The 57,671-nt window shown below is 40.2% G+C and carries 50 protein-coding genes (1 of these 50 running past the window's edge); 33 read left to right on the top strand and 17 right to left on the bottom strand.

The window, feature by feature from the left end:
* The first annotated feature begins 799 nt into the window (after positions 1–799).
* Positions 800–1,006 (top strand): hypothetical protein, encoded by a 207-nt coding sequence (locus KQI58_RS15385; protein ID WP_216409972.1) that lies wholly within the window; start codon positions 800–802, stop codon positions 1,004–1,006.
* Positions 1,007–1,229: 223 nt separating this feature from the next.
* Here KQI58_RS15385 and KQI58_RS15390 read toward each other — a convergent pair whose 3' ends face one another.
* Positions 1,230–1,649, bottom strand: a complete 420-nt coding sequence (locus KQI58_RS15390) for a hypothetical protein (protein WP_253295972.1) — start codon at positions 1,647–1,649, stop codon at positions 1,230–1,232.
* 457 nt (positions 1,650–2,106) lie between these two features.
* On the opposite strand from KQI58_RS15390, the gene KQI58_RS15395 reads away from it, so the two are divergent.
* On the top strand, positions 2,107–2,838 hold the full coding sequence (locus KQI58_RS15395; RefSeq protein ID WP_216409926.1) for a helix-turn-helix domain-containing protein: 732 nt from the start codon (positions 2,107–2,109) through the stop codon (positions 2,836–2,838).
* An 88-nt stretch (positions 2,839–2,926) separates the two neighbouring features.
* Here the strand turns inward: KQI58_RS15395 and KQI58_RS15400 are convergent, their stop codons facing one another.
* Positions 2,927–3,379, bottom strand: a complete 453-nt coding sequence (locus KQI58_RS15400) for a DUF2188 domain-containing protein (protein ID WP_216409927.1) — start codon at positions 3,377–3,379, stop codon at positions 2,927–2,929.
* A 203-nt stretch (positions 3,380–3,582) separates the two neighbouring features.
* On the opposite strand from KQI58_RS15400, the gene KQI58_RS15405 reads away from it, so the two are divergent.
* A complete protein-coding gene (locus KQI58_RS15405; protein WP_216409928.1) occupies positions 3,583–4,068 on the top strand; it encodes a GNAT family N-acetyltransferase in 486 nt (161 codons plus the stop codon).
* 29 nt (positions 4,069–4,097) lie between these two features.
* Here the strand turns inward: KQI58_RS15405 and KQI58_RS15410 are convergent, their stop codons facing one another.
* The 8 genes from KQI58_RS15410 to KQI58_RS15445 all read right to left on the bottom strand — a co-directional run bounded on the left by KQI58_RS15410 (position 4,098) and on the right by KQI58_RS15445 (position 9,162).
* Complete coding sequence (locus tag KQI58_RS15410) at positions 4,098–4,265, bottom strand: hypothetical protein (protein ID WP_216409929.1); 168 nt, start codon at positions 4,263–4,265, stop codon at positions 4,098–4,100.
* A gap of 293 nt (positions 4,266–4,558) precedes the next feature.
* Positions 4,559–4,996 (bottom strand): nucleoside 2-deoxyribosyltransferase, encoded by a 438-nt coding sequence (locus tag KQI58_RS15415; RefSeq protein ID WP_216409930.1) that lies wholly within the window; start codon positions 4,994–4,996, stop codon positions 4,559–4,561.
* Positions 4,996–5,559, bottom strand: a complete 564-nt coding sequence (locus KQI58_RS15420; protein ID WP_216409931.1) for a TIGR00730 family Rossman fold protein — start codon at positions 5,557–5,559, stop codon at positions 4,996–4,998. The genes KQI58_RS15415 and KQI58_RS15420 overlap by 1 nt, the downstream gene beginning before the upstream one ends.
* 320 nt (positions 5,560–5,879) lie before the next feature.
* Positions 5,880–6,635, bottom strand: a complete 756-nt coding sequence (locus KQI58_RS15425; RefSeq protein ID WP_216409932.1) for a response regulator transcription factor — start codon at positions 6,633–6,635, stop codon at positions 5,880–5,882.
* Complete coding sequence (locus KQI58_RS22765) at positions 6,632–7,429, bottom strand: GHKL domain-containing protein (protein WP_253295973.1); 798 nt, start codon at positions 7,427–7,429, stop codon at positions 6,632–6,634. Before KQI58_RS22765 ends, KQI58_RS15425 begins: the two co-directional genes overlap by 4 nt.
* 529 nt (positions 7,430–7,958) lie before the next feature.
* A complete protein-coding gene (locus KQI58_RS15435; RefSeq protein WP_070504855.1) occupies positions 7,959–8,111 on the bottom strand; it encodes a cyclic lactone autoinducer peptide in 153 nt (50 codons plus the stop codon).
* Positions 8,086–8,694 carry an accessory gene regulator AgrB gene (locus tag KQI58_RS15440; RefSeq protein ID WP_216409934.1) on the bottom strand — a complete coding sequence of 203 codons (609 nt, stop codon included), beginning with the start codon at positions 8,692–8,694 and terminating at the stop codon, positions 8,086–8,088. Before KQI58_RS15440 ends, KQI58_RS15435 begins: the two co-directional genes overlap by 26 nt.
* 108 nt (positions 8,695–8,802) lie before the next feature.
* Positions 8,803–9,162 (bottom strand): LytTR family DNA-binding domain-containing protein, encoded by a 360-nt coding sequence (locus KQI58_RS15445; RefSeq protein ID WP_216409935.1) that lies wholly within the window; start codon positions 9,160–9,162, stop codon positions 8,803–8,805.
* 550 nt (positions 9,163–9,712) lie between these two features.
* Here KQI58_RS15445 and KQI58_RS15450 point away from each other — a divergent pair.
* The 3 genes from KQI58_RS15450 (at position 9,713) to KQI58_RS15460 (ending at position 20,064) form a co-directional block, all read left to right on the top strand.
* Complete coding sequence (locus KQI58_RS15450) at positions 9,713–10,852, top strand: glycerate kinase (protein WP_216409936.1); 1,140 nt, start codon at positions 9,713–9,715, stop codon at positions 10,850–10,852.
* A 413-nt stretch (positions 10,853–11,265) separates the two neighbouring features.
* The gene (locus tag KQI58_RS15455) at positions 11,266–11,973 is read left to right on the top strand and encodes a helix-turn-helix domain-containing protein (protein ID WP_216409937.1); all 708 of its coding nucleotides are present in this window, start codon (positions 11,266–11,268) and stop codon (positions 11,971–11,973) included.
* Positions 11,974–12,069: 96 nt separating this feature from the next.
* Complete coding sequence (locus tag KQI58_RS15460) at positions 12,070–20,064, top strand: VaFE repeat-containing surface-anchored protein (protein ID WP_216409970.1); 7,995 nt, start codon at positions 12,070–12,072, stop codon at positions 20,062–20,064.
* A 119-nt stretch (positions 20,065–20,183) separates the two neighbouring features.
* Here KQI58_RS15460 and ypfJ read toward each other — a convergent pair whose 3' ends face one another.
* On the bottom strand, positions 20,184–21,077 hold the full coding sequence (gene ypfJ, locus KQI58_RS15465; RefSeq protein WP_216409938.1) for a KPN_02809 family neutral zinc metallopeptidase: 894 nt from the start codon (positions 21,075–21,077) through the stop codon (positions 20,184–20,186).
* A gap of 426 nt (positions 21,078–21,503) precedes the next feature.
* Between ypfJ and KQI58_RS15470 the strand changes: the two genes are divergently transcribed.
* Complete coding sequence (locus KQI58_RS15470) at positions 21,504–22,850, top strand: CHAP domain-containing protein (RefSeq protein WP_216409939.1); 1,347 nt, start codon at positions 21,504–21,506, stop codon at positions 22,848–22,850.
* A 242-nt stretch (positions 22,851–23,092) separates the two neighbouring features.
* Positions 23,093–24,670, top strand: a complete 1,578-nt coding sequence (locus KQI58_RS15475; RefSeq protein WP_216409940.1) for a carboxylesterase/lipase family protein — start codon at positions 23,093–23,095, stop codon at positions 24,668–24,670.
* Between the two features lie 89 nt (positions 24,671–24,759).
* On the opposite strand, the gene dhaL is transcribed toward KQI58_RS15475, so the two are convergent.
* From dhaL to KQI58_RS15495, 4 genes are all read right to left on the bottom strand, one after another.
* Complete coding sequence (gene dhaL / locus KQI58_RS15480; protein ID WP_216409941.1) at positions 24,760–25,356, bottom strand: dihydroxyacetone kinase subunit DhaL; 597 nt, start codon at positions 25,354–25,356, stop codon at positions 24,760–24,762.
* A 109-nt stretch (positions 25,357–25,465) separates the two neighbouring features.
* Positions 25,466–26,449, bottom strand: coding sequence for a dihydroxyacetone kinase subunit DhaK (dhaK, locus tag KQI58_RS15485; RefSeq protein WP_216409942.1), 984 nt, complete (start codon positions 26,447–26,449; stop codon positions 25,466–25,468).
* A 1-nt stretch (position 26,450) separates the two neighbouring features.
* Complete coding sequence (gene dhaM / locus KQI58_RS15490; RefSeq protein WP_216409943.1) at positions 26,451–26,849, bottom strand: dihydroxyacetone kinase phosphoryl donor subunit DhaM; 399 nt, start codon at positions 26,847–26,849, stop codon at positions 26,451–26,453.
* 38 nt (positions 26,850–26,887) lie between these two features.
* Positions 26,888–28,024 (bottom strand): glycerol dehydrogenase, encoded by a 1,137-nt coding sequence (locus KQI58_RS15495; RefSeq protein WP_216409944.1) that lies wholly within the window; start codon positions 28,022–28,024, stop codon positions 26,888–26,890.
* A 171-nt stretch (positions 28,025–28,195) separates the two neighbouring features.
* Here KQI58_RS15495 and KQI58_RS15500 point away from each other — a divergent pair, with 171 nt between their 5' ends.
* The 10 genes from KQI58_RS15500 to KQI58_RS15545 all read left to right on the top strand — a co-directional run bounded on the left by KQI58_RS15500 (position 28,196) and on the right by KQI58_RS15545 (position 37,879).
* Entirely contained in the window at positions 28,196–29,242 is a 1,047-nt protein-coding gene (locus KQI58_RS15500) for a PocR ligand-binding domain-containing protein (protein WP_367397944.1), read from the top strand.
* A 421-nt stretch (positions 29,243–29,663) separates the two neighbouring features.
* Positions 29,664–31,811, top strand: a complete 2,148-nt coding sequence (locus tag KQI58_RS15505) for an ATP-dependent helicase (RefSeq protein WP_216409946.1) — start codon at positions 29,664–29,666, stop codon at positions 31,809–31,811.
* A gap of 26 nt (positions 31,812–31,837) precedes the next feature.
* Positions 31,838–32,275, top strand: a complete 438-nt coding sequence (locus KQI58_RS15510; protein ID WP_216409947.1) for a GNAT family N-acetyltransferase — start codon at positions 31,838–31,840, stop codon at positions 32,273–32,275.
* A gap of 28 nt (positions 32,276–32,303) precedes the next feature.
* The gene (locus KQI58_RS15515; RefSeq protein ID WP_216409948.1) at positions 32,304–32,690 is read left to right on the top strand and encodes a C-GCAxxG-C-C family protein; all 387 of its coding nucleotides are present in this window, start codon (positions 32,304–32,306) and stop codon (positions 32,688–32,690) included.
* Between the two features lie 305 nt (positions 32,691–32,995).
* On the top strand, positions 32,996–33,412 hold the full coding sequence (locus tag KQI58_RS15520; RefSeq protein WP_216409949.1) for a hypothetical protein: 417 nt from the start codon (positions 32,996–32,998) through the stop codon (positions 33,410–33,412).
* 133 nt (positions 33,413–33,545) lie between these two features.
* Positions 33,546–35,159 (top strand): FAD-dependent oxidoreductase, encoded by a 1,614-nt coding sequence (locus tag KQI58_RS15525; RefSeq protein ID WP_216409950.1) that lies wholly within the window; start codon positions 33,546–33,548, stop codon positions 35,157–35,159.
* Between the two features lie 3 nt (positions 35,160–35,162).
* Positions 35,163–35,507, top strand: coding sequence for a hypothetical protein (locus KQI58_RS15530; RefSeq protein ID WP_216409951.1), 345 nt, complete (start codon positions 35,163–35,165; stop codon positions 35,505–35,507).
* A 71-nt stretch (positions 35,508–35,578) separates the two neighbouring features.
* On the top strand, positions 35,579–36,088 hold the full coding sequence (locus tag KQI58_RS15535; protein ID WP_216409952.1) for a DinB family protein: 510 nt from the start codon (positions 35,579–35,581) through the stop codon (positions 36,086–36,088).
* 121 nt (positions 36,089–36,209) lie between these two features.
* Positions 36,210–36,785 carry a TetR/AcrR family transcriptional regulator gene (locus KQI58_RS15540; RefSeq protein ID WP_216409953.1) on the top strand — a complete coding sequence of 192 codons (576 nt, stop codon included), beginning with the start codon at positions 36,210–36,212 and terminating at the stop codon, positions 36,783–36,785.
* An 80-nt stretch (positions 36,786–36,865) separates the two neighbouring features.
* Complete coding sequence (locus tag KQI58_RS15545; RefSeq protein ID WP_216409954.1) at positions 36,866–37,879, top strand: NADP-dependent oxidoreductase; 1,014 nt, start codon at positions 36,866–36,868, stop codon at positions 37,877–37,879.
* Between the two features lie 468 nt (positions 37,880–38,347).
* Here KQI58_RS15545 and KQI58_RS15550 read toward each other — a convergent pair whose 3' ends face one another.
* The gene (locus tag KQI58_RS15550) at positions 38,348–39,313 is read right to left on the bottom strand and encodes a hypothetical protein (protein ID WP_216409955.1); all 966 of its coding nucleotides are present in this window, start codon (positions 39,311–39,313) and stop codon (positions 38,348–38,350) included.
* 121 nt (positions 39,314–39,434) lie between these two features.
* Between KQI58_RS15550 and KQI58_RS15555 the strand changes: the two genes are divergently transcribed.
* Genes KQI58_RS15555 through KQI58_RS15575 form a run of 5 tightly spaced genes read left to right on the top strand, consistent with a single transcriptional unit; the run spans position 39,435 to position 45,870 of the window.
* Entirely contained in the window at positions 39,435–40,844 is a 1,410-nt protein-coding gene (locus KQI58_RS15555; protein ID WP_253295975.1) for an FAD-dependent oxidoreductase, read from the top strand.
* Positions 40,845–40,854: 10 nt separating this feature from the next.
* Positions 40,855–42,135, top strand: coding sequence for a citrate transporter (locus tag KQI58_RS15560; RefSeq protein ID WP_216409956.1), 1,281 nt, complete (start codon positions 40,855–40,857; stop codon positions 42,133–42,135).
* Between the two features lie 22 nt (positions 42,136–42,157).
* Complete coding sequence (locus KQI58_RS15565) at positions 42,158–44,290, top strand: hydantoinase/oxoprolinase family protein (RefSeq protein WP_216409957.1); 2,133 nt, start codon at positions 42,158–42,160, stop codon at positions 44,288–44,290.
* 12 nt (positions 44,291–44,302) lie between these two features.
* The gene (locus KQI58_RS15570; RefSeq protein ID WP_216409958.1) at positions 44,303–44,926 is read left to right on the top strand and encodes a hypothetical protein; all 624 of its coding nucleotides are present in this window, start codon (positions 44,303–44,305) and stop codon (positions 44,924–44,926) included.
* A gap of 53 nt (positions 44,927–44,979) precedes the next feature.
* Positions 44,980–45,870: an ROK family protein gene (locus tag KQI58_RS15575; RefSeq protein WP_216409959.1), complete on the top strand. Its 891-nt coding sequence runs from the start codon at positions 44,980–44,982 to the stop codon at positions 45,868–45,870.
* 42 nt (positions 45,871–45,912) lie between these two features.
* Here KQI58_RS15575 and KQI58_RS15580 read toward each other — a convergent pair whose 3' ends face one another.
* Positions 45,913–46,764: a MurR/RpiR family transcriptional regulator gene (locus KQI58_RS15580; RefSeq protein WP_127977981.1), complete on the bottom strand. Its 852-nt coding sequence runs from the start codon at positions 46,762–46,764 to the stop codon at positions 45,913–45,915.
* Between the two features lie 530 nt (positions 46,765–47,294).
* On the opposite strand from KQI58_RS15580, the gene KQI58_RS15585 reads away from it, so the two are divergent.
* The 10 genes from KQI58_RS15585 to KQI58_RS15630 form a co-directional block, all read left to right on the top strand.
* Positions 47,295–49,160 (top strand): BglG family transcription antiterminator, encoded by a 1,866-nt coding sequence (locus KQI58_RS15585; RefSeq protein ID WP_216409960.1) that lies wholly within the window; start codon positions 47,295–47,297, stop codon positions 49,158–49,160.
* Positions 49,150–50,190, top strand: coding sequence for an aminopeptidase (gene ypdE / locus KQI58_RS15590; RefSeq protein WP_216409961.1), 1,041 nt, complete (start codon positions 49,150–49,152; stop codon positions 50,188–50,190). Before KQI58_RS15585 ends, ypdE begins: the two co-directional genes overlap by 11 nt.
* A 166-nt stretch (positions 50,191–50,356) precedes the next feature.
* Positions 50,357–50,662, top strand: coding sequence for a PTS lactose/cellobiose transporter subunit IIA (locus KQI58_RS15595; RefSeq protein WP_216409962.1), 306 nt, complete (start codon positions 50,357–50,359; stop codon positions 50,660–50,662).
* 30 nt (positions 50,663–50,692) lie between these two features.
* Entirely contained in the window at positions 50,693–51,034 is a 342-nt protein-coding gene (locus tag KQI58_RS15600) for a PTS sugar transporter subunit IIB (protein WP_216409963.1), read from the top strand.
* Positions 51,035–51,055: 21 nt separating this feature from the next.
* A complete protein-coding gene (locus tag KQI58_RS15605) occupies positions 51,056–52,381 on the top strand; it encodes a PTS sugar transporter subunit IIC (protein WP_216409964.1) in 1,326 nt (441 codons plus the stop codon).
* A 15-nt stretch (positions 52,382–52,396) separates the two neighbouring features.
* Entirely contained in the window at positions 52,397–53,464 is a 1,068-nt protein-coding gene (locus KQI58_RS15610; RefSeq protein ID WP_216409965.1) for a M24 family metallopeptidase, read from the top strand.
* Positions 53,457–54,644 (top strand): MalY/PatB family protein, encoded by a 1,188-nt coding sequence (locus KQI58_RS15615; protein WP_216409966.1) that lies wholly within the window; start codon positions 53,457–53,459, stop codon positions 54,642–54,644. The genes KQI58_RS15610 and KQI58_RS15615 overlap by 8 nt, the downstream gene beginning before the upstream one ends.
* Positions 54,645–54,767: 123 nt before the next feature.
* Complete coding sequence (gene truA / locus KQI58_RS15620) at positions 54,768–55,505, top strand: tRNA pseudouridine(38-40) synthase TruA (RefSeq protein WP_216409967.1); 738 nt, start codon at positions 54,768–54,770, stop codon at positions 55,503–55,505.
* 107 nt (positions 55,506–55,612) lie between these two features.
* Complete coding sequence (locus KQI58_RS15625) at positions 55,613–56,227, top strand: Type 1 glutamine amidotransferase-like domain-containing protein (protein ID WP_216409968.1); 615 nt, start codon at positions 55,613–55,615, stop codon at positions 56,225–56,227.
* 107 nt (positions 56,228–56,334) lie between these two features.
* Positions 56,335–57,671, top strand: the start of a protein-coding gene (locus KQI58_RS15630) for a sigma 54-interacting transcriptional regulator (protein WP_216409969.1). The gene runs 1,483 nt beyond the window's last position; only the first 1,337 of its 2,820 coding nucleotides appear in the window; it begins with the start codon at positions 56,335–56,337; the stop codon falls past the right edge of the window.

Genomic DNA, 57,671 nt, shown 5'->3' on the forward strand with positions numbered 1-57,671 from the left:
CACTCCACGCGAGTGTTTATTAGCAGAATTATCAAAGTTATCGTTGGCTGCTAAATAGAGAATAAAATTGAATAACACATGAATTTCAATAAGTGGCTAACTTGCACTTGAAATTTGGGAATCTAACTCCATAATATTTGTATTAAAAAAAATATAATGCCCTTCAATAGATTGTCTCAATCTATTAAGCAAAAGGTAATTGTTCTTATGTAGAATAGGAGAGAGAGGGATGAATATAGGATGCATTTCAAAATTTGAATTTCCAGATGTTAATTTGCTAGAAATTAAAAGTGATGTAAATCATTGTAAATGATAGACTTATAAAGTCTCTATCCAACTTCAGCTATAGAGTTTCGAATCTTTTAGTTCTAAAAATAGTTGGTTAGTTTTTTAGCTAACTCTTGTGGTATGTTTAGGAATCCTAAGTGTACCAAAATGGATGAAATATGACTGATGAAGAATTTGAAAACTTAGTGTCGTTAGGAATGATACGTTTAGCAAATATAACTGAAGAGAAGGAAACGAGTGTGAAACTTTTAGATCAAATCTTGAGTAATGAAAACATGAACTAATCCTATAAGCGCGTCTATCGGAATAAAAGAACTATTGGGGGTAGACCGGATTACCGTCCAAGAGTTGAAAGCCTATTTGAGAGAGCACAAAGAAGACTTGCGTGCTCAAATTACCAGCTTATTTCAAGCCTTAAGATTAGTGATACTAAAAAACAATGAAAAAAAACAGTTACGGATTCAGATTGAAACGTAGTTGTGAGTTGGAGATCATTCAAACTATGGAATAAATGAATGATGGCTACAACTGGTTAGTGGATATCGACTTGGAACGCTTCTTTGATACAGTTCATCATGATGAACTAATGAAGAACAACTCCTACATAGTCAAAGATGGGGATGTGATTTCATTAATTCGAAAACACCTAATGAGTGGAGTAATGAAAGATGGGAAATATGAAGATATACCTGTTGATACATCCCCAATCGGTTTCTGAACAGTTTAGCATACCTATAGGGGTGATAAATTCTTGCAGAAGTTTTCGTTTGCTTAAGTAATTGGCGAAGGGCGTATTCGGCAGGTCTAAGAAATCAAGTAGGGTCGTGCCAGGTCGAGTGGTATGAAAGTTTCCACGTGAAATAGTAGCTAGAAGCAATGTCGCAATTTCGGCATGTTTCGTAACTCGTCGTTTACTTATCGGAAGCAGTAGAATCAGTCCGTTAATCATTTCGACATAATACTGTCCTTCGTGTTTGAAGATATCTTGAATTTTTAATGGATTGAGCCAGATGGTTTGTTCGGCACTTTTCAAGGGGGAAGAGTGCGAAGTTCTGATAGTACCAAGGGATTTTATATTGTCCGAATAGCTTGAGTTTTTTGAGGCTGCGGGAAATGATGGCATAATCGGGGTAGCAATGGGCAGAAGCAAAGGCATGCAATGTCATAAGAATACTTTTATTGTTAATAAATCTACCATTATCCGCAACAATCAAAATCTCGTTAGTATCGGGGATCCGAGTGATGCACAGGATCTCTTGAACCTTTGAGGGGACAAATAACAACGTATCGTGCAGATACTCTTCCCATTGCGGTGACCATTGCTTATCATCTAAAAAATCAAACGACTCTAACTTTTTCATAAATAGTTCCTCCTCTTGATACAATTTTTTTGTAAATGCGTAATTACGTCTCTACAAGCAAAAGTATAAAGTTAGGAGAAGAAGGAGAATATAGAAATGGCTATTTTTAAAATCTTTTGCGAAAAGTGTCCAGTTTTATGGACACTTTTCGCAATTTTTTGTTTACCTAAAGAAAATCGATGTAAAATGCGTATAGGATCGCGAGACGCTTTTCCATACCCAAAATACGCTTCATTCAATAAGATTAAATAGGGGATTAAAATAACTATTTTTTATTCGGAGAACAAATTCTTTCCATTCTTGTTATTATTGCATAATAGATACTGCTATAATAAAAGTGCGTATTTTATCCTAAATATGAACGCTATGAATTGTAGCAAACCGGCTATGACACAATTCATAGACAAGAACAAAGCAACGAGTGAGCTATACTGAGAATAGGTTAGGGAGAGAAATTATGGATATAGGTTCAAGATTAAAAAAACATAGATTAGCTAAAGAATTCATTCAGGAGGACGTTGCAAAGAAACTGAATGTCTCTAGAGCAACGATCTCAAGTTGGGAGACAGGGAGAACCTTTCCTGACATCGAAAAATTAGTTTATCTAAGTAATTTGTATGATCTTTCCTTAGACCAATTAATCAAAGAGGAGCCGGTGATCATGGAAACGATTGTTAAAGAGAGGAAAAGCTTGCAGTATTTCAAAATTATTAAAAGGATCGGGATTGTTTTACTAGCAGTATTTGTTCTATATAATATCTATTGGTTTAGTGCGGTTTATACCAAAAATAAAAATCTAGCCCATTGGCAGCACACAGAGGTAAATAACTATCTGGAAAAAGGTGACTATACGTTTCAAGCACATGATCTTCGTTACCTTGAACCATTACACAATGGGAATATTCCAGTCCATACGTATAAAGGGGGCTCCTTCCATGTGGGAATAGATGGGGATTATATCTATGTAGCACTTTATGAACCAGCGGGAAGAACGAATCTAGATGTTCCAAAAGACACAAACTTCTTTTTGCGTTATAAAAAAAGTGAAAAGAATGATCTTTCTTATGAAAAGTTATCTGGAGATACACCCACTACCGAAGCAAAAGCTATTATGAAAAAGTATCGTAAGGAGCTTAACAAAGATATCCAAGCGACAGAAGTCGTCTGGAAAGAGGTTAATAATAAATAGTTTCGTATTGGTTTAAGAATTTAACAAAAGTTTGAAGCAGAGCCAAATACTAAGACATCTCTTAGTATTTGGCTCTGCTTCTTTACTGTTATTCAGAATAATCAAACGTATCCTGCAACTTGCCGTCTTGTTTATAGACTTTCACCGAAGAATTTTTATTTTTCGCAATTTCCTTCGCCCGTTCTACGGCCTGTTCCTTTTTGTCGAAGGTATCACTGACTTGGCTGGCTTTTTCGGAAATAACGATCCAATGATCTTCTTGATATTTGACTGAAACATCCGCATTCATCAATTTTTTCGCATTTTTATCATGCTCGTGAGAATCATTTTTTTGTGGCGCTTTGGCTTTTTGAAAATCTTTCTTCTCTGCGGCAGAAGCATTGTCATACCATTTTTCTGCTTGACTGGTGGCAATCGGAATTGCACGATCATCTGGATAACCATCATCTAGCAGAGCATTCGCGATATCAATGGCTTTTTTTCGAATCAATGGGTCTAGGTTTTTCATTGAGGCTGGGTAATCATTCATATTCCAAGGCATACATACGTCCTCCTTCAATTATTTATATATCTACCTTACTATGGAAACGGATGAATACGAATTGATTTGCTCAGCAGGACCACTTCCTTTTACATAATGAGCGAGAAAATTGCCAACGGATTCAGATTCGTAGAAAATAGAAAATGAATCGCCAACTTTTTAGTAAGTCATACTATGATTTAAGTTTTAGAGGAGCAATATTTATGAATATACAAACAGCACGCTGCACGATTCGAGCCTTTCAACGAGATGAGCTTGATGCCTTCATGGAATATCGAAACGACCTTGAATGGATGCGTTATCAGGGGTTTAAAGGGCTGACGAAGGAACGCTATGAACAAGAGTTATTCCTGAATCAATCTCTGAATAATGGACGACAATACGCCATCATTAATAGAACTACAGGTCAGTTAATCGGTGATGTTTACTTAAAACGAGAGCAGACAATCTGTTGGATTGGCTATACAATCCATCCTCACTTTAAGCAACAAGGGTATGCACAAGAGGCCGTGCGCGCATTGATCTGTTGGGCCAGCAAGCAAGGCTATAGTCGTCTCAAAGCAGGGGTTCACCCTGAAAATAAAGCTTCGATAAAGCTGCTTGAAAAATTGGATTTTGCTTATTTGACTCAGGATTACGATGAGTTAATTTATGTCTATGATTTAAAGAAAGAGCTATTCCAAAAGTAAAACGACGTATCCTGGCTAGGATATGTCGTTCAATCTTTTCGGATTTTCGAAAGGTGCTTACTCCGGCCGCCGATTTTTTCAGCGAATTGATCGGATTCTTGTTTGTTTGGGAATAACAGAAGCTTCTCAGGGTCTTTTTCACGGGTGCGCTGACCTTCTTTACCAATGTAACCATGTAGGACTTTGACAACATACATAAGATCACCTGCTTTTTTAGTTTAGCTATTAGTATACGGGGTGAAAAAGCGAAAGCAATTATTTTGCTTGAGGATTAAGAGAAATTTATACAGGGAATTTCAGTATTTCTTGTTTCTTTTTGTAGGACTGCTCTTTCCATGTCCGATCTATCACCTTATTGAGTTTACTAATGGTAGTCAGTTTTGAGACTGCTCTTTAGCTCTAGAATTAAACGATCAATCACTGAAGGGTTCAGCCTCGTAATTGAGGTTGAACCCTTCGTAAAGCTATAGGTGTGTGATGATCAAGCGGATTAAATGTAATTTCCCAAGTAAGGTGATTTGGGCAATTTATTGAAATCGTAACGCTCGATCTCGGCTACGTGTTTGGTGAAAGCATGGAGAGATTCAGTCAACATGATGTTGACCGTATCACCAGCCGTCAGCAGGCCGATAACTGGTGTTTTCAGCATCGTTGCGATTCCGATTTCATAAGCGGTTCCCGGGTCGGTAATTTCGTGTTCATAATCTAAAATAGCGACGATAGCATCGGCTGTTTCAATATGATGCATATCCTTAAAATAGGTCTCGCTTGCCCATTCCGGTGTGAAGGCTTCATACTCGCATGTTTGGTCTAAACGTGGAGAATGAAACTCGGTAACAGTTGGGTTGTTCTTCAAGGCTTTTTCCACTGAGTGAATGAGAGAAATTTGTTCCTTAGAGAAAAATGGCCCTGCTAAATAAATTTTCATTAGGCAACAACTCCCATCTCAGATAATTCGATACAGACTTTATTGATCAATGATTGGTAATCGTCTGAGATCAATATGTGTTTGATTACTTGATAGTCAATGAAATCTTCATTTGAAGCCTTAATCAGAAATTCGATCAAGGACTGATAGTAGCCGTCAATATCAAGGATAGCGATAGGTTTTGGCGGAACAAGTCCAATGGCGATTGAGCTCAGTAAATGAAATAATTCTTCCAGTGTTTCTAGTCCTCCAGGTAAGATCAAATAGGCATCTGATTTATTGATCAGAAGTTGTTTTTTCTCATCCATTGTTTCAGTAAAAATAAATTCATTGATCTCTTTACGAGAAAGATCATCATCAAAGAATCCACGAGAGCAAATTCCGGTCACATTCCCGTGCTTATTGATAACACCATTGCTTACTGCTCCCATTAAACCGCTGATTGAGCCGCCAGAAACTAAGTCCAATCCTTTATCAGCGATATACTCGCCAATACGTTCTGCAAGTTCTTTATATTTTGCTTCTTTTCCATAGCATACGCCACAAAAAACTGCTAATTTCATAAATATTACCACCAATCTTTTTCTTTGAGAGTTCATCATAGCTCTAAAAAAAATTAAATAAAAGACTAGATATTGTATTAAATTTGTGTTATTAGCTAAAATGCATACGATATGTTGTGTTTTGGTTAAGACGCGTACTTGCTTAATATGAAATTTTTTAACTGATTTATTAATACATACAGGTTATTATTTTTAGTTTTCTGCTGTGGTGGTGAAGGGAACAGCTTTACGGTCAATATGAATAATGCGTCTGTCTATCGACCAAAAATCGGCAAAAAAAAGACAATCAATGGTGAACACTACTGATTGTCTTTTTTAGGTTATTTTTTTTGAAAAATCTGATTTATAGCATTCATTTTCTCCAGGGCGGGTCTAATTTTTCTGCGAGAGATTAAACAGGAATGATTTTGATCAAAATAAACTACACCTTCTGATCGATCAATCTGTGCAATATTTTCTAAGTTGACGACGAAAGAGCGGTGGACCTTAAAGAAACGTTCATCCAAACTTTCGATTTCACCAAGTGTCGCATAAAAATTGACTAAACGAGATTTGCAAATAAGCCGCAGTTTATGAGAAATCTCAGTTGTTTCAAAATAAAGAATGTCAGAGAAGGGGATTTGGAAATTGCTGTGCTGATTGCTAAAAAAGAACGTTTCTTCTTTTTTTTCACTAGCTCGGTTATTTAAAAGGTTCTCAAAACAGTCAACTACATGCTGTTTGATAGTATCAATGGGACTGTCCTTAGCAATAAAATCAAAAGCAGAAACCTTATAAGCATAAGTAATTGGCGCAAATTCTGAATGAGTGGTAATAAAGACGATCACTCCATAAGGGTCCATAGTCCGAATCTGACTAGCGATTTCTAACCCTTTTTTCTTTTCTCCATTGATTTCTATATCGAGAAAGTAGATGTTTTGATCAACGGTTTCTTGAACTTTTTTTAGTAGAGTTTCTGGTCTTGCAGTGGTAACGATCGATTTCGCTGGCCAACGTTTTTCTAAAAGGATTTCACGAATGACTAGCTCTAAACGTTGCTGATGCATGATATCGTCCTCTAATAAAAAAATGTTCATCGTGGGATTTCCTCCTTGATCATCAAAATTTGTCGAAATACACCATCCTGATATTCTGTCTGCAATGAAAGATTTGTATAGTTTTGAAGAATTGTTTGGATCGTGGCTAAACCTAGACCACGATTTTTCCCTTTAGTTGAAAAATCTTTATCGAAGATTCTTACGATATCAATTGGTTCATCAGAACAGGAATTTTCAATAGTAAGTTGTATCTCTTTTTCCTTTTTATTTTTCAAAAAGACAATCGTTACAAAAGGATTTTCAGCGTCCTCAGCAGCTTCAATCGCATTATCTAATAAAATGGAAGTGATGCGCACATAATCTAAAACCTCAATCGGTTCATCTTGAATAATATCTTCAATTTCTAAATGGACAGGGATATTTTTCTGCCACGCTTGAATAATGTGGGTGGAAAATATCCCTTTTATCGGTAGAGTCTTCAGATTGTTCAATTTTCCTAGTGCATAATGCTCATCATCTAAAACGATACCTTCTGTTTCCAATATCCGCGTATACGTATCTTCAATCACAGACAAATCCTTTGTTTTGATACTCTGATTCAAGCTGATCAGCACATTATGATAATCGTGACGAAAACTTCTAAGCTCACTATACATTGCTTCGATTTGCTGAACATAAGAGGTCAAATCAGCCAACTGATTGTCTTTTAGTTGTTGGATGCGCTGCTTGTCCAGCTGACGAGTTTTGATGTTCAAATAGATTACCAATAGGACGATGACTAGGATGAATATAGCGATCAGATATTTTCGGATGGGGTTTTCGTCTTTTATCAAATATCGTTCTATCCAATAATTGCCAAATTGGATGATACAACATAGTGTCAGTAGGATATTTATAAACAGAAGAAAAAATTGGTTCCAATTGTCTTTATACTTCTCTAAAAAGTAAACACTTGGTCTGATTAAGCGCAATAAAATTAAATTACATATCATTGAAAAAATGGGTGATATCGTCATATTTATCAGATACATATATTGGGTAAAGGTGTCTTCTCCAATAAAAAAGAGAATGGTAGCATTCATAGAATAGGCGAATACAGCATAAGAGAAGGTAGAGTAAATACTGTAAAACCATATCATATTGTTGCTAGAATCTCTTTTAATAATTTTTCCGATAATAAGAAAGTAAGAAATCGGTACGACGAATACCCAGTAGTTCAAAAGTAAGTATCCTATAAAAGATAGTATAGGAAGAGAAATAGCCATTTTGAACGAAACCTTTTTTCTTATTAAGTTAGAATAGATAAATAGTTGACAAATATTTTCTATAAAAGTTAATAAGAAAAGTATCAAAACTTCCATTTTATTCTTTGGTAGTCATCTTTTTCAATTTTGGATTTTCAGGTTCATAGCCGAAAATAATGCAGGGATAAGTCAGCAATGCAATTGAAGCCGCAACAAGAATTTTAGAAATGTTTTTAAGAAATTGATTACGGTTGTACTTGATAGTTTTCATAATTTTTATAGCTCCTTTTATTTAATTTATAAAACAGTGGATGAATCATGACGATTTCCACAAATAACCCGGTGATCATTAATGTTCCTATTTCGTTATTTACAAAAAATACAGCTATGAAGATAGCTAACAAAGCACTTAAGAAAGAAAATACTCGTTTTCTTTTACGTTCACTTACACTAACCAAGGGATTTTTTTCAGTATCCGCTGGGGCGTATAATAAGACGCAGCATAGGATCACGAGGGAAAGAATCGTCATCCAAAAGAAAGATAAGCTAAAATCCATTTTTTGAAGTATAAATGGAATGCCAACAAATGTTGTGATTCCAAAAATCGAACAGTTGGTAGTTGACTTCGCGTGCCAACCTCCAGCATGCCACCTCAAAAGAACGTAGGGTACGTTCATGATAAATGTTTCAAATAACACACCTAAAAGATAAGCGATTACATAAACCTGAATAGTCTTGACGATATTAATCAAAAAGATTTCCAATGAATAGGCAACATTCTCAAATTCATCTTCTGTCATATACTTTTTTGCTTGGATCTTACTTAATAAGAAAAACGTGAAGGTATGTGTCATTTTTTCACCTCTTTTGAGTAACTTCGTGTTACTTTTCGATTGTAAAGTATTTGCTTAATGACTACAACGAAAAAACGTGAATAGGCTAAATTACTCCTACATGATCAATTATACTTCTTGTTCGGCTAATAAAAAATCTTTAAGAGAGTCTTTTAATGGAGCATATTTTCTTCTGGAAAAGGGACAACTATTGTTAGAATGATCTTCTAAAAAGTAAATGTTTCGATCGTATTTGTTAATCTCTCGGATCATATACAGGTTAACGATAAAGGATCGATGACAACGAAATAGCCAGCTTTGACTTGTATCTTCGAAGTCGTTTAAGTCGCCTGAAGCATAATGCTTCTCTTCTTTAGTAACAAAGCATAACGTATGGTTTTTCACAGGATCTATAGTGATATATAGTAATTCAGTCGCTTGGATAACAACTGGCCCTTTTTTTGTTTCTAAAAAAATCGACGTCCGCATTTTTTTCTCCCCTTTTTAAGAATAATAATAGTGAGTTGAAGATGATTTGTTAAGACTTATACCGCGAATGGTTCGATTTCAATCGTATACGGTATGTTTTGAGTTTTTAATGGTTTGTTGTTTCAAATTCTATGCAAGAAAATTGAAGGACGAAATGGCTGATGTTAGTGAGCGCATGATCTAATCAAACAGAGCAGTGGGAATATATTCAAAAGATGAAAAAAGCGATGAATCGCGGAAGCAGAGATCATGTCAAAATATGATTGGGAATTTTTGACATGTAGCTGTGCTTAGCGAAAAATATTTGATCTCTTGGTATTCAAGAACACTTAGGGCATGATAGTATTCAAATTACGAAGGAAGATAAGATCGTCTGCTGTGTCTGATAAGCAAACTGATGAAGCATTAGTCAAACCAATGGCTATTAATGAGGGAAAGTAGAAAACTATAAATTCAAGTTTTCTAACGTTCACCAGAGAAAACTTGAATATCGATAAGTACAACCATTTTTTAAAAGGATGCTCAGGAATCACTATGAGGAGGAACTATCATGAAGAAAACATTTGTCTTGGCTCCAGACTCTTTTAAAGAAAGTATGACTGCAAAAAAAGCCTGTAACGCGATGGAACGAGGAATTCGCAATGTGTTTCCCGAGGCCGAAGTCATTCACGTTCCAATGGCAGATGGAGGAGAAGGGACGGTTGATGCGTTAATTGACAGCAGCAAGGGCGCAAGAATCGAAGTGACCGTTTCTGGTCCGCTGCCGCCGGAAAAAGTTTTGACCTATTATGGCCTATTGGGCGATAAAAAAACAGCTGTAATAGAAATGGCTAAAGCTAACGGCATCGAACAATTGGCAAAAGAAAAAAGAAATCCTTTGCTTACATCAACTTATGGTACCGGAGAAATGATCAAAGCAGCGTTGGATCAAGGCGTTGAGAAAATTATTATCGGAATCGGCGGCAGCGCGACAAATGATGGCGGTGCAGGAATGGCACAGGCGTTGGGCGCTCGTTTCTTAGATGAAGACAACCATGAATTACCGCTGGGCGGCGCAGCATTAAAGGCATTAGCTAAGATCAATACGACTAAGCTTGATCCTAGGCTTAAGGATACGGAGATCATTATTGCCAGCGACGTGATCAATCCATTGATAGGTCCAAAGGGGGCTTCGGTTGTTTTCGGTCCGCAAAAGGGCGCCACACCATTGATGGTTGAAGAGTTGGATCAGGCGCTGGCTCACTATGCGGCGGTCATTGAAAGAGATTTAGAGATAAAGATAAAAGAACAACCTGGTGCTGGAGCCGCTGGCGGATTAGGCGCAGGACTTTTAGTTTTTACAGAAGCGAAGATGCATTCTGGCATTGATTTAGTCATTGAATTGACCGACCTAGAGGAAAAGATTGCACATGCTGATTACGTGTTTACTGGTGAGGGTGGAATGGATTTTCAAACAAAATTTGGCAAGACTCCCTATGGCGTGGCAAAAATCGCGAAGAAATACAATAAACCAGTTTTTGCTTGTACTGGTTTTATCGGCGAGCAAGTCGATGTGCTGTATAAGGAAGGGATCACGGCGATTTTTGGCATTTTAGCTAAAGCTGGCTCACTGGAAGAGGCTTTGGCTTTAGGCGAAATAAATTTGGAACGAACGGTTGAAAATATCGTTCGTGTGCTTAGTGTACGGTGAAGGCTCTTCTGATAGGTAATAAACGAATAATGATTGTAGGAAAAGGCGTTCTAAAAAGAATGCCTTTTTTTGTTGTCTCCTGTAAATTGAAAATTTATCTTAAGGAAGGTGGTAGCTTTTTATTGCGAAGAAGGACTTTTCTGCTATTTCTTTTTAATATATTGAATTTTATTGATAGAAATATTTAATTCTCTTTTTAATTATACCGTAATTTTTGGCGATTAATTAATAATTGTAGTTATCATATAACGATATAAATTTCTGTATAAATAATAATTGATTTAAAATTAACTATACACTATAATAATTTTATCGATATATTCTTATTTTTTATAATTATTTAATTTTTTGGATCTTTATATTTAGAAAGAATCATTCTTGAACAAAAAATCAATGAAGAGAAGGAGATAATAATGCAATTATTAGTTTTAACTAAGGTTCCGTTATATGAAGAAAATTTCGAAAATCAATTGAAACAACTAGGAAATGAGGTTTACTGCTCGAGCAAGCTGCTTGAAATGATTAGGATAGAAACGTTTAATAAACAATTTTTAACACAATTTGAAGGGATTATTTTCAGTGAAACATTGTTTGAAAAAGAAATTGAGGATTTGATAAAGGAGTTGCCTAACGGCCGATTTAAACTTTTTCGTCGTGTGATTGATGTTGATTGTGATGAAAGAATGAAGACTAATTATGATGCCTTGATTCCTGTGAATTCAAATTTGGAGAATCTTAGAGATACTTTACAGATTGTGGAAATATCCCGCTTGGCAATTCAAAAGAAAGAACAGGATCAGCAACTTAGTGTCAAACAAAAATTATCTGATTTGACCTTAAAGCTAAAGCAAAAAGAGATTGTCTACTATTTAATTCAAGCGGGCGATCGTATCGTCTCCAGGGAAGAGCTTAGTCGTCAGATTTGGGGGAAAGAACCGAATGCTTCAGTTTTGGCAAGCCTGTCAAAAGTTGTCTCTAAAGTAAATGAAAAACTAGAGAATGAATTTGGTCATGTGGCGATTCAAACACTCTGGGGAAAAGGCTATCGATTAAATAAAGAGTTTTTTGATCATTTTGAAAATGATCTTGGTATAAAGCAAGAAATTATGGTCATACATTAGAGTTTAAGTAAGTTACCAGGGAGGAGGTGACGCTTAACGGGGGAATGAAGCAAAAGAGTGATAAAAAGGAGCGAGAAGGAAAGGGAGTGCAAGAAAATGAAGACAAGGATTGGTAAGATTCTTGGGAAAATGACTCGAATTACGGCGGCTATTTTTATGGTTGTGTCGTCATTTGGGTTCAATGGTTTATCGCTGGTTGTCGAGGCAAAGACCGCAGGAGGCAATACTGGATATGGACAAAATGCCTACGGGTATATGTTTGAAGGAGGTGCAGGAGATGTTCGGACGATTTCCTATGCGACTGGTGGAAATGAGCCGATGGGAAACAAATTTATGTTTTGTACGGAATCTGGTAAATATGTAAGCCCATCATCTAATTTTACAAATGCTACTAAGTCAGTGGATTCATCGAATGCGGCAGCAATTGGCGCATTCATGTATCATGTATTGGTTGCAGCACCACCTGCTAATCATACAAATCATGCGGCGATGTCTTACTTTGTACACACACAATTAGAGACATCTACAACAACGCGTGATCAATTTCTATCAAGATTCAATTATTGGTTAAATAGAGGAGATGCAGAAGCTGTCGCAGCAAAAAATCAGCATGATAATGTGAGAGCAACTGCGGGAGATTATTATGGACCATATACCTTATCCCTTAATTTGACTGAAGTTGCTGGTCAAAAGAAAGCGAATATGAATTTATCGCTTAAATCAGCAGCCGGTAAGGATATGAAGAACCTTAACTTGAATGGACTGTTTGGCGGAAAGCTAGAAATGAGCATGACGGGTGGTCAATTTGTTCATAAAACAACAGGCGTAAGTTCTGGAACGATTTCATTAAATAGTATCGCTGAATTAGATAACTATACGGCTAATCAAGGTCCAGCTGGAAATCCATTGAATATTACGGCGAAAGTGACTAAGCTGCCAGGACATCAAATGCAGCGTTATGCTTGGTCAAACAGTCAAAATATGATCACTGCTTATACGGCTAATGGCTTAAGCAAGGAAGCTAAAGCGAGTATTGAATTTACAAAAGAGCAAGAAAAATTTGCACCGATTGGTACGACAGTTTCAAAACAAAATGTACAAATCGGGGAACAGTTGTCAGATCAAGTAACTATCAGTGTCGAAGGCGGCAAGGCATGGCCAACGATCGTTGATACCCAAACGCCAGTACCGGCTTCATTTGAAATCGACTGGTATTACTCGGCAAAAGATTACGGCAATCAACAACTAGATGTGAATAATTTACCAGCGGATGTAACAAAGCTTCCCCATACGGATACATTTACAGTTAATGCTCCTGGAGTTAAGGATGTTCCTTCTGCCAATGTGGCAGATAAGCAAGGCTTCTATTATCCGGTCTTAAAATTAGATAAAAACAAACAAAATACACCAGATGCTTTTGAAAAAGGTTTCCAAGCAAAATTCAATGAAGAGAATGAAAAAACCAAAGTCATTGAAAAATTTGCGGTGAAAGGAACAACCGTTTCTAAGGTCAAAGTTAAAGAAGGCGACAATTTAGAAGATAAGGTAAGTATTTCTTTAGCAGAAGGCAATTGGCCAAATATTATCGGCACGAATGATAAGGTGCCAGTGAAATTCCAAATCGACTGGTATTATTCATTAACCGACTATGGTACGCAAAAGCTTGACGTGAATAGCTTGCCGGGTGATGTTTCTTATATCGGAAGCGATACAAAAACAGTGACCGCAGCAGGTGATTACACAGTCACATCTCAGCATAAATCGACTGGGCCAGGTTTTTACTATCCAGTTCTAAAAGTTGTTGTGGCAGATCAAGCCAACCAAGAACATTTTTCTAAAGGGTTCCAAGCACCATTTAATGACGATAATGAAAAATCAATCACTAAATGGAAGCCAGAAGTAAAAACCGAAACAACTGTGGCGCAATTATCACCGAAAGGCGGAAAAGTAGCCGATAAATTAACGGTTTCTGGCAACAAGGATGGGCATGAGTTAGTGGTTAAGAGTACGTTATATGGACCCTATCTAACGAAGCCAGACTTCATTCAAAGTCCAAATCAACACGATGGCGGCAGTACGACAGTACCGGCTGGTTCAAAAGTTGCGGGGACTGTTTCAACAACAATTAATGGGAATGGTACTTTTACTACACCTGAGATTGAGGTCACTGAAAAAGGCTGGTATGTCTGGGTAGAAGAAATTGAGTCTACCACCTACACAGAAGAGTGGCATTCAAATTTTGGTAGCGCGGATGAATACGTCGTGGCTCCATGGGAGCCAAATGTTGAAACAACTGTTTCTGATGCCTCTGGTACCGTGGGTGCCCAAATCTATGACACGATTAAAGTACTGGATCTTCCTGGGATGTGGGGATTGCCGATCGATGGAAAAGGAAACTTGAACGATTGGAACAATAAAAATCCTGAATTAACAGGTAAGGATCGTGATCCAGATAAAAATGGCGATTACAATCTACCCGATGGTTGGGGAACCGGCGCAGATTCGAAAGAAGATCTGACTGCGACCTTTACGATGTACTACAGTCCAACAAAACCAATTCGCGATGATCAAATTCCTGCTGGGGCAGAAGTTTTTGATGTCGTAAAAGCACCATTGATTTCTGGTGAATTACGTACGACTGAATTCAAAGCCTTCGACAAGGCCGGTTGGTATACGATCGTTGTAACTGGCGGCTCAGACTCTGGGCGTCTAGCGAAGTTCCAAACCGACTATGGTATTCCGTCTGAAACGGTCCATGTGCCATCTGGCAGTGAAGAAGAATTTTACACACAAGTAAATGAAGAGAATGTCTTCTCGACCATTCCTGTCTATGATAGTTTGCATGTCAACAAAGCATTATCAAGTGACAATGCAGAAGTGACGTTCACATTATACAAATACAGCGACAAAGCCAATGATTTCAATTATTCAACCCCTCAAGAAATCGCTAAATCTTCTAAGGGGATGCCAATTAAGAAATATGGCGAATACAAATCAAATGTGAAGGGCTACGGCTTAGAGGATGTCCGCATTACAGATCAAGGAACCTATGGTTGGGTAGCTAAAGTAGTTGATACAAAAACTGGTAAGGTTATCTATGAAGGTCAACATGGTGATCCGGGTGAAGTCTTTAACGTTCACAAGGTAAATATCCATACAAAAGCCTCAAGCAATGATACGTATCTAGGCGAACCAATCTACGATACCATCATTTTAGAAACGACTGTACCAGATGGCTACTACGTGATCGTTGATCTGTATAAGTTCTCTGACAAAGTCAATGATTTCGCGAATGCGGATAAGGCAACCGATAAAGATATCGTTTGGACTTCTGAAAAGATCAAGGTCAGTGCTTCTGGTGAATACAAGACTGGAACGTTTACACCAACAGAAGTCGGTTCTTACGGATATGTTGAAAAGCTTTATGACGACAAAGGCAACTTAGTTCACACTGGTAAAAAAGGTGAAGAAACAGAAAATGTGATTGTCCGTCCTAAAATCGAAATCGGAACAAGTGCGAAAGACAAAGATTCAGATATTAATGAAGGAAATGCGGTAGATGAAAATAGTCAACCGAAAGAAGAAATCACGATCATTGATACTGTTTCTTACAAAGATTTAGTTATCGGACGTGAGTACACAGTCAAAGGTGTGCTGATGGACAAATCAACAGGGCAAGCGTTTGTCGGCTCTGATGGTAAGAAAGTAACTGCTGAAAAAACCTTTAAAGCAGACAAAGAAAATGGCACGATTGAATTGGCCTTTGTGGTGAAGAAAACAGACATGCGCGGAAAAACGGTTGTCGTGTTTGAAAAGCTTTACGAAGGTGAGAAAGAAGTAGCTGTTCACGAAGAGATCACAGATAAGGATCAAACAGTGAACTACCCAGAATTAGAAACGAACGCTTCTGATGCTGGTACTGGAACCAATGAAGGAAATGCTGAAGAAAAAGTAACAATCAAAGACCAAGTAACCTACAAAAATCTAATTATTGGTCGCGAATATACGGTCAAGGGTGTCTTGATGGACAAAGAAACCGGTAAACCGTTCTTAACAACTGAAGGCAAAGAGGTTCATGCCGAGAAGAAATTCACAGCTGAGAAGAAAAATGGCGTGATCGAATTAGAGTTTGTGGTAACTAAAGGAGATTTAGCAGGTAAAACTGTTGTTGTCTTCGAGAAGTTATACAACAAAGACAAAGAAGTGGGCTCCCATACTGACATAGAAGACGATGACCAAACCGTTTCTTATCCTAAAGTCGGTACGAAAGCCGCTGAGTCTAGTATACACGGAGATAAAGTAGTTATCGAGGATATTGTTTCTTATGAAAACTTGATTCCTGGAAAAGAATACACTGTCCATGGAAAATTGATGGATAAATCAACGGGCAATGCTTTCTTAGCTGATGGAAAAGAAGTGACTGGCGAAACGACATTTAAAGCACCAGATTCAGGTAAAGGAACCATTAAGGTGAAATTTACCTTTGATCGCAGTGCCTTGAAGGATAACAAGGAATTAGTTGTCTTTGAACGCTTATACGGAGCGACTGGCAAAGTTGTCGCGACTCATGAAGACATCGACGACGAAGACCAGACGGTGCCGGTACAGCCTGCGCCAGAAGTGAAAACTTCTGCTAAGGACAAGGAAACCGGCCAAAATCAAGGAAATGCCAAAGAAGAAGTGACGATCATCGACACCGTTTCTTACAAGAACTTGATTGTAGGTAAAGAATACACTGTCAAAGGAATCTTAATGGATAAAGGAACCAACCAACCATTTAAGACGACAGATGGTAATACAGTTACCGCTGAGAAAACCTTTAAAGCCGAAAAACAAAACGGCACGATTGATCTTGAATTCAAGATTACGAAGGGTGACTTAGCAGGCAAATCAGTCGTTGTTTTCGAAACGTTGTATTTGGATGAAAAGGAAGTTGCTTCTCATACCGATATTACCGATGAAGACCAAACGGTTGATTTCCCAGAAGTTGAAACAAAAGCAATTGATAAAGATACCGAGCAAAATGAAGGTTTGGCTAAAGAAGAAGTAATCATCGTTGATACAGTTTCTTACAAGAACCTGCAAATCGGTAAGGAATACACAGTTAAGGGTGTCTTGATGGACAAGAAGACCAATCAACCATTCTTAACGACTGAAGGCAAAGAAGTTCATGCAGAAAAAACGTTTGTTGCTGAGAAGAAAAATGGCACGATCAACCTTGAATTTGTCGTAACCAAAGGGGATTTAGCAGGTAAGACAGTTGTTGTCTTTGAAACGTTGTATCATGAAGATGTTGAAGTGGGTTCTCATACGGATATCGAGGATGAAGACCAATCAGTCAACTATCCGAAGGTTGGTACGAAAGCTGCTGAAACATCTATCCATGGTGATACTATTGTAATGGAAGATATCGTTTCTTATGAAAATCTGAAACCAGGACAACAATATAAGGTCGATGGCGTCTTGATGGACAAAGCGACTAGTCAACCATTCTTAGTCAATGAAGAAGAAGTGACTGGCTCAACAACCTTCCATGCAAGTAAGACAGGTTCAGGCACTGTTAAGGTGAAATTCACCTTCAAACGTAGTGCTCTGAAGGAAAACCAAGAATTAGTTGTCTTTGAAAAACTTTATGGCGTCAAGGGTGTTCTAGTCGGCACTCACGAAGACATTGAAGACAAAGACCAAACCGTAGAAGTCAAACCGGAAGTTGAAGTGAAGACGACCGCGATTGATAAAGACACTGAAATGAATGAAGGTCTTGCCAAAGAAGAAGTTCGAATCGTTGACGCGGTTGAATACAAGAACTTAAATGTTGGTCAAGAATATACAGTCAAAGGTGTCTTGATGGACAAAGCGACTGGCAAGCCATTCTTGACAACAGAAGGCAAAGAAGTTCATGCAGAAAGAACCTTCACTGCGGAAAAACAAAATGGCACGATCGATCTTGAGTTTATCTTAACTAAAGGGGATCTAGCTGGTAAAACCGTCGTTGTCTTTGAGACGCTATATGTTGAGGACAAAGAAGTGGGTTCTCATACGGATATCAATGACAAAGACCAATCCGTTAATTACCCAGATATCGGCACAAAAGCGGCTGAAACAAGTGTCCATGGGGATACTGTGAAGATTAAGGATATCGTTTCTTATGACAATTTAGTACCAGGGAAAGAATACAAAGTAACTGGTGTCTTGATGGACAAAGAAACGGGCGAAGCCTTCAAGGTAGACGATAAAGAAATCACTGGTGAAGCAACCTTTAAAGCAAATAAAAAAGGGACTGGCACAGTGGAAGTTGAATTTACTTTTGATCGCAAAGCGTTAGAAGATCCGAAAAATCTCGTTGTCTTTGAAAAACTGTACAATATTGAAGGCAAGTTAGTTGGTCTTCACGAAGATATCGAAGATAAAGATCAGACTGTCGAAGTGAAGCCTGAGGTTGAAGTGAAAACGGATGCCATCGATAAAGATACCGAAATGGATGAAGGATTAGCCAATGAACGAGTAACGATCGTGGACCGAGTGTCTTATAAACATCTAATCGTTGGTAAGAACTACACCGTCAAAGGAGTCTTGATGGATAAAGCGACCGGCAAACCATTCTTGACAAAAGAAGGCGATGAAGTTCATGCCGAGAAAACCTTCAAAGCAGAACAATCAGACGGTACGATCAACTTAGAATTCTATATTAAACGAGGCGACTTAGCAGGCAAGACAGTGGTAGTCTTTGAGACACTTTACCACGATGAAAAAGAAGTAGCAGCGCATACGGACATTGAAGATGAGGCACAAACTGTGACTTATCCGAAGGTCGGCACGAAAGCTTCTGAAACAACCGGATCAACGGATAAAGAAGTAATCATCAAGGACATCGTTTCTTATGAAAACTTAGTTCCTGGCAAGGAATATACCGTTACTGGTACCTTGATGGACAAAGCAACTGGCAAAGCGTTTATGGCAGGAGACAATGAAGTGACCGGTAAAGCGACCTTTATCGCTTCTGAATCTGGCAGCGGTACAGTCGAAGTAGCCTTCCAGTTTAACCGCAGCTATCTAACAGAAGAGACTGTGCTAGTAGTCTTTGAAAAACTATACAACGTTGAAGGCAAACTGGTTGGTCTACATGAGGATATAGAAGATGAAGAGCAAACGGTTCGTCAACCGCAAGTTTCAACCAAAGCCAAAGACAAAGAGACAGGTACAAATGAAGGCTTCGCAGACGATGAAGTAACAGTTGTCGATGAAGTCAGCTACAAGAACTTGATCGTAGGCAAAGAGTATACGGTCAAAGGTGTCTTGATGGACAAAGCGACCAATAAACCGTTCATCACTCGTGATGGTAATGAGGTCCATGCAGAGAAGACCTTCACCGCGACAAAACGCGATGGTACGATCGAATTGGAATTCAAGATCACGAAGGGTGATTTAGCTGGTAAAACAGTGGTAGTCTTTGAAACCTTGTATCAGGAAGAAAAAGAAGTAGCCGCTCACACGGATATTGAAGATAAGGATCAATCGGTTCATTATCCAAAAGTAGGGACACAAGCTGCTGAAATCAGCAGTGAAAGTGACGAAGATGTGGTGATCAAGGATATTATCTTCTATGAAAACTTGATTCCAGGTGAAAGCTATACTGTTCGTGGAAAACTTATGATGAAGGACGCAAATGCGCCGTTCACAATCATGGGGCGTGAAGTTGAAAGTCAAGCGACTTTTGTAGCTAGTGACACAGGTAAAGGTACTGTCGAAATGACCTTTACTTTCCGTCGTAGTCTATTGTCAAATGACTTAACGTTAGTAGTCTTTGAAAAATTATTTGATACGAAGGGCAACCTGATCGGAGCTCACGAAGATATCAACGATGAAGCGCAAACAGTGACGGTTAAGAAGACCAATCCTGAACTGCCTAAGACAAAAGGTGATACCTTTAGTAATGGTAGTATCGGTACCTCCTATGACGGGGGCAGTTATGATTCTGGAGGTAGTCTGCCGCAAACTGGCGAACAAGTGTTGAAGATTCTACCTTATATCGGACTCGTGATTGTTGTTCTGGCAGGCGCGTTGTATTTCTATCGGAAAAGACAGATTTAATTATTAATAGAAGGTTTCTGTTTAGAGAACTTTTGATTCATTTTTCTCAAACAGGAAAATGTGAAAATACTAGACAAAAAAATCGTAGACTTGGGCCATAGCTTAAGTCTACGATTTTTTTAGGCTGCAGTTGATAAATCGAGATTCTTTTCATTAAAGGTATCGCCATGATCTAAATCACCATATTTAAATCCTCGTTTGAACCAATTGATGCGCTGTTCACTAGTTCCGTGTGTAAAGCTATCGGGAACAACATAGCCTTGATATTCTTTTTGCAGAGTATCGTCGCCAATCGCATTGGCAGCGGTGATAGCTTCATCAATGTCGCCTTCTTCTAGAATCGGTTGGCCTTGATAGGTTTCACCGGCTAGATATTTCGAAAAGCATCCGGCTAAATAATCGGCCTGAAGCTCTAAACGAACACTATATTTATTGTACTCAGTCTCCGAAACGCGTTTGCGGATCTTATCCAATTGAGCAGAGATGCCCAGCTCGTTTTGAACATGGTGTCCCACCTCATGGGCAATGACATAGGCCATGGCATAATCACCTGTTGCGCCGTATTTATTGGATAATTCATCCGCAAAACTCAGATCTAAGTAGACGTTCTGATCTGCCGGACAGTAAAATGGTCCTACTTGTGAGCTAGCTTGTCCGCAGGCCGAATTGACACTATCTGTAAACAAGACGAGCTTTGGATTTTGATAGGATTCATTCAGCTCTTCAAATTCCCCATTCCAATAATCTTCTAAATGAGCAAAGACGACAGCAGCGAACTCTTTTTGCTCCGTATATTCCTTTGAAGAAACATTTTCTGTTTCATATGTAGCTGGTGTGATTCCACCGCCTAAAGTATCGGTAACACTACTTAAGTCCCCACCGGATATAAAGAAGACGATCATCGCAATCAAAAAGACACCAATTCCGCCGCCAGTCACTATTTTCCCGACGGGTCGCCCGCTGCCTGACCGATCCTCCACATTCGAACTTTGCCGATCCCCACGCCAACGCATAACATTTCCCCCTTTTTTCGATCTTTCTTCTATATAAATATAGTTTAGTCGAAAAGCGCATAGAACCAAAGAATTAAGCCTAGTGCTTTCAAATTCAGTACATAAGAAGAAGGGATTATTCCGTTAATTTTAGTAAATTGGTGATCAATAAATAATCATTTCGCGACCTTAGTTTGAGTTTATTTTCACTTTTTTCAAGTGTATATATACGATTAGCATAAAACGAAAGAGTAACGATTTAGCTGGATATCTCGTTTAGGAGGCGGTATATCAATGTTTTTATATTAATTCAATAAATTAAAAAATATTATTGAAATGTATTTGTAACATTTCTTTTATATGCATGATATATCGCTATGGTAGAATTACATCTGACGTTATGCGATCTAACATTTTAAATCTACATAATAGCCGGAGGAATAATTAGTGAAAAAGAGTTTATTATCAGCATTGTTGGTATGCACAATCGCAGTATCAGCAGTACCGAATATTGCACTAGCAGATAATTACGATCAACAGATCCAAGAAAAAGATCAAAAGATCAGTGAATTACAAGGAAAACAATCTGGTGTTCAATCACAAATTGATGAATTAACAAGCGAAATTGCAACAGTTAGCGGAAAAGTGAAAGACTTAGAAGCGAAACAAGATCAATTAAATAAAGATACAATGAAATTACAAGAAAAAATTGCCATTTTAAAAGTACGTATCGCAAAACGTAACGAAGTCATTAAAAATCAAGCACGCGATACCCAAGTAAAGGGACAAGCTTCTAGTTATGTTTCTGCTGTTTTAGAAGCAGATTCATTATCAGATGTCATTGGGCGTGTTCAAGCAATGTCAACCATGGTGAAGGCGAACCATTCATTGATGGAACAGCAAAAAGCCGATGAAAAAGCGGTTGAAGCAAAGGTTAAAGACAATGAAACAAAGGTTGCTGAAATTCAAACAAACCAAAAAGAATTAGAAGCACAAAAAAATGAAATTGCAAACAAACAGGCTGAATTGAATGTTGTGAAAGCAAACTATGCTGCAGAACAAGCAACAGCTGAACAAGATAAATCTAAATTGAAAAAAGAACAAGAAGCTGCTAAAGCAGAACAAGCTCGCATCTTGAAAGAACAAGAAGAAGCAGCAAAAGCTCAAAAAGCTGAAGAAGCACGCCAAGCGAAAGAAGCAGCGAAAGCTCAAAAAGCCTTCGAAGAATCTCAAGCGAAAGCTGCTGCAGAACAAGCAAAAGCAACGGAAGAAAGTTCAACAGCCTCTTCTACTGAAGCATCATCAAGTGCCAGTGAAGAAAGTTCGACTTCATCTTCTGCAACAGTTGAAAAAACTGAGCAATCAAGCACAACTGAAACATCAACACCAGAACCAACACCTGCTCCTGCTGCAAGTACCGGCGGAAACAAAGTCGATCACACTGGTTCAGGCAACATGTATGCAGTAGGTCAATGTACATGGTATGTTAAAAACGTGGCACCATGGGCTGGAACATACTGGGGGAACGGATGTCAATGGGGTGCTTCAGCTGCTGCTGATGGATTCCAAGTAGATGGCACACCTGCTGCTGGTTCGATCGTTGTCTTCGCACAAGGTCAATCAGTTGGAACATGGAATGCTGATCCATCATACGGACACGTTGCCTATGTTCAATCATACAATGCGTCAAACAATACAATCACTATTACTCAAGGTGGTATGGGCTTCCCAACACCAACTGGACCAAATACTGCGACATTAAGCGCAGCTGGCTTACAATATATTCATCCATAAGGATTAGACAAAGAGCTTCCGAGAAATCGGAGGTTCTTTTTTTTGATCTGAAATTTTGAAAATAATTGATTCTGACTTTTGTTCCGCAATTAATCCTTTTTTTTAAAACTTATAAAGTTTGTGTTTGTTTCAGCTTAATAGGAACCTCCCATTATTTGCTAAAATAAGCTTGAGAGACAAAATACTGACTGCTTCATTTGTACGTTTATGAGTCGCCCTTATTATCTAAAAAGGAGGATATTATGAAGAAAAAATGGCTGTGGTTTGGTGCAACTGCGACACTGTTGCTGCTTTCGGCTTGTGGGAAAACGGAGGATGCTCCCGCTACAAAAGAGGATCATCAGAAAGATGCATTGGTGGTAGATACGAAGTTTGGTCCAGTCAAAGGACAGGAAAAGGAGGATGTTATTAGTTTTAAAGGGATTCCGTTTGCCGCACCTCCGGTTAATGAGCTACGTTTTTTGCCGCCTGAAGATCCGGAAAAATGGACGGAGACGTTGGCGTGTACGGAATTTCGACCTTCAGCTGTCCAGGTTGTTAAAAAGGATGAGGGGCTTACCTACGATGAAGATTGTCTTTATCTGAATCTTTGGAAACCCGCTGAACCAAAAAAAGAGAAGCTGCCGGTTTTAGTTTTTATTCATGGAGGTGCTTATACGCAAGGAAGCCCTGCGAAGTCAATGTATGATGGCACACGTTTTGCCAAGGACGGCGTGATTCAAATCAATATTCCTTATCGCTTGAGTGCGCTTGGTAATTTATCTTTTCCAGAGGTCACTGAAAAGTATGGAAATGTCGGAAACTTAGGCACGCTAGATCAGATTAAGGCCTTGGAATGGGTCAAAAAGAATGTGGCGGCGTTCGGGGGTGATCCCGAAAATATTACGATCAGTGGGGAGTCGGCAGGCGCCTTTAGTGTTTCGAATTTAGTGATGAGCCCCTTAGCCAAAGGACTTTTCCAGCGAGCAATCATGGAAAGCGGCGGTATCATGGGACAGCCGATGGTCGTTCCTAAGAGCACAGGTGATAAACAACAGGCCTTAGAAACTGCAGAGGCTTTTCGCAAACACTTAGGGATTGAAACATTAGCCGAAGCGCAGCAGCTCGATCCGCAAGTATTGGCAAAGGAGAGCCAATTTAGTATTGATATTACAAACGTGACAGATTATAACTTGTGGCCGACTTTTGACGGAAAGGTTCTTCTGGAAAATCCTTATCAAGCATTGCAAGATGGAAATTATAATTCAGTCGATCTCCTAGCCGGGTATAACACAGATGAAGGAACGATGTTTACTCCTGAAGGTGTCAGTGAGGAAGACTATCAAAAGATGATTCGCTGGACCTTTGGCGATCAGGCCGAGGAAGTGTTGACAAGATATCCAGTAGACGATGCGCATAGTGCGACACAGCGAGCTAGAGATGTCTTCTATTACGCTATGCGGATAGGCAGTGAAAGTTTTGCCAATGAGATGGCGCAGCAAGGGAAGAATGTCTACTATTATAACTTTGATTTAGATATGCCGAAACTAGATGAGCAGGGATTAGGAACCGCTCATGCGATGGAGCTCTTTTTCGTTTTTGATACTGTGCCTAAAGAGATTGAATTGACACAGGAAAAAGCGCAATTTAAAGAAGAGCTGCATAATCGTTGGCTGAACTTTATCGTCTCAGGTGACCCAAATCAGGGAGAAAAGGTCGAGGTTCAATGGCCTAAATACACCTTTGAGGAACAAGAAATTCTCGTCCTAAATGAAAAAAGTGAAGTTCGTCAACGACCAAATCAAGAAGATGTCGATTTCTTTTTACACAAGTTTTGGTAGCAGCGATTGAAACTGCTCGGAGCATCCCCATAACGAAGCATCTCCGCCAGATCCTTTGGCGGGGATGCTTTATTAAAAGTCGTTAGTAATTAGAGGTAAGGCAGCAACGCTTGAAAAAGCAGCGCACTTGAAGCAGCACCAGGGTCAATATGACCAATGGAGCGTTCACCTAAATAAGAAGCACGGCCTTTTTTGGCTTGCATTTCTTTTGTCTGCTCCTTCGCGGCTTCAATGCGGTCTTTGGTTAATTCGGAATGTTTGAGCGCTTGAACAACTGAATCCCAAACGTCTACCATCGTTTTATCATCAGGTTGGGCTTTTCCTCGCGCTTGAACACCGGTTAAGCCGGCTTCTAGCAGCTCTCCTAATTGCTCTTGGCTCGTGATTTCGGTGATATCCTTCGTTGCTTTGGTCAAGTTCATGAAGGCCGAGCCATATAATGGACCCGAGGCGCCGCCGACTTTTGAAATCAAAGCCATGGATAGTATTTTGAAGGTGTCGCTGATTGTTGCGGGCTGCTTTGCTTCAAAAACCTGCTTATATTCATTCATTCCTCGCGCCATGTTGTTTCCGTGATCGCCGTCACCGATTGGCGTATCGAGTTCACTTAAATAGTCTTTATTTTCTTCGATCAACTGACCAAAATCCGACAGCCAATCCTGAATTTCTGTTACGGTTATGTTCATGCTCTTACTCCTCATTTGTGTTAGTGTCCTTAATTATAAGTCTGATTCTTAGGCCATAGACTCAATGTTAAGCAAACGTTGCAACGTTTGCTTTTTAGTAGTCGGCTTGTTACCAAGAGATGGTAGCGACCTCAGCCTTCAAGGCTTTTTGCCAATTCGCGTCAGCCAAATCAATGAAGGTTAGTGACAGTCCCTGCATGTCAATCGAAGTCATATAATTGCCGACCTTATGGAAGGAAACGTGAATATTCTCTTGTCCTAATAGAGTTAGGACATCGTTGATAAAAATGAACTGCTCCATCAGCGGTGTTCCGCCCATGCCGTTGACTAAAACCCCAATCTCTTTTGGTTTCTGATCGTAGGCAGCAAGCACTTTTCCAACCATTTCTTTTGCGAGGTCTTCTGAAGAACGAATTTTTTCTCTTCGATAGCCTGGCTCACCATGGATTCCCACGTCAAATTCAATTTCATCCTCCGCGAGAACAAAGCCAGGTTTACCAACTTCGGGAACGGTCGCAGCTTTTAAGGCCACCCCGATAGTTTTCGTCGCAGCTACCACACGATCACCAAGTTCTTTTAGTTCAGTTAACGTTGCGCCATTTCTAGCAGCATCCCCAAGGATCTTATGAACTAAAACCGTTCCAGCCACGCCACGTTTACCGGCTGTGTAGGTACTGTCTTCAACGGCGATATCATCGTCTACCACCACCATTTCAATCGGAATATCGTTCATTTCCGCTAAGTCTTTTGCCATTTCAAAATTTAAAATGTCGCCAGTATAGTTTTTGACAATCAAGAGTACGCCTTGGCCTTGGTTTGCTTCATTGATCGCCATTTCGATTTGGTCGGGCGTTGGTGAAGTGAAGACATCTCCTAAAACAGCCGCGCTAAGCATACCGTTACCAACAAATCCAGCGTGAGCCGGTTCATGACCGCTTCCGCCGCCAGACACGAGACCGACTTGCTTCATCGCATCATTTTTTGCGATAACACGCGAATCGTCGACTCGATGGACCAGACTGGGATAGCTTTTGACAATCCCACTTAGCATTTCTTCAATAATATTTTGCGGTTCATTGATAATTTTTTTCATCTTAATTCCAGCCTTTCTTAGGAGCATTCTGTGCTTCCGCTAGGATATGCTCGAAGTCATCAGAGAGACTTGCGGTAATACCAGCCGCAAAGGCACCTTCGACTAGTGGTGCATCGACCAATACATATTTGGCCTGCTGAGCTTCCTCCAACATATCAAAAGCCAACTCTGCACTTAAAACGGCACTGCCAAGATCAGCAAAGACGAAAAACTTGTCGATTGACGGTGCTTCGTTTACAGCATCAACAATTTTCGTCGGATCACTGCCTAATTCACCCTCAGAGGTACCGCCCAAAGAAAAAATTTGCAGCGACTCGCTTTGCGCCATTTGTTCGATCATTTCTTTGATACCATCGGTGATTTTTTGACTATGAGAGATTAATAGAATTGCTTTGTTCATAAAAAGGTGCTCCTTCGTCCAGTAATTGGATAATTCAATTACATGTGATGTTTTTCTTTGTAAGCTTGACCGATGCGATCGGCAACGATAATGGCGTTGGCAACTTCTTCTTCCACGATCGGGAAGGGCATTGAATGGATCGATTCCTCAGGGATTGAAGCGATTTTTGCGACTTCTAGAGCTTCTTCAAAGGTGATCGAGTCTACACCAAGATCGGCTAAGGTGAGCGGTAGACCGATTGCTGCCATAAAGTCCATGACGGCAGTAACTTCAGCAGTATCCGCATCTTCTAAAACAAGCTGTGCCAATGTTGCAAAGGCGACTTTTTCGCCGTGAAGATAATGGTGCGTTCCTTCGAGCACGGTCATGCCATTGTGGATTGCATGAGCAGCTGCTAAACCGCCGCTTTCAAAACCTAAGCCGGAAAGCAAAATATTGGTTTCAACAATCTTATTCAAGGATTCAGTCACTAAGTCTGCATCACAGGCGATTTTTGCATTCAAACCGTCTTCTTGCAGGTGCTCCCAACAAAGCTTTGCCATAGCTAATGCGGCATAGGTGCCGCTGGCAGGAGGTGTTAGTCCTTCACGGGAGCCCATTGGCAAGCTTGCGTTGACACGAGAATAGGAATTGTGAGTAGCTCGTGCTTCAAAGTAAGTCGATAGTGCGTCGCCCATTCCGGCAACAAGAAAACGAGTAGGTGCTTTAGCGATAACCTTCGTATCGACTAAGACAACGCTCGGGCTTTGCTTGAAATACGCATAATCATCAAAAGAACCGTCAGCATGATAGAGAACGGCAGAATGTGAAGTAGGCGCATCTTGAGCGGCGATCGTCGGAACAATAATTAATCGTTCACCTTCAGCGACGACTTTTGACGCATCAATCGCTTTGCCGCCGCCTAAGCCGATGATGCAGTCTGTTTGTTTTTCCTTGGCGATGGCTTGCAAGCGTTGGGTTTCTTCACGAGTTACTTCTCCATTGAATCCGCCTTCAATAAATGAAATATTGAATTTTTCTGCGGTCGCGTCTAATTGTGGACGAACGCGTTTGACATCATCGGGATTGGCGATCAATAAGGCGCTCTTGCCGAAGGTTGAAACAAAGTAACCTAAATTTAGTAATTCGTCTTCTCCTTGAACGTATTTTGTTGGTAAAATCAGTGCTTTTCTCATGGGATGAATCCTCCTTGGTTTTATTTACAGGCTAATCATAAAGCGTTATCATAAAAAATACATTGAACTATGTTACCGTTTTCTTATATAAATCAATTGATCTATTTTGCGAAATAGAATTATTTTGTGATTTTACAGAAAAGTTCTATAATGCATTCGAGAGGTGAGTATGTGAGTGATACGCAATTTGATATTGAGCAGGTGTTAGATTTAAATAAATGGGAGTCCGTGCAGGAGAGCATCGCGCTAGCCACGCATTTAGCGATTATTTTAGTCGATTTTCGGGGAAAGCCGATTACTAAGCACAGCCAAGTAAAGCCATTCTGTCAATTGGTTCGCAGCCATCCGGAGCTCTCGGTTCATTGTGAAAAATGTGATTCGAGAGGCGGATTAGAGGCGGTTCGGACAGGACAGCCCTTCATCTATCGTTGCCATTTCAATATTGTCGATATGGCGATCCCGATTATGATTGACAGTCGGTATGTAGGAGCGATCATGGCAGGGGAGATCTTGTTAGAAGAGGGGCAAGAGGAGCTTGAGCAGGTTTTGCAGCTAGAAAATCAAGCGTTTTTGAAAACGTTTAAAGAAGAGCATCAGGATTTAATAGCTCAGTATCCAACGTTTACTAAAGAGGATTTGCGGAAATCAGCTGAGATGCTTGAAAAGATCAGCGAGTATATCGTCAGTGAAGCAATTAAGAAGGATTACTTGATCAAGGCTTATAAGCAGACACTGCGGCTTACAAAAAGAGAGGTTTCAATTGAAAAAAATGCGCTGGATTTGGAAATTGTCCAAAACGATATTCAGCATTCGAAGCTGGAGAATCGATTACAGGAGTCTAACGGGGTCTATTTAGCTAAAAATACGGTGTTGCAGCCGGCGATTGATCTGGTATTTGAAAACAAGGAACGCCATATTGATCTGGGCACACTGGCGACTGTGACGAACGTTTCGCTAAGTCATTTAAGCCGGTTATTAAAAGAGGAGTTTGGTGAACCCTTTAGTAAAATATACGGCAAGCTTAAGGTTTATTGGGCGCAGCAATTATTAGAAACAACGGATTGGTCAATAGGTGAAATCAGTGATGCTCTCGGGTATGTGGAGCCAAGCTATTTCGTTCGCAGCTTTAAAAAAATCACCGGAATAACGCCCCTAAATTATCGAAAAGAAAACTTTCGATCTAGCGAAGTATTAGTTGAGCGCTTGAAAGAGAAATAGGCATCATAGGAAGGACTGGATAATTTCCTTTATCCAGTCCTTTTTAATTATAAGGAAAATATAAAACTTTCACATGAATGAATCGCTTTACAGCGGGTATATCCATGTCCGGCTTCACGAACTAGCTTTACGGCAATAAGCAAAAATATTTCGAAATTTGAGAAGCACCGAGGAGGTACCAATCAACATCAGTTCTCTTTAATCACTGTGTTTCTTGGCAATTTAGAAATATTTTGGTCTTATTGCTGAGACACACAGTGATTGCTTGCAGAGCTGATGTGGAACAGTACCTAACTGGTGCTCAAAAGCTGAGCGAGTTCGCGAAGCCTTTCTTATGCAATACGGGAATCACTATCAAAGTTTTGGAATTTCGGTATAATGAACAGGTATGATTTTTTTACATAGAAGGGACTATTGATAGATGCTTACAAAGCTTTCAAATTACATAAAATCCGATTTAATCGAGGCGGACATAAATGCAGGAAAGGATCAAGATACCCTGCAGCAATTGGTCGCTCAAAATGGCGGTCATGCCTTTAGTGAAGATCAGCTGGCAGCGATTCGTTTTCCGATGCAGACGCATTTACGGATTATTGCTGGTGCCGGAAGCGGCAAGACCCAGACGATTTGTGCCAAAGCAGCTTATTTAGTGCTGGAAAATTCCGTTGATCCTAAGACGATCATGATGTGCACCTTTTCTCGCAAGGCGAAGCTGGAAATGGAAGCGCGGGTCAATCACTATTTGGGCGGCTATGCCCGCATCAGCGTTCAAACCTTTCACGGATGGTTCAATGCCGAGTACAATGAGTTAATCCGTCAATTTCCCGCAGCGAAGCAGTGGGGAATCGTAGGCACGATCGACGAAGAGCACTATTATCAAACTGTCAATCAATTGATCAAAAAATATCGCTTGTATAATTTCGATAAATTTGAAGAACGTCCGATTGTTTCCCGGATTAGTTATTGGCGGAATATGGGGTATTCCGATCAGGAGATGGTGGATTTTGTTGCGCAGCATTTTGATCAGGAGGAGCTTCTGCTAAATCAAAAGCTGAGTGTGGTTTTTCAACAATTTTTGGCTGAGTTGGAGCTGTTGAAAAAGAAGGAACAATTTATTAATTTTGACGATATGTTGTACAATCTCAAGCTGATTTTGGAAAACGACGAGGCAGCACGCAACTCTTTACAGGAAAAATACCGCTATATATTTATTGATGAATTTCAAGACATCAATCCATTGCAAAAACAAATCGTGGCGTTGATTTGTCCCCCTGACAAAACGGCTGAAGAGAAAAATTCAAGAAAACTGATTATCGTTGGAGACGACGATCAAAGTATTTATTATTTTCGCGGAGCCGAACCGAGCTATATCAAAGCGTTTGAACAAGAGTATCAGCAAACATCCTTGAAATTAATGACCAATTATCGTTCGGAGGCACCGATCGTCGAAGCAGGGAATCGACTGATTCAACACAATGCTCATGACCGTTTAGAAAAAACGATGATCGCAAATAAAACGACAACGGTACATGACTGCTATGCCATTGGTTTTTCTGATGACGAGGAAGAAGCCGCGTGGATTGGAAGAAAAATCCAAGAACTGGCGAAAAATACGCCGCTGAAAGATGGCAGTCCTGATTATCGGGAGACGATGGTCCTGTACCCAACCCGGGTGCAATTGCGTTCATTATTGAAGCAACTGAAAAAACAAAAAATTCCCTTTGTGACGCCAACCAATGATGATTTACTGGGAATCTTCGGTTTACCCTTGTTCAAAACCCTTTTTCAACAATTGGACATGCTGGCGGCAGCCACGACGATTCAGCAAAAAAATGAAGCACTAAAAAAAATTATCCAGCAATACGCCTTTTATCATTTCATCAAATTTGGTGCCAGCGCCACATTCAGCGAGGAATTATTCAATCAAAATAAATTCAAGATTAATGATCTCGTCGCTTTTTTAGTCAGTGAGCGTAAGCTGTCTCAGGCAGCTCAAAATCAAGCGAAGCAATTCTTTAAGCAAATCTATTTGTTTTATCAAGGTAAACAGTTAGAGCTTGCTCCGTTATCAGCTGCCTTACTTTCGACACCGAAATTCAAAAAGGAGTTGAGTGAAGAAGAAGCCGGCTGGCTGAACAAAGAATTAACGGCAGCTGGCGATTGGCCGGGACTTTTGGCAGCTTACCAGCAGGCTAGTGAGCAAAATCAAGGGATGAAAAAACGCCTGAATGATTACGATCAGGATAAATTGAATGCTGTTTATCTGCTATCGATTCACGCTAGTAAAGGACTAGGTAAGAAAAATATCTTCATCAAAGGGGTGTACCAAGATGCGTTGCCAAACCATCATACAGTCAAAAAAGCTGAGTGTGATCTGAAGAAGGCCAAGGAAGAAGCTGCTCCGCCTACTACAATCGAAGAGCAGCGTCGTTTGATGTATGTTGCCATCACTCGCGCGAAGGAAAACCTCTATGTGACCTACCCTAAAACGGTCAATAATAAAGCAACCGAGCCGTCCCCCTTTTTAAAAGAAGCGGGACTACCGCTCAAAGAAGACCCAAAAAAATAGTATAATGAAGGAAAACGGGAGGGCTTATGGACAATTTGAGAATCGAAGTAGGGAATGGCGTTCATTTGCGAGCGGCCAGCAGCTATATCCGCCTACAGGTCTTTGTTTTAGAAAGATCCTTGGCCTTATCTGATGAGTTTGATCAAAAGGATCAACCAGATACGATTTACAGTGTGCTGTTTGATGAAGCCCTTCCAGTGGCGACGGCTCGTTTTTTACAAGAGGATGAACGTGTTGCCCGGATTGGTCGTGTAGCAACCTTGAAGGACTATCGAGGCAAGCAATTAGGCAGCGGTGTCGTTAACTCGCTGGAAGCCTTGGCAAAGGAAAAGCAGATTGAACGACTAATTATTCACGCGGAATTAACAGCGGCCGGATTTTACGAAGGTTTGGGATATTGTAGCGTGGGAAAGCCCTACGACGAGGATGGCGTACCTTGTATTACATTGGTAAAGCAGCTTTAGAGTGATCGAGTGAAAGGATGGACAGGTGATGGATCATCAAGAACAAGCAATGACTTATTTTCAAGCAGGTCGTAACTGTTGCCAAGCGGTTGTCGGTGCTTATTGTACGGAGTTGGGGATTACTGAAGCGAAAGCAAATGAGCTTGCGACAGGTTTCGGCGGCGGCAATTATCAGGGGTTGTGCGGTGCTCTAGCCGGGACCTATATAGTAGCTAATTATTTGAAGGGGACACCAGAAAACGCTGATCCTGCTAAATGCAAAGACGATGAGGCTGGCAAGTTGATGGTGGAAATGACCCAGGACTTTGAAGGAGCCTGCGGTTCGCTTTATTGCACCAAGCTGCTGGGAAAACGTCCTTGTTCTGACTATGTCCGTGCTGCGGTAAAAATTATTGACGAAAATGTAGCAGATTAAAAATAAGCAAGGAGCTGTGACAAAGGTCTTGTTACAGCTCCAGTTTTCGAATATTCGGTGTTCCAGAAGTAGCTTCTTCTACGCAAGCTCCGCATACAGTTACTGCTAAGTTTCACTAAGCAGAACTAGCATTCGGAAATAAGCCGAAATTTCTTGAAGTTGACCACTTCTGCCACAACCTCTTTAATTCATCCGGTAAAATAAACGAACACAAAAAGAGTTTGTCACCTCCAAAATATTATGTTACGATTTTCACTATCTAAATGTAGAAAATGAAAAAAGCTGAATGGAGGAGGATTCATAAGGTGAGTATTTCAATTATTCAAGAAATCAAAATAAATCTTGTGAATTATCTAGTCCGATGGAAAAAACAAATTGCCGCGGCTATAGCGGTTTTGGCCTTTCTTCTTTTGTTCACTGTCATTCAACGATCAACGCTGAATAATTCTGCTTGGCTGCAGGGAGATTGGAGGAATCAGTCAGTTGACTATTCATTCAAAGCAAAAAACAAAGGCTTTACTAATTGGAGTATCAAGTGTAAAGGTGCTCTGGCCCTAAAGCAAGCTCGAATAACGGTGAATTCTAATAAGAAACGCATCATTATGACGGATGATGGGAATACGGTAGAGTATCAGGTGACTAAGCTGGACCGCAACCATTTAAAGTTAGAAGTAATGAAAAACGGCAAGTCAAAAAATACCTTAAAACTGCAAAAAGAATAGATCAAGACCAATCATCCGTGAAGATGGTTGGTCTTTTATTATTGCCGGAAGAACAATTCTTTGCTGGTCTTTTAAAAAAATAGTACTATCAGAAAAGAATGACTATATTTGATTGTATAAGGGGATTTTTACTATGAAAGTTGTCGTTATCGGCGGAGTAGCAGGCGGACCTTCATTCGCCACACGCTTGCGTCGTTTGAATGAAGAGCACGAGATCGTGATTTATGAACGGGGAGAAAATATTTCTTACGCTAGCTGCGCGTTGCCATATTATTTAGGTGGAGTGATCGAGGACTTGGATTCATTGATTGAACGGACACCAGAAGCGCTGAAAGTAAAAAACAATATCGATGTTTTGACGAAGCACGAAGTCCAAGCAATCGATTCGGATAAGAAGCAATTGGTGGTCAAAGACTTGCGGACTGGTGAGGAATCAACAACGAACTATGATAAATTAGTAATTTCCGCAGGTGCTCGCCCAACCCTGCCGCCAATCAAAGGCGCAGATAAAGCGGAAAATGGGTTTGTCCTACGCAGTGTTACAGACGCAGCGGATATCAAAGCCTATATGGATGCTCACGATCCTAAGAATGTTTTAGTTTTAGGCGCGGGCGTCATGGGCTTAGAATTAGCGGAAAACTTTAAACATCGGGGAATGGATGTTACCTTAGTCGATCAATTGCCGCAGGTGGCTTTTCCTTATGATGAAGAAATTGCCGATCTGATCTATGATAAATTAATCGAAAAGGGCTTGCAGGTTCATTTGAGTACTCACGTGGAAGAAATTCGTCAGGCGGGAAAAGAAGTCGTGCTATCTGATGGCACAAGTCTTAACCCAGATCTGATTTTATTTGCGACTGGTGTAGCACCAAATAATGAGGTGGCAAAAACGGCCGGTATTGAATTATCCGATGATGGTCAGATCATCGTTAACGATCAATTAGAAACCAACGTTCCAGATATTTACGCGATTGGCGATATTATCAAAACAACCAGTCTGGTGACAGGATTAGCGACCTCTAGCATGTTATCTAGCGCCGCGAACCGTCAAGGTCATATGTTGGCGGATATGCTTAACGGTACACCGATGCGCTATCGCGGCTATATCGGTGCCGGGGTAGCGAAAATCTTTGACTACACCGCAAGCTATGCAGGAATGACCGAGCATGCGTTGAAAGCTGCAGGGATTACCAATTATAAATCGATTTTTGTGACGCCGTTTGATCATGCCTATTTTTATCCAGGCGCAACTCGCTTGAATCTAAAAATTATTTTTGATGCCACCAGCGGAAAAATCTTAGGCGGCCAAGCCGTCGGTGAAAAAGGGGTCGATAAGCGAATGGGTGAATTATCCGTTGCGATCACCGGCAATCTGACGGTCTTTGATTTGCCTGACTTGGAATTACCTTATTCACCGCCGTATTCAACCACCCGGGATCCATTGAATATCGCAGGTTACGTAGCGATCAATCAAATGACCAATGTGGTAGAGACGATCAAAGTCACAGATATTCCAGCAGAAGATTTAGCGAATGCCTTTTTCTTGGATATTCGTGAACCGGATAAAGCAACATCCGGCAGTATCGAAGCAACGAAAAATATTCCCATGAATGAACTGCGGGATCGGATCAATGAGATTCCAAGAGATCGCAAAGTCTATATTACTTTTAGAAAAGGCTTGAACACCTATACTTCTGCGCGTATCTTAGCAGGGTTTGGCATTTCGGCAATTTTGATTGAGGAGTAAATCATGAGCGAATTTAAAGAAGTATTTGACTCAGCTCAACAATTTTTGATCCTGCAAGCCTATATTGATTCACAACTTTCCGAGGAGGAATTGATGAATTTTACCTTAGTCGAAGCGACTGACGAAACACCGGTTGTTTTCTATCAAAAAGGTGTGATGATCATCCATCCGAAATTTGATTTGGATCAGTTTACTCATGATTTTTTCCCCCACGAGAAGATTGTTTTGCAGTCTGAAAATAAGCAAGTGATCGTGGAGCTGCCAAATCAAGAGCTTCAAATTCGTTTTGAAACTGTCGAAGAAACAAAACAATTCGCTAAGGATATCAGGTATTTATTCGCGCTATAGGATTCGGATAGTTGCTCATCGAAACGCCTCGTAGTAAAGTGAAAGTAGAGAATGAATGAGGAGGATTCAAGATGAAGAACACGGAATTAGCGATAGAAATGCTGGATCGTGCGCAGGAACGTTTTGTGGATACCTTTGACCAGATGACCATAGACGAGGCCAATGAAATGCCCGCGCCTTTGATCAAATCAGTGGTTTGGCTAATGTGGCATACAGCCCGGGAATTGGACATGCAGATTTCTGATTTAAACGGTACAGATTTTCTTTGGACAAGTGCCGGTTGGTCAGAAAAATTTGCTTTGGATTTGCCCGACGATACACCGGATTATCGACACACGCCTGAAGAAGCAGCGAAAGTGGTTGTGACCGATCGTCAATTGGTTCTGGATTATTTAACTGCCAGTATCGAATTTACCAAAGACTATTTGAAAAATGTCGATGAAAATAGTATGGATGATGTGATCGATACCAACTGGAATCCGCCAGTCACTCGCCAAGTTCGGATCGTCTCTGCGATTGATGATGCCGTGATGCATTCGGGACAAGCAGTGTATACCAGAAGAATGGTGATTGGAAAATAAGATTCACACAAAGCAGATCTTTCAAAACGAGAGATCTGCTTTTTTCATTCGTATCGGTTTACAAACAAAGCGACATCGGTTAATATTAGAACGATCATTCTCGAAAGTGAGGTGGAGAATTATGGCTCGCACCAAAGAATTTGATAAACAAGTCGTCTTGACGAAAGCAATGAACCTATTTTGGGAACAAGGCTATGAAAAAACCTCTATGCAGGAGCTGGTCGATCGCATGGGCATTCATCGTCGGAGTATCTATGACACATTCGGTGACAAGCATCAGCTATTTTTAAAAAGTCTTGCTTTGTACGAAGATAATCTAGCCAAACGAATTACGCAGCGAGTTTCTTCGGATGAATCAGTCCAAGGGCAGATTCGTCGTTTACTCTCGATCACACTAGAACAAGATGAGAATCAACCCGCTGGATGCTTGATCGTAAATACAGCTTCTGAATTGGCTTTGATCGATGAAGAGGTCAGTCAAAAAATCAATGAGATATTTAACAGAAGTGAGAACTATATCTACAACTTATTAGTTGAAGGACAGCAAAAGGGTGAGATTCCAAAAACATTGCCGCTAAAAAATGCGGCTCATTACTTACATACCATTTGGCTCGGAGTACGTGTAGATGCCAAGGTTGCCACTGATCCGGAAAAAATTTATCAATCAATTGATTTGGCATTAAGTATTATCAATTAGCTAACGCTTGTCTTGGCAAATCGCCGAGACAACTATTTTTACATTAATTAGAACGTTCATTCTAGAAAAGGAGAATTATTATGAAAGCAGTCCAAATAGAGAAATACACGAAAGATTTACAGACAAACGTGAAGGAGGTTCCGGTACCGACGATTACTGACGATCAGGTCTTAGTAAAGGTGAAGGTAGCAGCGGTCAATCCTTTAGAGATATTGAATATCACGGGCGCTGTCAAGCTGATACAGGACTATCCAATGCCATTGACTTTAGGAAATGAACTGACTGGTGTGATCGAAAAAGTTGGGGGAAATGTCACAGACTTTCAAGTTGGAGAGAAGGTCTATAGTCGGTTACCCATTGATAGTATCGGTGCGTTTGCGGAATATGTGGCAGTAGATGCCAATGCAATTGCTCATCTACCAAAGAATTTAGACTTTTTAACTGGAGCCGCCGCTGCTTTGACCGGTTTGACCGCGTATCAAGCATTGCATGAGGAATTGCAAGCGAAGGCTGGGCAAACCGTGTTTATTCCTGGAGGTTCAGGAAGCTTCGGACAAATGGCGATCCCACTAGCTAAGGATCTAGGGCTGACTGTGATCGTGTCAGGCAGCTCCGAAGCAAAGGAGCGGACATTAGCAGCTGGTGCAGACAAGTATTTAGATTATAAGACGGAGAACTATTGGGAATTATTAGAACCAGTCGATTTTGTGATTGATACTTTAGGTGAAAAGGAATTCGACCGAGAACTCTCGATTATCAAACCGGGAGGGAAAATGGTCAGCTTGATTGCAGGTCCAAACAAACAGTTTGCGATTGATAAAGGAATGCCAAAAGCAAAGCAACTTCTTTTTGGATTAGCCGGAAAGAAATTCGATAAAAAAGCCCGAGAAAAAGGTGTCAAATACCGGTTTATCTTCGTTCGTTCTGATGGGGAACAATTGAAGGAGATCAGCCGTATTATCGAGAAAAATAATATCGTGCCAGCCGTAGATCCGACCACTTTTCGACTAGAGGATGTTAATCAAGCCTTGCAGTTAGTCGCAAAAGGACATCCGAAGGGAAAAGTGTTGCTTCGGGTTGATTACAGTGAATGAGTTAGAAATCCCTCCCCTACTACGTTTCTGTTAAGGAAAATCAGAAGGTAGAGTAGTTTTGTTATTTTCTTTAAAATTGATTCAAACCTAAAAACCTGCTCATCTTCAATAATGAGCAGTTTTTTTTCGAGCTCAATAGTAATTTCTGATGTAGATAAGTAAAGATTCTAAACTTTTTTAGAGAAAATATGCAATTCGAATAGAACTCCAACAGATTGTACTCTTTTTGCGAATAAGATGTACGTTTTGAGCTGATTCAATCAGATATCTTGGGAAAATTGAAGGTTTGACAATGTTGTGTGGAACAAAAGCGAGTACTCCTTGCGATAACAGTTTAACAGTGACCGTCCAAGTATCAGTATTCGATAATAGTTTGTAGGTGTCAACAGAGCAAATTATAATCGCAAAAATCAATCTTTCAAGATTGGTTTTCGAATAATTTTTCCAACGTGTAATCGGTCAGCTCTGCTACGCTAAGCGTATATTATTTTTTTCGTCAATGATTGAAAAGCTGTAAGTTGTTCGGGAGTGATAAGGGTGTGTTTGCCCAAATTTCACGAGTTCCAAATTGTTTGCCGGATATTGAGTTTCAAAGGTTATCCCGCTGTAAATAGGAAAGAGTTTATTATTATGCGAGAAATTTTCTTGTGCAACATTAAATGTATAAATAACGACGCTTGGTAATGATGTCTTAAAAGTTATCTGACGCCCGTTTGTCGGATGCCTCAAGACCCCGGAGTAATCCTTATAAAGCTGATATGTGTGATTAATGCCATGGAACGTTGGTAATGAAGCCAGCTTGCTCAGGATTTGAAAATCAAAATGTTCTGGGACATTCAAAGGATCAGCAGACTTAATCAAGCCGTTTTCTTCATGAAAGATTGAAGCGGAATCAAGCTTAAAAAGGTGATTGGTGATAGGTACGAAAGCTGAACCATTCAAATTGAAATACATATGGTTTGTCGGGTTAAGATAAGTTGTAACTTTAGGATTTACCAAAATTTCCATCGTTAGATTGTAATTCCTGTCAATGATATAAATAACTAAAGCCTCATAATCTATGGTTGAGTGACTAAAAGATACAGTAACAGAATCATCATTTTCTGTAATCGATTGATCCCAAATCACCTTATCCCAGCCATCAGAACCTCCATGAAAATGAATTGGCGGTCGATTCTTTTCGAGAGTAGTCTGGCCTACTTCATATCGACCAGCTAAAGGACCAACGATACTTCCAGCAAATGTTCTATTATTCAACCAAATATCTTTAGGCGGAGCCATTAAAATATTTTCCATATTGTTGCGATTATCTGAAAATGATATTTCGAAAACAGAAGCGCCAAGATTTGAAAAGGTCACTTCTAACTCTTTTTTTAGCGAAATTTTTGTAAAAACTACGCTTTTATCAATGTGATCATAGGATAATTGAAACATCAGATACCTCCTTTTTGTCAGTATAACTTTATCTGAAAAAAATTTCCATAGGTATTGACAGTTTTTGAAAATAATGTATTATTGTTTTTGTAAACGCAAACAGAAAGGGGTTGCAATTATTTTGGATTTAAATATTTTGAAGGAAAATTATGATGTAGTTGTAGTTGGTGGAGGGATGTCAGGCGCATTTGCAGCGATCGCCGCTGCGAGGAACGGTGCAAAGACATTAATTATTGATCAAAATGGCTACTTTGGAGGGACATTGACAGCAAACGGAGTTGGTCCGATGATGACATATTTTGCTGGAGATAAACAAGTTATTTTAGGATTGGGACAAGAAATGGTCGAGCGTCTAGTTGAACGCGGTTATTCACCCGGACATGTGCTAGATTCTACAAACTACATTTCTTATGTAACACCATTTTCAGCTGAAGGGTTGAAAATTGTTTTGGACGAGATGGTCAGTGAAGCAGGGGCAGATGTTTTATTCCATACCTATTTAATCGGATTAGAAAAAGAATCTGGCAAAATCAAAAATATATCAATTGTTAACAAAGATGGAATTAGTCACATTTCAAGTAAGGTATTTATTGATGCGACAGGTGATGGCGATCTAGCAGTAATGTCTGAAGTGCCATTCCAATTAGGTCGGGAAACAGACAATGCGATGCAGCCGATGACGATGAATCTAAAGGTCTATGGTGTTGATACACAAAAACTTCGTGAGGCAGTGTTAAATGATCCAGTGAAATTCCCACGCCTGAACAGGGATTTAGATGTCATGAAAAACACAGAAATTTTATCTTTTGTTGGTTTTGATGATGAATTTAAAAAAGCCAAAGAAGAAGGTCGGATCAGCATTCCACGAGAAGATATTCTTTTCTTTGAGACCAATGTGCCAGGAGAATTTATCATGAACACTTCACGGATCATCAATGAAAGCGGTGTATCTGCTGAAGGTCTGACCCGAGCAGAGATGATTGGTCGCAAACAATGCGAAGAATTGTATTATTTCCTAGTTGAATCAGTACCAGGTTTTGAAAACGCGAAAATCGCTTATAGCGGACCAAGTGTTGGTGTTCGCGGAACGAGACAGATCAAAGGCAAGTACACGTTGACGAACCAAGATGTTTTAGAAAACAAACCATTTAAATCAACAATCGCTCACTCAGGGTACCCAATAGATATTCATAATCCAAAGGGTGAAGGAACAGTTTCCGTACATGCTAATCAAACCGAAGAGGTCGCTCATGAAAAATTTGATAAATCTGTATTTGACAGCTATTATCGTATCCCTTATGAAATCATGATTACGAATGAAATCAGCAACCTGATTGTAACAGGACGTTGTGTTTCAGCCTCTTTTGAGGCACAAGCGGCGATACGTACGACACCAACGATGACCGCATTAGGACAAGCAGCCGGAACAGCAGCAGCAATAGCTGTGTCAAAAAATGAGGCGATTGGAGATATTGATATTAAAGTGTTACAAAATAAATTGATTGAGCAAAAGAGCTTTATCGAAATCTAGGAGGAAAAAAATGGCGACAGTACAGTTAGTGGGAATATTGTTAGTATTTTTTATTTTAGTTGGTTTGATGATGACCAGAAAGGTTCCAACGATTCTAGCTTTACCGATTATGGCTATCGCGATTTCTTTAATTGCGGGAATCACAGTGATATCAAAAGATCCAGAACAATTCACAATTGTGAAAGATGTTTTAGAAGCTGGTTCGATGCGAATGTCGACTGCAATCTCTGGTTTGATTTTTGGATCATTGTTCGGAAAAGTATTATCTAAAGTTGGAGTTACTGAAACAATTATAAAAAAGGCGGCAGAAATGGCCGGTGATCGAGCACTGCCCATCGCCTTATCATTCTTAGCGGTTTGTTCTGTGATTTTTGCCGCAAGTAACGGACTAGGTATGGTGATTTTAGTTGGTACAATTATTGTTCCCATCATGATATCAGCGGGACTTTCGCCAATGGTTAGTGGAATTATCTTACTATTGGCGAATGGCATCGGTGTAACATTCTCTGTATCAACATTAGCTGTTTATATTGACGTATTGGGTTTGAATTTAAGTGAAGTTACTTCGTATTCATGGATGGTCGGATTACCGCTGATTATTATCTCAGTAATTATGATCGTTTATTATGTAAAATTCAGCGGAAAGCGTCGCAAAGCTTGGGCAATGCCTACTAAACAAGGACGAAATGGTCAAGTTCGTAGTATTGCTTTGATCTCACCGGTCATTCCAGTTGTTCTAGTTTTTGCTTTCCAGGTTCCATTAGTAGCTGCAATTATTGTTGGAATTATCGTGACCTTGATTTTGAGTACACCTAAAAATCCGATTCATGTTGTCAGCAGTGCTTTTGTTGAGGGAATCCAAGAAGTTGCTGGAGCAGCTGGATTAATGATCGGTATTGGAATGCTACTGAATGCAGTCATGTCTGCCGAAGTATCAACTATTTTACAACCAGCGATCTCTATGATGATTCCTAAAAACCAATTGATGTTCGTTCTGATTTTTGGACTTCTTTCGCCATTGGCAATCTATCGTGGACCATTAAATGTTTGGGGACTAGGAAGTGGGATTATTTCCCTGTTAGTTGCAGGCGGAATGAATCCAATCGCTGCGATGGTCGCATTACGTTTAGACAGTAACGTGCAATCTGTTTGTGATCCAACCAATTCCCATAATGTTTGGGTGTCAGATTTTATCAAGACAGATGTCAATGAAGTAATGAAGAAAACGATTGGCTGGGTAGCAGTTTCCACCTTCGTTGGTTTAGTTGTCGCTTCGTTCTTCCTATATTAATAAGAGATTGAAGGTAAAGAAAATGGGGAAAAAAGTAAGAATTGGGATTGATGTCGGCGGTACCTTTACAGATGCGGTGGCGATCGATAACGAAACCTATGAAGTGATTGCAAAATTAAAGATACCGACTACTCATGAAGAAGGAGTAGCTAGAGGAATCGTAAAAATCATCCAAAAGCTTTTGGGTGAAAATAATATTGCACCCGAAGATGTGATCTTCATCGCACACGGAACTACCCAAGCAACGAACGCATTGCTTGAGGGAGATGTAGCAAAAGTTGGGATTGTCGGCATGGGTACCGGAATGGATGCTCGTACTGCGAAAAAAGAAACGTCAATCGAACATATTGAGTTAGCACCCAATAAGTATTTGCACTCTGAACATGTCTTCGTCGATTCGGCAAAATTAACCGAACAAGAAGTTGAAAAAAGTATTCATGAGCTGGTAAATAAAGATTGTCAGGTAATCGTTGCCAGTGAAGCGTATTCTGTCGATGATCCTGAAAATGAAATGCGTGTGATCCAAAAGGCACAGGAAGAAAAGTTGTTTGCGACAGGAGGCCATGAGATTTCTCAGCTTTACGGCTTGAAAATGCGGACACGGACAGCAGTCGTGAATGCTTCACTGATTCCGAAAATGATGCAGACAGCCAATATGACAGAATCAGCAGTCTTAGATACAAAAATCCAATCAGGTCTAATGATCATGCGCTGTGACGGCGGGGTAATGAGTATCAATGAAGTACGCCAACGCCCGATCTTAACAATGCTATCTGGTTTAGCTGCAGGTGTTGCGGGTGCATTGATGTATGAAAAAGTCAGTGACGGGATTTTCTTTGAAGTTGGTGGAACCAGTGTCGATATCTCTGTCATCAAGAACGGGAAAGTAATGATCAAATACGCCCAGGTCGGTGGACACAAAACGTATCTTCGTTCATTGGATGTTCGCACATTAGCGGTTGCGGGTGGAAGTATGATCCGTGTGAAAGATAAAAAAATCGTGGATGTCGGTCCGCGTAGTGCCCACATCGCTGGTTTAGAATACGAATGCTTTACTGATGTGAAGAACTTAGACGATCCAATGATCGAGTTTGTTTCTCCACGTGAAGGTGACCCAAATGAATATGTCGTTGTTCAAGGAACAAAGAGCAATGCATACTCGTATACATTAGCAGGTGCGGCGAACTTATTAGGCTATGTTCCCGAAGATGATTACGCCCAAGGAAATGCTGAAGCGAATAAAAAATCGTGGGATGCATTAGGAGCTTACCTTGGAATATCTGCTGAAGATGCCGCAAAAGAAGTCATGAATTTTGCAATGGAAAAACTAGAACCAGTCATTAATGATTTGATTGATGAATACGAGATGGATCGTAACTTCATTACATTAGTCGGCGGTGGCGGATCTGGTGCGATCGTCGTACCAGCATTAGCAGAATATTATGATTATAAATGGAAGTTAGCTAAAAATGCGCCATACATTTCAACAATCGGTGTCGCATTAGCGATGGTTCGTGAACAAATCGAACGTTCGATCACGAATCCAAGCGAAAGCGACATTAAAAAAATCCGAGCAGATGTTATCGAGAAAATCATTCAATCGGGTGCCAATGAGGAAACAGTCGAAGTCAATATTGAGATCGATACTCAACGTAATATCGTTCGTGCGGTCGCTACAGGTGCAACTGAACTACGCCAAAAGAGTTTGGGTGCATCGGAAGTGACAGAAGATCAGCTGAAAACAATCAGTTCAGAAGCTTTAGGGCTGGATACGAATAGTATCAAATGTGCTGGAAAAGTAGGGCGTTGGAATCTGATGGATGCAATGGTCATCAAGAAGAAACTCTTCTTCAAGAGCAAGCGCACGAATGTCTGTGTGGTTGACCGTGAGGGAGTGGTTCGATTCAAACACAGCAACGCTCATTATTTTAAATTCCCAAAAAATCAAGCTGATAAAGAGTTTCTTTCTTTTATTGACGAACATACAATATATTCAGACGCCAATGCAACGATTCCAAAAGTATTCTTGTTCTTTAGAGAAAAAATGTTAGACTTGACTGGAATGCAGACGCTGGAACAATTAACATCGATCATGGATGTTGAGACAGAAAATTTAGATACGAATGAAGAAGTCATTGCAGTAGCGTATAAATAAAAAGGAGCAACAATGGATTATTTTTCAGACGAATTTTTAGCTTATTTGGAATTGAAGCAAGATATGCTGTTTCATAAGATACCCGTAGAAGATATCTGGAATTATCTTGAAAAATCTTTGGAAATCGGTAAAAGTTTCGTTTCACAATTAAAATCAAAGGATATCTTTGAATTGTACGCGGAAAGTGCCATCAGGATCAAAGAGGAAAAACATGATGGTGTTTTCTATAAAGTGCAGATGCGAGCGCAATTTGAATCGGATCGAAAAGGCAATAACCTCGTTTATTTATATGAGAAATCAATTGCTCAATTGGCAGAGGCAAACAAATTGGGATTAAAAGAAATGAAGCGAATCATTTTAGCCCATGAATACTTTCATTATTTAGAAGAAAGAAGTGAAAATCATGTTTATGACCAGTTCACGCCGATCGAGAGTGCAAAAATTCTAGTATTTTCTCAAAAAGCGCATATTCGTCGAACAAGTGAGATAGCGGCTAACGCCTTTGCGAAGCACTTGTTGAAATTAAGTCATTTACCCAGCTTCTATGATTATCAGTATTTACTAAAAATAAACCAATTATCGATGAAAGATATCGAAGAAGAATACGACCAATTTAACGCTTTAAAAAGAACCTAGACAAACAGCTAGATGCGAAAGCATCTAGCTGTTTGTTTCGAAAGGAAGATTAGATGTCAGAGAAAAGATTTGGAAGTATTGAAGCAGGTGGAACAAAATTTGTTTGTGCGGTAGGAAATGAAAAGTTCAAGATTCTTGAGATAAATATTTTTTCCACCAAGGAACCTGATAAAACAATGGCACAAGTGAAAGCTTTCTTTGAAAAACATCCAGTTGACGCATTGAGCATTGGAACATTTGGTCCAGTAGATATCAACGAAACTTCAGCAACTTACGGACAAATATTAGCTTCTCCTAAAAAGTCTTGGCAGGGCTTCAATTTTATTCAGTCGGTCAAAGAGTGGTTTTCAGAACCAGTCTTTTTGACCACTGATGTAAACTCAAGTGCGTATGGCGAGTATACTATGGGTGGCGCTAGAGAGGTTGATTCCTGTGTCTATGTAACTGTCGGAACTGGAATTGGTGCTGGGGTAATCCAAAACAATCAATTTGTCGGCGGAACGACTCACTTAGAAATTGGACATGGGTTTATTCAACGTCACGAAGCCGACTTCGATTTTTCTGGTGTGTGTCCTTATCATGGCGGAAATTGTTTTGAAGGAGTTGCCGCTGGTCCAAGTATTGAAAAGCGCACGGGAATCTGTGGCGAGAAGCTCTCGCAAGATCATCCTGTTTGGACTATCGAGGCCTACTACTTAGCGCAATTAGCGTATGACCTGCAAGTAAATTTTGCGCCATCCAAAATAATCTTTGGCGGGGGAGTCATTAATGAAAGGTTGATGGAGCTGGTTCGCGGACAGTTTGAAGTAATTAATGCTGGTTATGTGGCTGTACCGGATTTGAAAGCTTTCATTGTTACTTCTAATTTCAAAGATAACGCGAGTGCTACTATTGGAAACTTCGCATTAGCTCAAAAAGTACTTAGTGAAGACAATCAAGCATAAAAAATACTCAATCAACTTTAAACAGTTGGTTGAGTATTTTTGTTACCATTCATAAATAGCCGAATCAGCGGATTCATAGGAGTTAATTATCGTATCGCTGCTTAGTTTTCGCTGACGCAACCCGCGATTATCTCGCAAAATCGTCGCAAAAATAATATCGAACACTAAAGAAATCATCACTGAATTGGTCAGTACAAGTGAATTATTCGCGGACATGTGATCTGGAATAATGAACTTAATATCGATCATATCGCTGACCTTCGGATTATCATTGCTTGAGATCAAAATAGTTTTGACATCTTTTCGTTTGATTTTCGTCAAGAAGGGAATGATGTCCTTTGTAATGACTGATGGAACGACTGCGATCAAGACCGAGTCACTGCTCATGTTTTCAATCGCCAGTTGTGTTTCTAAGTTCTCTTTTAGAGTCGTGACTTCCATCCCTAATTGACGCAGTTTGAAGGCAAATTCCTTGCTGACAAAGGAAGTATTATAGATCGATAAAATGAATACTTTGCGATTGAGTGTGATCATCGACGCTGCATCTTCAATGTCTTGAGCATCCAGCATCGCGCATGTATTCGTTAACATTTTTTGGTAATCAAGCGTCACGTATTCGATCAAGTTCGATTCATCGAAGGACTTTTCTTGATCCTCCAGATGAGTCATGCTTTGAGCCAATGCGATCTTAAATTTATTAAACCCTTTAAAACCAATTTTTTTACTGAAGCGATTAATGCTGGCTTCCGAAGTATTGGTCTTTTTGGCTAAATTTGTGATGGTATTTGAAATAACATATTCAGGATTTTCAATTACAAATTTACTGATGTCGTGTTCACTAGAAGTAAAGCTGGATTCTAATGACTTTATTTTTAATAATACAGCGGATTGCATGTCATCTCCTCGTTTCTTTCCTCATTATATCAATAAAACCAAGTACTGAGTAGTTAGTTCACTTAAGTTTTTTTGTAAAAAAAGAGCTTGTTGATAGGCCATTGAATTTTTCGCTTCAATGAAGTTGGAAAAAATAATTCTTTTCCAAAAAGTGAAGGATTTGAACTTTTTATAAAAAAACAAACTCACACACGATTTAAGCTGGAACTTTTAAAGTCTGTACAATAATTCTTCAGCACAAAAAAGTGAGAGATGAGATGTTATATTTTAAGCAAAATGAGAAGATTCTTTCAGCACTGTTGAGTATGGGGTTATTTAATATATCGAATCTTTCATTTTCATTGTGAGGAAGGTTTTCACTTGTTACAATGCTTAAAGCGCATACACTGGTGTAGGTCCGATAGTTGACAATTTCTAAAAGGGACACGTTTTGCATCGTCGAGTGGAAAAAGTTCAACTTTTCTAATTGAAAGGGGTTTCCTATACTAAATGTGTAAATGATTGCGCTTGCAAAAAAAGGAGAGGTGAGGATGAGAGAAGTACAAATACTGACGGCATTAAGAGAGCACGACTACTTGAAAATCGATCAGTTGGCAAAAATGATTGGTGTTTCCTCACGGACGATCCGCAATGATCTGCAAGAGCTATCAGAATTACAGCAAGGCTTTACTATTGAAAAATCTCCAAAGCTGGGTTGTCGTTTGGTTATTTCGGATGAACAAAAATTCTCAATGTTTTTATCGGGATTTTCCGAGGTTCCGATCGAGATGCAAAAAGATCGGATCGAATCTTTGCTGAGTTTACTGTTGATCGATGAAAATTATCAGACGGTGAAACACCTAAGTAATGAACTGCTGGTTAGCGGCAGTCAAATAAAAAAGGACCTTTCGAAACTTGAATTATATCTGAAAGGCAGCTCGTTAATTTTGGAGCGCAAAGCGCATTACGGCATCCGCATCATTAGTGAGTTAAAAAATCGTTTTTTGCTATTACTGGATTGTTATAGGAGAGGCAATGCAAAATTGCTGGAAAAACTGGAGGGCGCCTTTACTCTTGAAACACAAAAACAGTTGAAGGATAACCTCTATCATTTAATCCGCGGTCACGACTGGGAAATTGATTATGTGGAATTTCGTCGGCTGGAAGAAGAACTATTCTTACTGCTGTTGATTAAAGAGAGGTCAGAAACGGCAGATATACCGAATTCCTTGTTAACAGAGGTTCTCCAAGGAACGGTGATCACTACACCTACTCAAAAAGCGATTCATGACTATTTTGAAGCCAGTCTATTAGCGAAAACGAAGAAGCTGGAGATTCTTAGCAATAAACAATTGTTGAAAGAAGAGATCACCAACTATTTTCTTCAAATGGATGAACAGCAGCACACGCATTTTTCGACGGATCATGAGTTTTTGGATCTTGTTTATCTCCATGTTGCGGCATTGATCGAACGTTCAAGAAAGAACGTAAATTTCAGCAATCCCTATTTGGAGGATATCAGCAAGGATTATCCGGTAATCTTTAATTTTGCGGTGATGTTTTCGAAATGGCTGGAGGAAAAGTTTCAATTGAAGATTGCTTCAGATGAGGTTGGTTACCTAGCGACCCATATGACAGTTCCTTATCACAAGTGGCAGCAAACGTTGATCGAAAATATTTATCGGATTGCCGTCGTATGTTCCTCTGGCGGCGGGATGGCCTATCTAGTAGAAATGAAGCTGCGGCGGATTTTCCCAAGAGCCAAGATTCAGACTTTTTCGATGTTTGAAATAGAGAAGATTCAGGAGTATTTCCCGGATTTGATCTTTTCGATTATTGAGCTGACGATCGAAGTAGATTGTCCCGTGATCTTGATGAGTGAGATTCAAAGCGAACTTGATTATTTGGAGGTCAGTGAAAATCTTAGTCTTCTAAAAAGCGATGAAAACTTTTCGATCGAACGGGCTTTCTTTGATTTGTTTTCCGAATCACTGTTTCGGATTGAACAGAAGCGGAGCTATTCTGACATCTTGATTGCATTGGCAGATCAAGTGGAGGCGAAGGTCGGATTTGCAGGATATAAGGACTCATTGATGGAACGCGAGAATTATTTATCCACGATTTATCAACATGGCGTTGCGATTCCCCATCCATTAATCATGTCAGGTAAGGAAAATCGCGTGGCGGTTTGTTTATTGCCAGAAGGAGCCAGTGGAACGGAGCGTGAAGCCAGAATCATTTTTATGGTCTCTTTAAAGGCGGAGGAATTAGACATCCATCAAATTATTTCAAAAGAGTTGAGCAAGCTAATGAACCATCCAGCCGCCATCAACGCACTGGTGGAAAGTAAAGACTACCACGAATTTTACTATACATTAAAGCGAGTTTTAGGAAGAAGGAAGCAGAGTGAACATTGATTTTTTGAGAAATCTATCGAATGTGGATGGGATCGCCAGCAATGAAAAAGAAGTCCGGCAAGCAATTTTAGCAGAATTAGCAGAATTGCCTTATGAAAAACAGACAGACGGACTTGGCAGTCTGATCTTTAGCAAAAAAGGCCAAAGTCCTAAGAGTATCATGATTTGCGGGCATATGGATGAAGTCGGCTTCATGGTGCGCAGTATCAGTCATTTAGGTTTGATTCATTTAATGGTGGTTGGCGGTGTCAAACCAATCGCTCAGCATTTGCAAAAAATCCGTATCACGACCTTTGACGGCAAAAAAATCAGCGGGGTCATTAATGGCGAGTATCGCGATGGGAAAACGGAAAATCTTTATTGTGATATCGGCGCAACAACGGCGGAGGAAGTGGCCGATTTAGGGATCGAAGTCGGCAATATGGCATGTTACGCGACAGAGTTTGAAGCATTCGCAGTGAAGGATATCTACGCTGGAAAAGCCTTTGATGATCGGTTGGCTTGCTTTGTGATGGGAGAATTAATGAAGCGCTTCGCAAATGTTGAGCTGCCATTAACCGTTCAATTTGCCAATACTAGCAGTGAAGAAGTCGGCATTCGCGGGGCGAAGACGGCGGTTCAAGCAATCAATCCAGACATTGTTTTCGTGATTGATGTCGCGACCTTTAGTACCGAATTCGTCCGAGATCACACGAATCAGCGGCAAATCGGAAAAGGACCGATTCTAACCCATTTTGACCGAACCTTAGCACCGAATTTAGAAATGGTCCATTACGTTAAAGAAACGGCCAAAAGTCAAAATATCCCGTTGCAATTGGATATGTTCAATTCTGGCGGAACCGATGGCGGAGAAGCCCATAAGGTAAACGAAGGCAAGCCAACAGTCGTTACGATCTTGCCGGTTCGCTACGGACATTGTGCTTATTCGATCGTGAATAAACGAGATATAGCGCAAATGATCGATCTGTATGAAGCGTTAATCAAAAATTTTACGGAAGAAACGTATCACCGCATGGTGGACTTCATTTAAAGGGTGCCAGTCCAACTTTGTCAGTTTGTCAAAAAGATGAGAGAGTTCAGATTTTTAAAGCCGAAACTTTGAAACAAAAGGTTTAGTTGAATGGTATACGGCGAGAAACTAAACCTAATTTTTGAAAAAAATTATTACATTAATATGAACAAGGAGATAGAACAACATGACAAAAGAAGAACAAGAAATCGTCCAATTGATCTCAATCGCTGGCGAAAGCAAAGCTAAAGCCTTTGAGGCGCTGAAATGTGTCAAAACCAAAGATTATGACTTGGCTAAGGGACTGATCGAAGAATCCCGCAGCCTTGATTTAGAAGCCCATAATATTCAAACGGAGCTAATTTCTCGTGAGTTGAATGAAGAGGTGGAATCTTCGAATGTTGGATTATTGATGGTTCACGCACAAGATCATTACATGACCAGTCAATTGGCTCGTGATTTGATCGAAACACTTATTTCAGTATTGCAATAATAAAAAAATAAAGATAAAGGGGTAAAGAACATGAAAATTTTACTATGCTGTGCCGGAGGCTTCTCGACAAATATGTTGATGCAAAATATGCGGAAGGTAGTGCAACAGAGTGCCAAGTTGAACGATGCGGACTTTGATTTTACCGCGATTCCGGCGGATTCTATCGAAAGTCAAATTGATGGCTGGGATATTGTTTTAGTTGGCCCGCAAATCACTCATAAAATCGACTTTATCAAATCAATTCTTGAACCGCGAGACATTCCTTATGCCGTGATTGATAAAGATGTTTATGGACAAATGGATGGCGCAACCGTAATGAAGCTTGCGTTAGTGACGCATAAGAAACATCAGCTAGCTAAACAAGTCGTTTAATTATATCTGAGGAGGAATACTATGTTCGCAAAATTTGAGGCTTTTATGAACCGATTCTTCGTCCCATTAGCGCATAAAGTTGATAATCAACGACACTTAAGTGCGATCAAAGCCGGGATGGTTGCCATGACACCATTTACTATTTTAGGAAGTTTCTTTGCGATTCTGCCAGCATTACCAAATATGCTGGGGGAGTCCAACTCTTTTAGCCAGTTTATTTTGACTAATGCTGAGCTTTTCAATCTGCCAGTTACCTTATCGACAGGGTTGATCGGATTGTACGCTTGTGCGGCGATTTCCTATAATTTGGGGAATCATTACAAATTATATATTCCTGGTGCGGTGACTTTATCGCTATTCGGCTTTTTGTTTATGACTGCTGTGTTTGATGAAAATGGTCTGTTGGATATTACGAACTTTGGTGCCAAAGGGTTATTCACGGCAATGTTCGTGGCGTTGATTACGGTGGAATTATACAATTTCTGTAAGAAGCACAACATGACAATCCGAATGCCAGAAGGGGTACCAGATTTTGTTTCCAAATCCTTTGAACTGATTCCAGTTACTTTGATTGTAGGCGGAACCTTTATCCTCGGACGTTTTGCATTGATGCAAACGGCTGGAGAACTTCCACCGACGATCTTAACTCGCTTCTTGTCGCCGTTGGTTGGCTCAATGGACAATCCTTGGTCAGTGCTGGCGCTGAATTTCTGTATTTGTTTGATTTTCTTTTTTGGGATTCATTCATCGGTTTTCAGTCCGATTACTCGTCCGATCATGGTGGCATTTATTGCCGAAAATATTACGGCTTTTCAAGCAGGTCAGCCGATTCCGCATTTCTATACGGCGGGAGCATCAAGTGCCTTCTTCGGCTTTACGGGTTGCGGTATCTCGATTGGCTGTGTCATTGCTTGTCTGGTTTCGAAATCCAAACGCTATCGCCAAATCGGAAAAGTCTCACTGTTTCCAGCCTTGTTCGGGATTAATGAACCCATTCTCTTTGGTGCACCGATTATTTTGAATCCCTTGATGTTTATCCCGCATGTCTTTGGCGGTGCGATCATTGGAACGTTGCCAATGTTCTTTATGCATTGGGGCTGGTTGAACAAGCCAGTCTTTGACCCGCCGTATGTGGGTGTTTTCCTAGAGGGCTTTTTAACAAATGGTGATTGGCGAACTATTCTAGCTAACGCATTGCAATTGGTTCTAGCCGTCGCGATCTATGTCCCATTCTTCAAGGTTATGGAACGGAATGAGTTGAAGGACGAAGCGAAGAAAAAAGAACAGAAAAATATCTTCGACCAAGGCGATACCGATATTTTGGATGGTTTGGACTTAGACTTCTAGATTGGAGTATTACAGATGAGAATTGAGAAAATCCAACAGCTTTTACAAGAGTCGGGGAAGGACGCAATCATCATCAAAAACCGTGAGAACAAAAAATATTTTGGCTCGTTAGGAGGCAGTGGCATCTATCTAGTTGTCACGCCTTCTTCACAGGTACAGTTTTTTGATGGTCGTTACCGGCAGGAAATAAAAGACTTAACAAATGGCTTTGAAAATTTCGAAGTCCCGCAGGGCAGTTATCTGCCAAAGATTTTTGATTGGCTGCAACAACAGGGGATCAAGCAATTAGCGATCGAGCCGAATGGATTGTCGATCCAGGAGTATCGTGCGTTTTCGGAAGAATTTGCCGTCGAGATTTGGTCGCATCAGCTTCAAGAAATCCGTGCGATCAAATCAGCGGAAGAAATTCAACTGATTAGAAATGCCTGTGCCTTAACCGATGAGATTTTTGCTGAATTAGTACCGGAAATCAAAATCGGCATGCCAGAAAATGAACTAGGAGCGTTGATTCATTATCTTTCATTGAAAAAGGGTGCTTCAGCGATGGCCTTCGAGCCGATCGTTGCCAGTGGTCCCCGCAGCGCGTTGCCACATGGACGCCCAACAAAACGAGCGTTTGAACAGGGGGATTTTATTACGATTGATTTTGGAATCGTCTTGAATGATTACCAGTCAGATATGACGCAGACCGTGATGCTAGGCGAGGCTGATAATGAATTACAAACGATTTATCAAGTAGTGAAAGAAGCGCAACAAGCAGCTTCGGACTTTATTCGTGAAGGCGTTACTGGTCAGGAAGTCGACGCGGTGGCTCGTAAGATCATTACTGAAGCTGGTTATGGCGACTATTTCAGTCATGGATTAGGGCACGGAATCGGCATGGGCGGCGATGTGCCGATCTTGAATCCGAAGAGTCAAATGGTGTTGAAGGAAAATATGGTGATGAGCGTTGAACCGGGGATTTATCTGCCGGGGATTGGCGGTGTGCGGATCGAGGATGATGTCGTGATCCAAAACGGTGTCGGAGTCGCCTTGAATCAAACAACGAAGGAATTAGTGAGCGTAGGTGAATGCTATGTATGATTTGGATAAGGTGATCGACCGCAAACAAGGCAATGCCCGTAAATGGAGCAATGAAGTATTAAAGGAGAAATTCGGCTTAGACGAAGACGCGATTCCGATGGATTTAGCGGATATTGATTTTGAAGTTGCACCCGCGATCCAAGCGGCCCTCATGAAACGGGCGAGTATCGGCGACTATAGCTATTCCTATGTACCGGATGAATTTTATCAGGCGGTGATTGATTGGAATCAGCGGCGCTATGAGACATACATCGAAAAAGAATGGATCAAGCTGACCTTTGGGACAGTTTCAACACTTCATTATATCGTGCAGGCTTATACCGAAATAGGTGACGGGGTTCTGATCAATACGCCTGCCTACGATCCTTTTGCGGAAGCCGTAGAACATAATCAACGAACACTTTTTTGCAGCTCACTGATTAATCGCGACAATCGGTATTATCTTGATTTTGCGGATATGGAACGACAAATGCAGGAAAATAAGATCAAGCTATTTATTTTTTGCAGTCCGCAAAATCCTTCTGGTCGCATCTGGACGAAGGATGAACTGTTTCGTTTAGCAGAATTATGTATTCGTTACGATGTTCTCCTGGTTTGTGATGAGATCCATCGCGATATCGTCTATAAAGGACAAACCTTTACATCGATTTGGAATGCCCATTCTGAGATCGCGCAGCATAGTGTTTTGTGCCTGTCACCGAACAAAGGCTTTAATCTAGGTGGCTTAAAAACCTCTTATGTGGTGATCCCGAATCCGCAAATTAGAGAAACACTGCTGGACCAATTACAAAAAAATTCCATCACCTCGCCCCATGTCTTTGCTGTACCGGCAATTGTGGCCGCCTACAATGAAAGTGAAGCGTGGCTGGATGAGATGATCGATTATGTGGCAGAAAATATGCAAATCGTTTACGATTTCTTTACGGAAATCCCAGAAGCTAAAGTAATGTCGGCCGAATCATCCTTCTTGGCTTGGATCGATGTTCGCAAGTGGTTTAAGGACGAGACAGACATGCAGGAATTCTTCCGGCGAGCGAATTTAACGATGGTCGTTGGCAGCTATTTTGTTCAGGACGGCGAAGGGTTCGTTCGTTTGAGTATCGGTATGCCAAGGGAATTGTTGTTGGAGGCATTAGGGCGGATCAAGAAAGAATATGTTCGAAGCATGGCGTATGCTTAATTTTCGAAGACTAGCGCATTTTTTAAGATGCTCTGGTCTTCTTTTTGTGCTCCTTCACTAGAGCATCGCCGACTTCTGTGGTACAGTGAGTCAGTGTGAAACTTTAGAGGAGGACAAGATCCTATGCGAAATATTAAATTAACGATCGAATACGACGGCAAGCGCTATTTAGGCTGGCAGCGTTTGGGGGATTCAGAAAAAACGATTCAAGGAAAGATCGAGAGTGTGCTCGCGCAAATGACCGGCGAAAAGATCGAGATTGTTGGTTCAGGACGAACAGATGCGGGTGCGCACGCTAGAGGGCAAGTCGCGAATTTCAAAACGAATTCGGAAATGGCTCGTAATGAAATGCTGACCTTCTTCAATCGGTATTTGCCAAGCGACATCGTAGTGAAAAAGGTTGAAGAAATGCCGGAGCGCTTCCATGCACGCTATAACGTGAAGGGCAAGCAATACAGCTACTACGTTTGGAATGATCCGATCCCAACCGCTTTCGAACGCTATCATAGTTTTTACGTGCCCCAAACACTGGACATGGAGAAAATGAATGCCGCTTGTGAGAAACTACTAGGAACCCATGATTTCATCGGTTTTTCGGCATTGAAAAAAACGAAGAAATCCACCACGCGGACAATAGAGAAAATCACGATTGAACGTGAAGGCAGTATGCTGCACTTTACCTTCGTCGGTAATGGCTTCTTGCACAAAATGGTACGGATTTTGATGGGAACGATTTTGGCGATCGGTGCTGGAAAACTGCCGATAACTATCATCGATGAGGTGTTAGAAAAGAAAGTTCGCCAAGAGGCGGGAGAAACGGCTCCGGCGCAGGGACTTTTCTTAGACGAAGTTTATTATTAATTGTAAAACTGGTTTTGGACGCTTTTGTGTCTGAAGCCAGTTTTTTTCGCTGCTCGCTTCCTTTCTCGCCTATAATGAATATATATGACGGGAAAGAGGGATCGTAGATGAGAAAGCTGTTCTTAGTTTCGTTGTTTCAAAACGTTTCAGGATTATTGAAATCGGTTGAAGAAGTGAAGGGCAAGACCGTAACCTATATTCCAACGGCCAGCAAAGTTGAGAAGCTCGGCTTTTTTATCCGCATCGGCAAATGGGCCTTGCGGCTTAGCGGAATGAAGGTAGAGGAACTAGAAATTTCGCAAGCAAGGTTTGAGCAGATTCGAACAACGTTAGCAAAAAATGACATCATCTTTGTAGCCGGAGGGAATACCTTTTTCCTGCTTCAGGAATTACGCCGAACAGGAGCGGACCAGCTAATTATTGAGGAGGTAAACAAAGGGAAGCTGTATATTGGAGAGTCGGCAGGTGCGATCGTTGCTTGTCCAGATATCGGTTATTCTTCTAGTATGGATGATCCGAAAAAGGCTGCTGACTTGACTGATTACACTGGCTTGGGTTTGGTTGATTTCTACGTGGTTCCTCATTATCAGAGTCGGGAATTTAAGGACTCTTCCGAGCAGATGGTGCAAGAAAATCAGGCACAGAAAAAATTAGCGATCATCAATGATCATCAGGCGATTTGGGTTTGGGATGAAGGGGTTGAAATTCTAGGCAAGCGTTAATCTATGAAAAGTTTTTATGGATGACTTAAGGCTTCAATAAAAAACGTATTGCTTTCTAGCGCGTTAGATGATAAAAACAAGCTAACGACTTTTTGAAGGAGAAAACTATGAGGATTGATAATATTTTTGAATACTTGTATGAATTTCATCAACAGCACCCTATAACTGTCCATAATTTAAATGGCTGTACAGTGAAGGATATTTGTACAGCTAGCAATTATGCTCGAACGGCGGTTAGTGAGGACTTATCAAAGTTGACCAGCACTCATCAGGTGATTAAAGTGAAATCACGTCCAGTGCTATTTTTTGCTCGCTCAATTTTGGAAAAGGCCTTTTCTTTTTCTCCTCGAAAAGATGAATACGCTTCATTGACCGAACTTGAAGGAGAGATTCATCAAGAAATGGAGAAAAAGGAGCAGCTAAAGCAGGAGTTTCGAAGTAATCCTTTTTCAAAAGTCATTGGCTACGATGGAAGTCTAGCAGATAGCATCAAAAAACTGAAGGCAGCTGTTTTATACCCGCCAAAAGGCTTGAACATTATGCTGACAGGGGAATCTGGTGTTGGAAAGACCTTATTAGCAGAACATTTACATGAGTTTTTCGAGTCGAAGACTGAAACAAAAGTACCGTTCATTTATTTTAACTGTGCGGAATATTTCAATAATCCTGAGCTATTAACTTCTCATTTATTTGGCTATAAAAAAGGTAGCTTTACAGGAGCAGACAACGACCATCAAGGATTGGTTGAATTAGCAGATGGAGGCTTTTTCTTTTTAGATGAAGTCCATCGTTTGACCAACGAAGGGCAAGAAAAGCTCTTTACTTTGTTGGATAAAGGGTACTTTACCCGAATGGGGGAAGCGGAGAAGCAACGGCATGTGTCCATCAAATTTATTTTTGCTACGACCGAAGAGCTGGAAAAGACCTTTTTGAAAACTTTTTTACGTCGAATTCCAGTCAGTCTGCATATTCCCAGCTTATCTGAACGTTCCATCAAAGAGAAGATCCAATTGATTCTGACCTTTTTCATGGAGGAAAGTCAGGGGATTCAAAAAGATATTTTTATTTCTTATAATACATTGAAATATTTGGTCTTCTCCCAATATAAGGCAAATGTTGGTGAACTGAAATCAGAGATCCAATTTATTTGTGCTCAGGCGTATCTCGATTCCATCGATTATGAAACCCATGAATTAAAAATTGATCTTCCATTAGGTCTGCTAGATGAAAATATTGTAGACACGAAGAACATTGTCGTATTGAACGAGTACGTTCCTAGTCGCGGGATCAACATTAAACATGATTATTTTTATCATCATGTGGATCAGTTGCTGCAGGTGAAGGATAAGCAGAATGATCGATTTTATAATTTCTTATTAAAGGAATATACCGATCTTAAGAATGTCAATATTTCTTCAAGAGATGCAGTTGCGATTATGCAAAA

Source organism: Enterococcus raffinosus (assembly GCF_018917525.1).
Classification (GTDB): domain Bacteria; phylum Bacillota; class Bacilli; order Lactobacillales; family Enterococcaceae; genus Enterococcus_A; species Enterococcus_A raffinosus_A.

What these genes read in the sequence shown, in the direction of transcription:
- KQI58_RS15495 (WP_216409944.1), bottom strand. Translation starts at nt 28,024, where the DNA reads ATGAGAAAAGCACTGATTTTACCAACAAAATACGTTCAAGGAGAAGAC.
- KQI58_RS15410 (WP_216409929.1), bottom strand. Translation starts at nt 4,265, where the DNA reads ATGTATGTTGTCAAAGTCCTACATGGTTACATTGGTAAAGAAGGTCAG.
- KQI58_RS15550 (WP_216409955.1), bottom strand. Translation starts at nt 39,313, where the DNA reads ATGTTTCAATTATCCTATGATCACATTGATAAAAGCGTAGTTTTTACA.
- ypfJ (WP_216409938.1), bottom strand. Translation starts at nt 21,077, where the DNA reads ATGCGTTGGCGTGGGGATCGGCAAAGTTCGAATGTGGAGGATCGGTCA.
- KQI58_RS15540 (WP_216409953.1), top strand. Translation starts at nt 36,210, where the DNA reads ATGGCTCGCACCAAAGAATTTGATAAACAAGTCGTCTTGACGAAAGCA.
- KQI58_RS15450 (WP_216409936.1), top strand. Translation starts at nt 9,713, where the DNA reads ATGAAGAAAACATTTGTCTTGGCTCCAGACTCTTTTAAAGAAAGTATG.
- dhaL (WP_216409941.1), bottom strand. Translation starts at nt 25,356, where the DNA reads ATGAACATAACCGTAACAGAAATTCAGGATTGGCTGTCGGATTTTGGT.
- KQI58_RS15385 (WP_216409972.1), top strand. Translation starts at nt 800, where the DNA reads ATGAATGATGGCTACAACTGGTTAGTGGATATCGACTTGGAACGCTTC.
- KQI58_RS15510 (WP_216409947.1), top strand. Translation starts at nt 31,838, where the DNA reads ATGGACAATTTGAGAATCGAAGTAGGGAATGGCGTTCATTTGCGAGCG.
- dhaK (WP_216409942.1), bottom strand. Translation starts at nt 26,449, where the DNA reads ATGAAAAAAATTATCAATGAACCGCAAAATATTATTGAAGAAATGCTA.
- truA (WP_216409967.1), top strand. Translation starts at nt 54,768, where the DNA reads ATGCGAAATATTAAATTAACGATCGAATACGACGGCAAGCGCTATTTA.
- KQI58_RS15400 (WP_216409927.1), bottom strand. Translation starts at nt 3,379, where the DNA reads ATGCCTTGGAATATGAATGATTACCCAGCCTCAATGAAAAACCTAGAC.
- KQI58_RS15455 (WP_216409937.1), top strand. Translation starts at nt 11,266, where the DNA reads ATGCAATTATTAGTTTTAACTAAGGTTCCGTTATATGAAGAAAATTTC.
- KQI58_RS15505 (WP_216409946.1), top strand. Translation starts at nt 29,664, where the DNA reads ATGCTTACAAAGCTTTCAAATTACATAAAATCCGATTTAATCGAGGCG.
- KQI58_RS15625 (WP_216409968.1), top strand. Translation starts at nt 55,613, where the DNA reads ATGAGAAAGCTGTTCTTAGTTTCGTTGTTTCAAAACGTTTCAGGATTA.
- KQI58_RS15600 (WP_216409963.1), top strand. Translation starts at nt 50,693, where the DNA reads ATGAAAATTTTACTATGCTGTGCCGGAGGCTTCTCGACAAATATGTTG.
- KQI58_RS15595 (WP_216409962.1), top strand. Translation starts at nt 50,357, where the DNA reads ATGACAAAAGAAGAACAAGAAATCGTCCAATTGATCTCAATCGCTGGC.
- KQI58_RS15585 (WP_216409960.1), top strand. Translation starts at nt 47,295, where the DNA reads ATGAGAGAAGTACAAATACTGACGGCATTAAGAGAGCACGACTACTTG.
- KQI58_RS15440 (WP_216409934.1), bottom strand. Translation starts at nt 8,694, where the DNA reads ATGACACATACCTTCACGTTTTTCTTATTAAGTAAGATCCAAGCAAAA.
- KQI58_RS15570 (WP_216409958.1), top strand. Translation starts at nt 44,303, where the DNA reads ATGGATTATTTTTCAGACGAATTTTTAGCTTATTTGGAATTGAAGCAA.
- KQI58_RS15515 (WP_216409948.1), top strand. Translation starts at nt 32,304, where the DNA reads ATGGATCATCAAGAACAAGCAATGACTTATTTTCAAGCAGGTCGTAAC.
- KQI58_RS15475 (WP_216409940.1), top strand. Translation starts at nt 23,093, where the DNA reads ATGAAGAAAAAATGGCTGTGGTTTGGTGCAACTGCGACACTGTTGCTG.
- KQI58_RS15405 (WP_216409928.1), top strand. Translation starts at nt 3,583, where the DNA reads ATGAATATACAAACAGCACGCTGCACGATTCGAGCCTTTCAACGAGAT.
- KQI58_RS15530 (WP_216409951.1), top strand. Translation starts at nt 35,163, where the DNA reads ATGAGCGAATTTAAAGAAGTATTTGACTCAGCTCAACAATTTTTGATC.
- KQI58_RS15415 (WP_216409930.1), bottom strand. Translation starts at nt 4,996, where the DNA reads ATGAAAATTTATTTAGCAGGGCCATTTTTCTCTAAGGAACAAATTTCT.
- KQI58_RS15525 (WP_216409950.1), top strand. Translation starts at nt 33,546, where the DNA reads ATGAAAGTTGTCGTTATCGGCGGAGTAGCAGGCGGACCTTCATTCGCC.
- KQI58_RS15615 (WP_216409966.1), top strand. Translation starts at nt 53,457, where the DNA reads ATGTATGATTTGGATAAGGTGATCGACCGCAAACAAGGCAATGCCCGT.
- KQI58_RS15575 (WP_216409959.1), top strand. Translation starts at nt 44,980, where the DNA reads ATGTCAGAGAAAAGATTTGGAAGTATTGAAGCAGGTGGAACAAAATTT.
- KQI58_RS15560 (WP_216409956.1), top strand. Translation starts at nt 40,855, where the DNA reads ATGGCGACAGTACAGTTAGTGGGAATATTGTTAGTATTTTTTATTTTA.
- KQI58_RS15580 (WP_127977981.1), bottom strand. Translation starts at nt 46,764, where the DNA reads ATGCAATCCGCTGTATTATTAAAAATAAAGTCATTAGAATCCAGCTTT.
- KQI58_RS15610 (WP_216409965.1), top strand. Translation starts at nt 52,397, where the DNA reads ATGAGAATTGAGAAAATCCAACAGCTTTTACAAGAGTCGGGGAAGGAC.
- KQI58_RS15395 (WP_216409926.1), top strand. Translation starts at nt 2,107, where the DNA reads ATGGATATAGGTTCAAGATTAAAAAAACATAGATTAGCTAAAGAATTC.
- KQI58_RS15425 (WP_216409932.1), bottom strand. Translation starts at nt 6,635, where the DNA reads ATGAACATTTTTTTATTAGAGGACGATATCATGCATCAGCAACGTTTA.
- KQI58_RS15445 (WP_216409935.1), bottom strand. Translation starts at nt 9,162, where the DNA reads ATGCGGACGTCGATTTTTTTAGAAACAAAAAAAGGGCCAGTTGTTATC.
- KQI58_RS15535 (WP_216409952.1), top strand. Translation starts at nt 35,579, where the DNA reads ATGAAGAACACGGAATTAGCGATAGAAATGCTGGATCGTGCGCAGGAA.
- KQI58_RS15435 (WP_070504855.1), bottom strand. Translation starts at nt 8,111, where the DNA reads ATGAAAACTATCAAGTACAACCGTAATCAATTTCTTAAAAACATTTCT.
- dhaM (WP_216409943.1), bottom strand. Translation starts at nt 26,849, where the DNA reads ATGAACAAAGCAATTCTATTAATCTCTCATAGTCAAAAAATCACCGAT.
- KQI58_RS15605 (WP_216409964.1), top strand. Translation starts at nt 51,056, where the DNA reads ATGTTCGCAAAATTTGAGGCTTTTATGAACCGATTCTTCGTCCCATTA.
- KQI58_RS15420 (WP_216409931.1), bottom strand. Translation starts at nt 5,559, where the DNA reads ATGAAATTAGCAGTTTTTTGTGGCGTATGCTATGGAAAAGAAGCAAAA.
- KQI58_RS15545 (WP_216409954.1), top strand. Translation starts at nt 36,866, where the DNA reads ATGAAAGCAGTCCAAATAGAGAAATACACGAAAGATTTACAGACAAAC.
- KQI58_RS15390 (WP_253295972.1), bottom strand. Translation starts at nt 1,649, where the DNA reads ATGAAAAAGTTAGAGTCGTTTGATTTTTTAGATGATAAGCAATGGTCA.
- KQI58_RS15460 (WP_216409970.1), top strand. Translation starts at nt 12,070, where the DNA reads ATGAAGACAAGGATTGGTAAGATTCTTGGGAAAATGACTCGAATTACG.
- KQI58_RS15565 (WP_216409957.1), top strand. Translation starts at nt 42,158, where the DNA reads ATGGGGAAAAAAGTAAGAATTGGGATTGATGTCGGCGGTACCTTTACA.